This is a genomic window from Pseudoalteromonas luteoviolacea S2607 (assembly GCF_001625575.1).
Taxonomy (GTDB): Bacteria; Pseudomonadota; Gammaproteobacteria; order Enterobacterales; family Alteromonadaceae; genus Pseudoalteromonas; species Pseudoalteromonas luteoviolacea_E.
Genome location: NZ_AUXV01000019.1, coordinates 1 through 57,671, shown reverse-complemented (window position 1 = coordinate 57,671; position 57,671 = coordinate 1). Strand labels below are relative to the sequence as shown.

22 protein-coding genes and 1 riboswitch are annotated in these 57,671 nt (G+C 40.6%); of the genes, 3 read left to right on the top strand and 19 right to left on the bottom strand.

The genetic code is table 11. The features are described 5' to 3' along the window. The first annotated feature begins 74 nt into the window (after positions 1–74). The gene (locus N480_RS11340; RefSeq protein WP_063372620.1) at positions 75–761 is read left to right on the top strand and encodes a pirin family protein; all 687 of its coding nucleotides are present in this window, start codon (positions 75–77) and stop codon (positions 759–761) included. A gap of 25 nt (positions 762–786) precedes the next feature. Then, positions 787–999: a hypothetical protein gene (locus tag N480_RS11335; protein ID WP_063372619.1), complete on the top strand. Its 213-nt coding sequence runs from the start codon at positions 787–789 to the stop codon at positions 997–999. A gap of 65 nt (positions 1,000–1,064) precedes the next feature. On the opposite strand, the gene N480_RS11330 is transcribed toward N480_RS11335, so the two are convergent. The 6 genes from N480_RS11330 to N480_RS11305 form a co-directional block, all read right to left on the bottom strand. After that, complete coding sequence (locus tag N480_RS11330; RefSeq protein WP_081231838.1) at positions 1,065–1,922, bottom strand: cobalamin-binding protein; 858 nt, start codon at positions 1,920–1,922, stop codon at positions 1,065–1,067. Further along, positions 1,906–3,270: a cobyrinate a,c-diamide synthase gene (locus tag N480_RS11325; RefSeq protein ID WP_231102255.1), complete on the bottom strand. Its 1,365-nt coding sequence runs from the start codon at positions 3,268–3,270 to the stop codon at positions 1,906–1,908. The genes N480_RS11330 and N480_RS11325 overlap by 17 nt, the downstream gene beginning before the upstream one ends. Then, on the bottom strand, positions 3,251–3,877 hold the full coding sequence (locus tag N480_RS11320) for a hypothetical protein (RefSeq protein ID WP_081231837.1): 627 nt from the start codon (positions 3,875–3,877) through the stop codon (positions 3,251–3,253). Before N480_RS11320 ends, N480_RS11325 begins: the two co-directional genes overlap by 20 nt. Before the next feature lie 97 nt (positions 3,878–3,974). After that, positions 3,975–4,159: riboswitch (cobalamin riboswitch) on the bottom strand. 128 nt (positions 4,160–4,287) lie between these two features. Next, on the bottom strand, positions 4,288–5,304 hold the full coding sequence (locus N480_RS11315; protein ID WP_063372617.1) for a serine hydrolase domain-containing protein: 1,017 nt from the start codon (positions 5,302–5,304) through the stop codon (positions 4,288–4,290). Between the two features lie 121 nt (positions 5,305–5,425). Next, the gene (locus N480_RS11310; RefSeq protein ID WP_063372616.1) at positions 5,426–6,424 is read right to left on the bottom strand and encodes an AraC family transcriptional regulator; all 999 of its coding nucleotides are present in this window, start codon (positions 6,422–6,424) and stop codon (positions 5,426–5,428) included. 6 nt (positions 6,425–6,430) lie between these two features. After that, positions 6,431–7,204, bottom strand: coding sequence for an SDR family NAD(P)-dependent oxidoreductase (locus tag N480_RS11305; protein WP_063372615.1), 774 nt, complete (start codon positions 7,202–7,204; stop codon positions 6,431–6,433). 376 nt (positions 7,205–7,580) lie between these two features. On the opposite strand from N480_RS11305, the gene N480_RS25335 reads away from it, so the two are divergent. Next, positions 7,581–7,745, top strand: coding sequence for a hypothetical protein (locus N480_RS25335; protein WP_155732825.1), 165 nt, complete (start codon positions 7,581–7,583; stop codon positions 7,743–7,745). Positions 7,746–8,765: 1,020 nt separating this feature from the next. Here N480_RS25335 and N480_RS11300 read toward each other — a convergent pair. The 13 genes from N480_RS11300 to N480_RS11235 form a co-directional block, all read right to left on the bottom strand. Further along, complete coding sequence (locus N480_RS11300; RefSeq protein ID WP_063372614.1) at positions 8,766–11,987, bottom strand: non-ribosomal peptide synthetase; 3,222 nt, start codon at positions 11,985–11,987, stop codon at positions 8,766–8,768. 167 nt (positions 11,988–12,154) lie between these two features. Further along, positions 12,155–18,784 (bottom strand): non-ribosomal peptide synthetase, encoded by a 6,630-nt coding sequence (locus N480_RS11295; RefSeq protein ID WP_063372613.1) that lies wholly within the window; start codon positions 18,782–18,784, stop codon positions 12,155–12,157. Positions 18,785–18,908: 124 nt separating this feature from the next. Then, positions 18,909–20,627 (bottom strand): cyclic peptide export ABC transporter, encoded by a 1,719-nt coding sequence (locus N480_RS11290; protein ID WP_063372612.1) that lies wholly within the window; start codon positions 20,625–20,627, stop codon positions 18,909–18,911. 1 nt (position 20,628) lies between these two features. Continuing rightward, positions 20,629–22,968, bottom strand: a complete 2,340-nt coding sequence (locus N480_RS11285) for a penicillin acylase family protein (protein WP_196761485.1) — start codon at positions 22,966–22,968, stop codon at positions 20,629–20,631. A gap of 144 nt (positions 22,969–23,112) precedes the next feature. Continuing rightward, positions 23,113–26,355, bottom strand: coding sequence for a non-ribosomal peptide synthetase (locus N480_RS11280; protein WP_063372610.1), 3,243 nt, complete (start codon positions 26,353–26,355; stop codon positions 23,113–23,115). A gap of 131 nt (positions 26,356–26,486) precedes the next feature. Further along, complete coding sequence (locus N480_RS11275; RefSeq protein WP_063372609.1) at positions 26,487–31,808, bottom strand: non-ribosomal peptide synthetase; 5,322 nt, start codon at positions 31,806–31,808, stop codon at positions 26,487–26,489. Between the two features lie 530 nt (positions 31,809–32,338). Further along, positions 32,339–39,613: a non-ribosomal peptide synthetase gene (locus N480_RS11270; RefSeq protein ID WP_063372608.1), complete on the bottom strand. Its 7,275-nt coding sequence runs from the start codon at positions 39,611–39,613 to the stop codon at positions 32,339–32,341. Positions 39,614–40,254: 641 nt separating this feature from the next. Then, positions 40,255–42,666 carry an ABC transporter permease gene (locus N480_RS11265; RefSeq protein ID WP_063372607.1) on the bottom strand — a complete coding sequence of 804 codons (2,412 nt, stop codon included), beginning with the start codon at positions 42,664–42,666 and terminating at the stop codon, positions 40,255–40,257. Positions 42,667–42,678: 12 nt separating this feature from the next. Beyond that, on the bottom strand, positions 42,679–43,368 hold the full coding sequence (locus N480_RS11260; RefSeq protein WP_063372606.1) for an ABC transporter ATP-binding protein: 690 nt from the start codon (positions 43,366–43,368) through the stop codon (positions 42,679–42,681). Positions 43,369–43,502: 134 nt separating this feature from the next. Continuing rightward, entirely contained in the window at positions 43,503–44,753 is a 1,251-nt protein-coding gene (locus tag N480_RS11255) for an efflux RND transporter periplasmic adaptor subunit (protein WP_063372605.1), read from the bottom strand. A gap of 143 nt (positions 44,754–44,896) precedes the next feature. Beyond that, positions 44,897–52,333, bottom strand: coding sequence for a hybrid non-ribosomal peptide synthetase/type I polyketide synthase (locus tag N480_RS11250; RefSeq protein ID WP_063372604.1), 7,437 nt, complete (start codon positions 52,331–52,333; stop codon positions 44,897–44,899). Positions 52,334–52,352: 19 nt separating this feature from the next. Then, positions 52,353–55,883 carry a non-ribosomal peptide synthetase gene (locus tag N480_RS11245; protein WP_063372603.1) on the bottom strand — a complete coding sequence of 1,177 codons (3,531 nt, stop codon included), beginning with the start codon at positions 55,881–55,883 and terminating at the stop codon, positions 52,353–52,355. A 1,589-nt stretch (positions 55,884–57,472) separates the two neighbouring features. Then, positions 57,473–57,671, bottom strand: a 199-nt coding sequence (locus tag N480_RS11235) for a phosphopantetheine-binding protein (protein WP_155732824.1), incomplete at its 5' end; no start/stop codon positions are given.

The window sequence follows — 57,671 nt, the reverse complement described above, 5'->3', positions numbered from 1 at the left end:
TATATATAAAACAACAAGCTTTTCTTAGACTGATTCCATCAAGTAAAACATTGAGCAAATTTGAGGAATTAAACATGAACATACTTTCGAGAGACACACTGAAAATGGGCGGCTTTGCAGGTATTACAGAACATAGGCTCGTCACCGACAGCCGTGTCTTTGCAGGACGCAAAAAACCAGAGACCTTTGAAGGCATCGGCAACATGGTGTATCTGGCTGACGCGCGCTACTTACCCAAAGGTGAATCTGGTATGCACCCACATAGCGAAATCGATGTAATTTCTATTGTACTTGAAGGCAGAGTGAGTCATGAGGGCTCTTTAGAGCATGGTAAAGATCTTATCGCAGGCGATGTACAAGTTCAGCGCGCTGGTGGAGAAGGTTTTAGTCACAATGAAATTAACCCAGACGATCAACCAAACCGTATGTTGCAAGTTTGGGCATTGCCAGAAGTTGCAGGTGAACCAGCAGGGTATAAGTCATACACACCAAAACCCAAGGGGGCAACACGTATTTATGGTGGCAGCCGAGCGCAATCAGACACTTTTGCCAGTAAAACGACCATGGATATAGTGCATCTAGATACTGATGAGCATATTGCGCTAGAGCATGAGGCTTTAGTTTATGTCATTGCAGGCGATGCGCAGCTTCATCACGACAGTAATGCAGTGACTATTACTGAGGGCGACTTATTCAGAAATAAGCAGCAAAAAGTGGTCGCCAGCACACATTTACAGTTACTCGTTATCTCTCACGTTTAATACAGTGGTATAGGAGAAAAGTACAATGAATAGATCAGCACCTAATGCACATATCATGGCAGCCATAAACTACTTTGCTTTACTGCCACTGGTGTACTTTATACCTGATTTGGTTGCGCCTTTTACTGGCAAAAATAAATTGGTACATGTTGCGGTTGTGTTGGCGCTGATAGTGCCGGTCATTTCGTATCTTGTCATCCCCTTCGCCATCAAAATACTTACGAGGATTACGAAGTGATACAGCGAAGTAAACCACCCATGTTGCGGGTGGTTTGCGCTTACAACAGTACAGCCAGTATAGATTCACTGAGCTTGTTTTTGAGCCCAGTTTGCAATGATTTCATGAATAGCTCTCACGCCATCGGTGAGCGCCGCAGGCCCAGGCTGAAGAATATCGGTAGAGTTAATCTCATATACATCATCATTTATGATTGCCGGAATTTTATTCCAGCCAGCGCGGCTCACCAGCTTCTCTTTGTTAAAACGTCGACCACACCAAGAAGCAATAATGATATCCGGCTGCTTATCTATCACCTCATCTGTATTTGCGATGATACGGTTTTTGGCCAAAGATTCGCAGGCAAACTCTTTATAGCAGTCTATGCCGCCAGCAAGCTCGACCAGCTCACTCACCCATGTGATCCCAGTAATTAAAGGATCAAACCACTCTTCAAAGTACACTCGAGGTTTCACCTTTAGTTCAGCGGCACCGCTGTGTATGTGCATCAGGGATTCATTCAATTGGGCAACGAGTTTTTCGCCTTTTTGCGGTTCACCTATCAGTGCAGATAGGGTGCGGATCATTTGCATGATCCCCGCTATACTGCGGTGATTGAAGCAATGCACATCGACGCCTTGTTTTACCAGATCACGGACAATATCTCCTTGAATGTCGGAAAATGCCAATACCAGATCGGGTTTTAAATCGAGGATCTTCTCTATACGAGCGTCAACAAACGCCGATACCTTAGGCTTTTCTTTTTTAACACGCTCAGGCCGCATAGCGTAAGCCGACACCCCAACAATGCGCGCATCTTCCCCCATTAAATACAAAGCTTCGGTAGTTTCTTCGGTTAGGCAAATAATCCGCGTTGGCCATTTGGACTGTGTAAAGTCATTTAACGGCTCTGTGTGAGCATTTGGGTTACTGGGCTTGGTCATGATGTTCCAACTGTAAAGTTTGATTGAAAAAGTGAATAAAGAATGACGGACAACTATCAAAATACCAGTGCATGTATGAAGCCAAGACGGAGCCGCTATGATAAACATGCTCGCCTTTATGCTGATGAGGATGGTATAAACTTTGAGCGATTGGCGTGTGGGCGATATCAGCACTGGAATAGTGGAAGCTATGACCGCGCAGCGAAAAACGCGCTCTGTTTGCCGTGATGGTTACCCCTTGCTGCCCCACAGCGCTAAGACGCGTATTCATCTTGGCCGTGCCATTAAGTACGCCGCACAGACTAAAGTTGGTGTTTTCAGCTTCAAGGTCACCCAACAAATACAACATGCCGCCACACTCGGCTAGCACCGGTTTTCCCGAGTTTGCGAACCGTTTAACAGACGCAATATAGTCTTTGTTTTCACTCAGTTGCTTGGCATACACCTCTGGGTAGCCGCCAGGCAAGTACAACGCATCTCCTTCTGGCAACTCCTTATCACACAGCGGCGAGGTATAAACAATTTTTGCACCTGCCTGAGTGAGCATTTTGATATTTGCATGATACAAAAAGCCAAAAGCCGCGTCTTTCGCAATGATAATTCGCTTGTTGAGCAGTAAATTTGCAGTTTCATCCTTTTCAGGTGAAGTCCGCTCTGGCTCATAAAACGTCACTGCTGGTGGCATGACTGCAAACGCACTCTGCGCAACTTGGTTTGCAGCGAGATCTAATCGCTCGGTGATATCTATCAGCTCACTAGGTTGCATCAGCCCCAGATGTCGTTCAGGCAGACTCTGCGCCGTATCTCTGGTGAAAAAGTGGGTTTTTAATGCGCACTCTTGGATACTTTCGAGTACTAAGTTGGCGTGATAATCTCCCGCTATTTTGTTTGCTATTACCCCATAAAAAGACAACTCAGAGCTATAGTTCACCATGCCATGAACCAATGCGCCAAAAGTTTGTGCCATGGCGCTACCATCTATCACAGCAAGAATAGGTAAACCGAATTCTTTGCTTAAATCAGCACTATTGGGGCTACCATCAAACAACCCCATTACCCCTTCTATTAAGATCAGATCGACAGTACTTGCAGCTTCAAAAAGCATTTGTTGGCACTGCTTTTTACCCACCATCCATAGATCTAACTGATGCACAGGCCGCTCAGAGGCAACCTCTAAAATCATCGGATCAATGAAATCTGGTCCAACTTTAAAAACCTGCACTACTTTACCTTGGCGAACAAAGTAACGAGCAATCGCAGCTGTCACCGTAGTTTTACCCGAGCCTGAATTAGGTGCCGTCACCATCAATGCAGGGCAGCTGCTAGCATTACTCATCACTTTGCTCACGGCGCTGCCATGTTGGCAATAGGTAATAACAACCCGTTGCAGTCATCATAGCGAAAATTACGTATACAAACGGGCTTTGTACATAAGGCACGTAGTACTGGACAACCCTTTCAGCATATTGCGCTACAGACAACTCAGCGAACTTACCCGACAGCCAATAATAACTGCCATTGGAAGTTAAAAATGCAATCGATGATGCAAGCCATAACATCAACAAGGACTGTGCATATTGACGTGTCCAATCCGTTACTGTCATCGCTTGGGTTAAATTAAAGCTCTTCAAGCCTGCCCACCACATGACGTAATAACCCACTACCAAAAATGGGTAAGATGGCGTAATGCAATCCCCAAAGGCGCCCCTTGCGTAACTACTTGCTAAATCAATCAGGACACTCAAAACAAAAAATGCCGCAAACATACGGTGAGAGCTGCGCAGTAACCCGCAAATAAAGAACACTGCTAAGCTAGCGCTGGGAAGGGTGAGTACCGAGGCAAAGTGGTATGGGCGTGTTGCAATCATCAAAAGTGCGAGCAATGCAAACACCCCTACAGTAAGTAGGCGAGAACCCGCCAACCGAGAAGTTAGTATTGATATAAATTTCGACATGATTTAATCCGTGAAATAGTTTCAACGGATGGGGGACCCCAAGCGCCATAACGCCACGACATGTAGGCATGAACATCTCGGAACTCACCGCCCACCGCAGTATTCGAGTTATTCAGGCCGGTCTCCGGACTCCTGATCAAAGCTCTGGCATAGCCTTCCCGTTTTCACAGTGGATATACCGCTCACAGTTACCGTTGCGGGGGCAGCACCAGAATCACACTGGTTTCCCGTTTAAATTGCGCCGCTTTACAACGCGCAATCACCCAAATAAGGTTTAAACCAACAATTTAAATTAAAATAGGGACGTAGCACAAGCCTGACCTGTTGTTTACGTTTCTGGATAAGTGCATCAGGGCTTAAAAAGTATCGTTATAACAAACTCAGATTGACGGTTTAAAATTGCATATTCTCTAAAACCCTTTGAACGTTCGCATAAGTTCAAAGCCCAACTTTGTCACCTTTTGGCCTTTAAGTTTATGTAACCCAGAAATATTGGATAAAATGATATACCCCGATTGCGACTCCATATCCAGCAACATAACGGAGCTGTAACCTCCTGTGCCGCCATCATGAAAGTAAAGCAGGTCGCCTTTTGATTTACTGCCAAGTACAAACCAACCTAGCGCGACTTTCTCAAACCCTTTTTCAACTTGAATTTGCTGTTGCAATTCAACCCAAGGTTCGGTTTGAGCAAATTGGACTTTGGCAAACTGCACTAAGTCTTTAACACATGAAAGCACAGCGCCTGCGCCTTGCAAAACTCCCAGATCCCAGTTATTTGTTGATTCGCCATTTTTACCAATGCCGATCACCAGTTCGCCGGCAACATCTCGCCAATTTATGAACGAATAACGCATATTAAGAGGTTTAAAGAGACGACTTTGCAGTAACTCTGAATAATCACAGCCCTCCAACTCAGATAAAACATGGCCTAGCAAACCAGCACCAAGATTGGAGTAGTGCACTTTATTTTGCGAACCAAGCCTAATTGTATATGCTAAATGATGCATTAAATCGTCACGCAGATAGGCTTCATACGGGTTGTGCTTGCGCTTAAACAACGCTTGCCACAATAAACCCGGCGGTAAACGAGGTAAACCTGAGGTGTGGGTTGCCAGCGCTGCATAGGAAATAAATTGATTGTCACGGATCTGAATATCTAACTGACTATTAATGGCGTCATCCAGTATGATTTTTCCCTCACAGACCATTTGTGCCAATGCCGCACTTGTCATCAATTTGGTTAAAGACCCAATTTCAAATACGGAACAATGATTTTCCACGGGTTCAGCACCTTGCACACCACACCTTGTGCCAAAGTACTGATGTTCACCCTCAAAAAATTTGGCTACCGCCAACTCTGTGTTAGGCGCAAAACTGGTGACAACCTTATTAATAGCGCTGATTTCTTGGTCCGTGAATGGCATAGCTTCCCCTATCGCTTGGATTCAAAACCATTGCAGCACACTCTTATACAAACAACAAAATGTATAACGTAACCAAATGTTTAGAATGAAATCATTCAAACCAATATGGCATAGTTTGTCTTCAACTTGCTAATTGCTCTCGATAGCTGCCGGGTGATACGCCATGCCACCCAGTGAAAGCTCTAATAAACGAGTTAGATTCTTGATACCCTAACAAAAAGGCAATTTCGCCTAAAGTCACATGAGATTTAGACAAGTAGTGCTCAGCCAGTTGAGAGCGTACTTGTTGTAGTACTTCATGATAACTGGTTTGCTCATCCGATAGTTTGCGTTGCAAGGTCCGCTTGCTCATTGAGAGCTTGGAGGCAACCACATCAATCGCACTTTCACCCGCAGGCAGCGACTCAACCAACACAGCACGCACCCGCTCGACAGTGGTCGCTGTACCAGAGAGATCAGCCAACTTCTTTTTGAGCCCTTCTTCAAAGTAGCTCCACATACTGGAATTAGCGGTTAGAAATGGTCGCTGAACATCTTCATTTTTGAATGTGATCGACAACTCATTGCCTAAAACAGGTTTGCAACCAAAAAATGCTTCATAAGCAGCCATATTTGTAGGCAGTTCAGGCAAAGTAACCTTAACCGGCACTACATGGTGACGTGTTGCCATTCGGGCAAGCTTGGTAAAAAACACCATCTCAGACAACGCCAACACGTTTGGCACAAACCCATCAAAACCATAACAGTACAGTGACATTTTGGTGGTTTTGTCGTCACTGTCTAAATCCATTTTCATGGGGCCTCTCAGAGGCTTATAGAGCTGAATGCGCTTCAGTGCGGTAAGCAAATGCGGACTACACATCGCCGCAAAGAGCGGGGCATCAAATACCTCGACAGACAAATGCTCTGCAACCAGCAGCGGTACATCGCGCCCTTCCGCCACTTGCTCAATGGCAGCCCACCACGCAAAGTATTCCTGTGGGGTCAAATAGGCTATTTCACGATTTAAGATGTCCGCTGGTAATTTGGAATATGCCACAACCGCTTGCACATCAATATCCATATCTTTGAGTAAGATTTTACAATTGGCATAAATACTAAATTTGCTGGATATTTTCATATCTTGTTACTTTTCCATTGATTGGCGAGACAATTTAAGCACCATTTTTCTTGGCAGTAGTGGCGTTATCCAGTTCAATAAAAACTGCAACTTGCGCTCGTTAAAGGCCACGAGTTTACCTTGTTGCATGGCTTTGTAGCCACATTCGGCCACAGAGCGCGCTGACCGAGCATTTTTCCACACATCTACGCCATCTAAATTACCCGCTGCCACAAACCCTGTATCCACGGCACCCGGACAAAGTGCAGTTGCCGTAACACCCGTCCCCGAAAGCTCCTCAGCAATCGCTTGAGTATAAGACGTTACAAAGGCTTTAGTTGCATAGTATACCGCTTGAAGCGGGCCCGGTAAAAACGAAGCCGTTGACGAAACATTCAAAATCCGCCCCGACTTACGTGCCACCATGTCTTTGACAAATAAATGCGTTAAATCTGTCAAAGTAGTGATATTCACTTGAACCATTTGCTGATCTGCTGCGCGATCGCGCTCATAGAATATGCCATGGCCGCCAAAACCTGCATTATTGATGAGCACATCGACTTGCAAATTTAACGCCTCTGTTGTGTCAAAAATGCGCTGCGCTGAAAGCGGGTCCGATAGATCTTCGCTGATAACTGTCGCCGACACGTTATATTTAACCTCAATCTCACTCGCCAACGCCTTAAGCTTGTCTTCAGAGCGCGCCACCAACACCACATCGCCACCCTGCTGCGCGTGCAGATGCGCCAGTTCTAAACCAATGCCGCCCGATGCGCCCGTTATAAGTGCCGTATTTGCCATGTGTGTTACCTTCTTAATAAACCCCGTTGACCAATGTCACACAGTATATGCAATCAAAGCACGCCACACACTGACAATTCACGACACAAAATATGCAAAAGGTGACATGGGGATTTGCATAAGCTGAGAAGTCATACTCCTTAAAAGTTTTGCAAGAGTTTTCGCGCAAGATTAAATAAACCCACGTATGCTCGCATTATAATTAGTTTTATGAACAGTGGTTCACCGCATTGCCAAATAGCCTATATTGCATTTTACCTTTAGCTGCTTGATGAAAGCTAACACTCAAAGCCAAACTTCGACCCAACACGATATTTGAGTATAACCCTAAGCCCCATACTCACATAAAATCAAAACACTAAACCCAAGATCAATTATGAAAAAATTACTCTTTATAATCACGCTATTACTACCAGTATTCGCAGCTGCAAATCCAATTGCGGGAGAGTTCACTATTGAGGCGATACGGGTCAGTGATGCTACAGGCATCACATACATCTACACTTCACAAACAATCCCCCAAAAAATGCATCTTGCGTAAACACAGACTCATTTGCAATTGGCAGAGATGCAAAGTCATATAATCACATTTTCTCCTCATTGCTTGCCGCAGCATCAGTAAACAAAAAGGTCAATTTTTGGGTAACTTGGGTACTTTTGAATGCCTTAACGACCGGCAAAAAATCGCATTGACTGAAGTTAGCTTTATCTAACCGGGAATATATACTGCGTATAGTCTTATATGCCATCGGGCACACATTTAATTGCGCGCATCAATCAATATGGCATTGACAACTAAGATTCTCAAACAGTATAGCCATCTTATCAACAGGATTAATACTTCCTGTTTCGGCTATCTAAGACACGGATTATAACAAAAGCCCTGAGCCTGCTGTTCAAGTGCTTTGTCTTGCACTTTTTCGACACCAACTTTATTGTTTTCGTCAGTTACATTATCTATAACACTATTTAACTTTATAATTATAAAAATACCGCTGGATAAATTCGGCTGGTTCAGCTACAAAAAGCTTTGTAGTCAATTCTAGTAAATCTCTTTTCGACAGCATAGATGAAGTCAGAATGAGGTCCATAGTTAATTATCCTTAATAAGGTACGAACTCTATATCACGTAAAATTTCTTGATTAGAGGTAGGTGTTATAAAATGAGTAAGCACATAGTTGGTTACTACGTTTCAGCATTACTTAAAGAAGTAAAAGCAGGCCTTAAAGCTTAAAAACTTAAATAGGCTTAGCTGCCGTATTATGAGCTAGCTAAGCCTCGGCTCCACACTACTGATTAGTGAATTGCGTAATATTCAGAAGCAACTTGGTTAGCAGCACGATAGTCTTAGTTTTCAACTTGGCCAACAACAACTTTTATAAGTTCAACTAGGTTGACTTTTTACTTGAAGAGTGTTTTCCCTCATTTTAATATTCTTATTTATTCTTTAGTTCAAAAATCATTTGATATAAAAATATAATTACATATCAAAAAACTAATTTAATAACATTTTATAAAAAGCCATAAAATCGTTGTGTATATGAGAACTATATTACGCTGCTAGAACTCTAACACATCGACTTCGGTTTCGTCCTCAAGTGCTTCGTTAAGCTTTAGCTCAGCAAATGCAAGATCAATCAAATCGGCTTGCTCACGAATTGTCACAGCGACAAATAAATCCGCTAATTGAAGTTCTACCTCAAATGACTCTTTGATTCGTTGCAATGCCTGATTTACCATTAACGAGTGCCCTCCCAAGTTAAAGAAGTTAGTGGTTGCGCCAATTTTAGTTGCCTCCAGCCCCAATAAACTAGCCCAGATTTTCACAAGCTCTTTCTCTGTTACAGTTGTCAGTTCTGTATATTCACTGTGCAAAATATCATTTTCTGGCCTCGGTAAAGATTTCTTATCAATTTTCCCATTTGGTGTAAGCGGCCAATCTTCAATAATCATCATTAAACTTGGCACCATATAATCAGGCAACCTTTCAGCCAAAGATATTTTGGCATTTTCAATCAACATTTCACGCTTAGATGCTTCGTTCATTTTTAGGTATGCGACGAGTTGTTGACTGCCCGCAACAGTAAGCGCTGTCACAATCGCAGAGTTTATGTCGGGCAACGTCGTTAAAGCATTTTCTATCTCACCCAGTTCAACCCTAAACCCACGAATCTTTACTTGGTCATCCGCACGTCCAACAAATTCAAGGTTACCATCTATTGAATAACGCACTAGGTCACCCGTTTTGTACAGCTTTAATGAGCTGTTTGATCGGCACGCATTGTAATATGGGTTATCAATAAACCGTTCGACGGTCATTTCAGGACGATGTAAATAACCACGAGCGAGCCCTTCACCACCAATATAAAGCTCGCCTAAGCTGCCTTTGGGTAGTAACCTCTTTGAGTCATCCAGTATATAAAGCTGTGTATTGTGAATTGCTTTACCTAAATGACAGTTTGATGAGTTAAGTAATGCCACTGCGGACCACACAGTCGTTTCTGTTGGGCCATACATATTAAAGGTTTGACTATTTGGGCACCGTTCATGGAAGGTCTCGAGTAAATCAATAGACAATGCTTCACCACCACACAGCAATTTCATTTGTGTTTGGCAGCTCCAACCATAATCGAACAATGCCTTCCACAAGCTTGGTGTGGCCTGTATTACAGAGATTTCATTTGTTGCTATCAACTGCACAAGCTTTGTAGGATCTCTACGCTCTTGATCACTTGCAACGACCATTGTTGCACCCACGCTCAAGGTCATATATAACTCAAGTACATGTATATCAAAATTGATAGAGGTTTGCGCTAGCACTTTGTCACGGTGTGATACCGATAGGGTTTTACACATACTATTAATAAAATTAGCAACCGTTTTATGTTCTACCATTACGCCCTTAGGCTTACCAGTAGAGCCTGATGTGTAAATGACATATGCCAAGTTGTCTGAGCTTAACGCGATTGTGCTCTTGGCAATATCAACCTCGCTGTATTTCGATAAGAAATGAGTAATATCTGAAGCAAAATTATTAAGCTTTACAACCAGTGTTGTATTCGTGGAAGCTAGCGCATTTGCGCCAGTTTCGTCAGCAAGTACAACAGAAAGTTGCGCATCTTCCACCATGTAAGCTAAACGCTCTTCTGGGTAGGAAGGGTCCAGAGGTACATAAGCAGCTCCCGCTTTTAATATACCTAAAACACTGATTACCATTTCAAAAGAGCGATGCATACATACGCCTACCAATGTATCTGGTTTTACACTCTGTTCATTTAGTAAGTAGTTTGCTAACTGGTTAGATTTCGTGTTGAGCTCTGCATAGCTCATACTTTGACCATCAAATACGATCGCAGCCACTGATGGGGTTTCACGCACCTTTTGTTCAAAGAATTCATGTACGCACTGAGTGTTAGGATAATCACTTGCTGTTTCATTCACATCATGCATTAAAAACTGCCAATCATCTCTACTGATAAATGGCACACTCTCTACAGTGCAGTCTGGGTTTTCACACATATACGATAATATTAAATCCAATGAGGACAACATACTTTGGATCTGCTTACTATCATAGTGCTCAGGTGCAAAATAACAATCTACCCAAATGCCATGACGTGATTCAACGATATTGAATAATAAATGACTTTGGACATATGCAGCAAGGCAGCTCTTAGTGCTCAGAGTTCCTTCGATATCTTGCAGCACTTGTATATCACCGGCCCATTTTTCATAAGATAAAATCGCATCATAAGTATCGCTTGGATGACTAATTAAGATATCTGATTCTTGATTGATGACAGCATTCACATCGTCAAATACGTTCAATAGAGACGCTCTAGATGCATCAAGAGTCGACTTAATAGTTGCGTTGCTATTTACTGCGTGACGAGTTTGTACTAGATGTTCAAAGGGGCCAATGAGCTCATTACTGTATGTGGTAGTACGGGTTGATACTGGAATTCCCACTCGACACTCACTAGACCCCATTTTCATAAGCACAATATCAAAAGCACATTTGAATGCCATAAAAGAAGTTACATTATTTGTAGAGGCAAATGCTTTCAAATTATTCACTATATTCACATCAATACTGTACTGAATACGGCTCCTATCACACTGCTTTTTAATATTTTTCTCTTGTTTTAAAGCAGTCTGCGAGTTCGGACTCTGAACACATATATCTAGTGCATCTAAAGACAACCTATTAAGCTGGAGCAATAAAAAGCGGTTGAGTTCAGAGTATTGCGTATGCAACGGCTCTAATGAGTTGGATAACTCGGTAGTATAGCCTTTATAAATTACACAAAACTCTTTGAGTAAAATATTCCGCGATATGGGATCTGATACCACTTTATGCAAAAGAAATATGATGACGGATTTGGGGCCTGTATCATTTTCCTCATTGCGAAGAAGTACGGCTCGAATAGGAAGCTCTGTTGATATATCTATAGCTTGGCTTTGCTCAGCTTTAATTATTGTATTAATTTGTTCTTGATTTGAAACATTAGAGTGAGAAAGCACTTGCTCCTTCAATGTTAAAAAACGGTCAGACAAAACATCCGTGCAAATTACACCCTTTTTCACTTGAAATATTGTTCTCAATGTCTCATGTCGAGAAACAACTTCATTAATGGCTTTCTCTGCTATTACCCCGTCAACTTTAAAGTCAAACTCCAAAACCAAAGAGCTATTCAAATATGTCTGCTCAGTTTTTAGGCCATCCTTGACTTGTTCTAAAACAATGCGCTTACTTACGATATTGCTTGAATCATTATTCATTATAAATTCTTTGTTATTTAAATTAATTTGAAATTGGCCTTTTTACGTTTTAAATCTGCATCCACTTAGTAGCAAAGGCCAATTTCTGAGTGACCACTACCATCAATAAGTAGGAGGTCCTTGTAATACACCAAGACCCCCTGTTTTATTTTGGCTAAAATTGCTTACTAGAACTCAAACTCATTGACTTCATCAGATTGCGAAAACGACGATGATAATGTCTTTTCGATATTGAGCATGTCACAGAATTGCGCTAGCTCTTTAACCGTGTTCAATGTGAACAATTGCTGCAATGCAATTTCAATATCAAATGTTTTTCGGATCTCTGAAAGAAGCTGGATAGACAACAACGAATGCCCGCCCAGCTCAAAAAAGTTCGCAGTGGTGCTTATTTGCTCTGCTTTTATACCAAGTAACTGCGACCAAATTTCTACCATTTTGAGTTCAGCATCGGTCCCTGGCGCAACATATTCCTCATGCTGCATCATCATTTCTACACTTGGTAAAGCACGCTTATCAATTTTGCCATTAAACGTGGTCGGCCACTGTTCGACTTGTAAGTAGATATCCGGCACCATGTAACTTGGTAAGACCTCAGACAAACTGGCTTTTAACGCTTGAATTGCGCGACCGTGATCAAACTCTGAGTTTTGCTTATAAGACTCGTCGTATAGTTTTATGTAAGCAACTAATTGGCTCTCATTTACCTCATTCGTTTTTATCTCAACCAAAGAAGAGTCTATAACCGAGTGTTGATTTAAATGGTGCTCAATTTCTGCTAACTCAATTCTAAAGCCACGGAGTTTAACTTGATCATCTAATCTTCCTTGATATTCCAAATGACCATCTGCAAGCCAGCGCACCTTATCGCCTGTTTTATATAGACGCTGATAATATTTACCAACCTTTCGCGTTATGAAACTGTGTTCTGTGAGATCATCGCGATTCAAATAACCCAACCCTACCTGTGGTCCACCTATATAGAGCTCTCCACTGATCCCCATAGGTACATGGGTACCCCACTGATCAAGTACATGCAATTCGACATTTGGGCATGGTTTGCCAATTGGTACTTTTAAGTCATCTCGTAGCTCATTGAAACACCATGCAGTTACATCTACAGCAGCTTCTGTAGGTCCGTACTGGTTTACTAACTCGGTGTCAGGAAATGCCGCTATAGTTTGCTTCTGAAGATCATAGCTTAGTGCTTCTCCCCCAGAGAATAACAACCTTAGGTTATCAAGACGCTGCTCACCCATTTGGTCAATAAATAAACGCAACATTGACGGTACAAAGTGAACAACATTTATACACTTATCCATCAGAAGCTGAAGTAATTGTGCAGGGTCTTTGTGACTGTCTTGTGCTGCAAGGACACTTGTTGCACCAACAGTCAATGGCCAGAATATTTCCACAACAGAAACATCAAAGTTCGCTGGGGTTTTATGTAATATGCGCTCTCCTACCTGGAGCTTAAACTGACTCTGTATTCCGCGTAATTTATTGCATATGCCCTTATGACTGTTTAGAGCACATTTGGGGTGGCCTGTAGAGCCTGATGTATAAATACCGTAAGCAGGTTGCTGCGTATCAACATTTACTATAGGCGTATTATCTGCGTAGTCGTTTGCACCGTTAATCAAAACAACATTGAGATCCATATCAGCTAAATTTTTACTTAATTGTGGCTGTGATGTTATCAATGTCAGCTGACTATCAGAGACCATATACTGCAACCTTTGTATTGGTAAATTTGGATCCAACGGTATATAAGCAGCGCCAGCTTTCAAAATTGCCAGTAGTGAAACCACCATTTCAATTGATCGCTCTGCATAAACGCCAACTTTTTGTCCTGGCAATACACCACAATTAGACTTTAAGTAATGTGAGTAGCGATTTGACCACTGATGTAGCTCTCGATAGCTAATCGTTTCTTCTTCGTATATTAGTGCAATATTGTCCGGTGTTTTTTGCAGTTGAGCATCAAGTAGATCAACCAAAGTAGCACTTTCATCAAACGAGATTGAGTTTTTGCTCCAACGCTCTAAAGTTATCAGTTCTTCTTCACTTGGTTGCAACAGGCGACCTAATGCAATATCAGGATTTTCTAACGCTGACTCTAACAAACAACAGAAATGAGCATGCATACGCTCTATGGTTTCACGTTTAAATAAATCCGTTGCGTACTCCCAATTACAAGTCAGCTTATTACCGCTATCAAGTACATACAAAGAAAGGTCATATTTGGAAATGTCATCGGCGACAATTTCTTTACTCATCTCTAAGCCATTCAGACCTGTATTCATCTCCTGTTCTAACGATGTACTTTCCTGCTCAAGCTGGAATGCTACTTGATATAATGCATTATGGCTCAAGCTACGTGAAGGGTTTATCTCTTTAACTAACTGTTCAAAAGGCAGATCTTGATTACTGAATGCTTCTAAAGCTGTTTGGCGAACGTGCTTTACAGCACCACTAAGCCCTTCTTCTAGAGAAATATGAGAGCGTAATACAAGTGTATTAACGAACATCCCGATAAGATCTTTTAACTGATGGTGGTTTCGATTATTTACTGCCGTTCCAATGCAAATGTCACTTTCACCACTGTAAATAGACATTAATGCTTTGAACCCAGTCAAGAGGCTCATAAATAGTGTGCAATCGTATTTCCTGCTGAATGTTTCTAAAGGGGCAACTAATGATTCAGGAATTTCCAGCGTTAGCGTCTCGCCACGGAATGACATCTCAGGAGGTCTAGGATAATCCGTTGGCAAAGAAAGCAGCTCAGGAGCCCCTTTTAATTGCTCTAACCAATATTCCTTTTGTTTTGAGATTTCTTCTGTACTCGCATTCGATTGTTGCCACGCTGCATAGTCACCGTATTGAATACTCATATTCGGTAATGATAGCTCTTTGCCACAAGCTGCATTGTACAAGCACGTAAGATCTCGCATAAAAACTGAGAATGATTGACCATCACCGACCAAGTGATGCAATGTATGCATAAGTCTGTATTTGTCGTGACCTAAGATCACTAACTGTGCTCTCATCAATGCATCCGAACCAACATCAAATGGGTACAAAGCATGCTCTTTACTTAACTTCTCTAACGCCTCCGCTTGCTCGTCCCCCTTTAGATGCTCCAGTGACACAACCGTTAATGGCGAGTAGCTCTCTAACAAGGCTAATTTTGGCATTCCCTCTACAACTGGGAATATTTGACGAAACACACTATGACGTTCTACCAAAGCCGTAAATGCGCTTTCTAGAGCGGTAATATCAAGCTTTCCTGTCACACTAAAGCTGTCATGCATATTGTATTTTGATCCCCCTTCAAACTGGGAGACAAACCACAAACTTTGCTGTGCAAATGATGGAACCCATTGCTCTTTTGGTACCGCTTCAATTACAGAAATTGAGGCACTACCAGTGTTTTCTAACCAAGATGACAACTCTTTAACTGTGGGCTTTTCAAAAATCGTCCTTAGTGGAACATCAACATTCAATCTTTGCTGCAGCTTCATTCTCAATTCAGTCGCCAATAAAGAATGACCCCCCAATTCAAAAAAGTCTGATGTGGTGCACACCCTCTCTCTATTTAATAATTCTTGGAAGATTTCCAGAACTTGTTCTTCCGAATCATTGATCGGCAAAACGATTTTTTCTTGCTCTTGTGCAAAATCGGGCGCTGGCAACGCGCGTTTGTTCAATTTACCACTTGGCGTCAATGGCAAAGACGGCAAGCGTATAATCGCTGCTGGGATCATGTATTCAGACAGGTGTTTTTTAAGCTCGCTTTTAATTTCTGCATCGCTTATTTGCTCTTCTGTGGTGGTAATGTAAGCAACCAGTATGGCGCTATGTGCAACGCCAGGTTCGGTTTCTCTTATCATTGCAGCGGCTGATTTTACGCCCTTAACCTTCAGGAGTCCTGACTCAATTTCACCAAGCTCAATTCTAAAGCCCCTCAATTTAACTTGTTCATCAAGACGTCCAAGGTATTCTAGTGTTCCGTCTTTTAACCACCTAACCTTGTCACCGGTTCTATATACTCGCTCACTGTTGCCATTTATTTCTACCGAAATAAATTTTTCATTTGTTAGCTTGTCATTGTTCAAGTAGCCTATGCCAACTTGAGGCCCACCAATAAATAGTTCGCCACTTACCCCAGCAGGGACTGGCTGAAGCCATTCATTTAATATGTGTAACTGCACATTGGGTAGGGGATACCCTATCGGTACCTTTTTGTCTGGACGAGGGGTGTTAAAGCGCCAGTAAGTCACATCAATAGCGGCTTCAGTAGGGCCATACTGGTTAACAAGCTCGACACCAGGAAAGGCGTTTATTGCTTGTAACTGTAAGTCATAACTCAGTTCTTCACCGCCTGAAAAAAGCAACCTCAAGCTACTCAAATTGCCGTTTTCAACTTCTTTCAAAAATAATCTAAGCATTGAGGGAACAAAGTGGACAACGTTAATATTATTTGCACGAATAAGCTGATATAGACGTTGAGGATCTTTATGGGCTTCAGGCTCAGCAAGCACCGTAGTACCGCCTGTCGTGAGTGGCCAGAAAATCTCAACAACTGATACATCAAAGTGGCTCGGTGTTTTTTGTAACATGCTTTCGCCCGATGCAAGCGAATACTGTTGCTGAATGCTACGTAACTTATTGCAAAGACCCCTATTAGAATTAACCGCACCTTTGGGTTGCCCAGTTGAGCCTGAAGTGTAAATTGCGTATATGGGTAAGTCTGATGAGGTTGTATTTGCAAGAGCAGTGTCAGGATAAGCTTCATCCGCAACAATCTCACGTACCTTAACCTCCGTGAGAGTGATTTCTTCTAGCAAAGATGACTGCGCCAGCACCAACGATAACTTGGCATCAGTTAACATATAATCCAATCTCTGTTTCGGTAAGCTTGGATCAAGAGGTAGATAGGCACCACCAGCCTTAATAATTGCCAATAGACCGATTATCATTTCAATTGAACGTTCTGCGTATAAACCCACTAATTGACCGGGCTGGATATCATCATTTTGTCGCAAGCTATGCGCCAGTCTGTTAGCTTTTTCGTGCAGTTGACGGTATGTGAGCGAGGATTCCCCAAAAATAACCGCTATATCATCCGGTGTTTCCTCAAACTGGTTCTCTAGCATATCAAAAAGGGTTTCACTTTGTGGATATGCGACATGTTCTCTATTAAGTTGTGCAATCTTCTCTTTTTGCTCGGCCTGCAAAGAGAATAATTGGTGCACAGGCACATCAGGGTTTTTCAGAATCCCTAACAAGCATTGCTCAAAGTCTCTATCAAATGCTTGAATTGTTTCCAATTCAAATAGATCACTATTATAAGTCCACTCAAACTTATAGCCGTTTTTCAATTCCCATATGTAGAACTCTAAATCAAACTTACTGGGGATCTCTTTCGGCGACTGCTCTTCATCAATAGCAGGTAAAGTCTTTAATATAGAAGAGCTTAATGCATCCGCAGGGCCAGTTTTTGTACTTTCAAGAGAGAAAGTGATCTGAGCCAACGCATTATGCGCCATAACTCTAGGCGGATTCAGCTTTTCAACTAACATATCAAATTGGATCAGCTGATTCTCATAAGTCTTTTGTAGCGTGTCTTTAGAGTTAGCTAATAATTCTGTGAATGTTTGACCCAAATCACACTGGGTTCTCAGTACCAGCGTATTTGTAAAGAAACCTATCAAAGACGCCAGTTCTGGTCGAGCACGGTTTGCATTTGGCGTTGCCATGACTATGTCACTTTCGCCACTCCAATGGCTTAGCAATGCGGCGAAAGCGCTTTGAAATAGCATAAATAAACTAACGTTTCTTTGCTCTGCAAACTGCTTCAACTGTTTGTAAAAATCGGAGTCAAAAGCGCGACCATATTTCTTTCCATTTAATGTTTGAACTTCAGGTCTTACTTTGTCCAAAGGTAGTTTGTGAACTGCGGGCATATCGGCAAGGTGCTCTTCCCAAAATGCCATTTGCGAGTCTAGCTCATTATTCTTAAGCTTTGCGTCCATCCATAAAGCATAATCGGCGAATTGAATTGGCAGCTCTGGCAGTGGGTTTGCCTGACCGGTACTATAAGCCAGATACAGAGCTCCGAGTTCTTTGTAGAATACTTCAAAAGACCAACCGTCTGCTGAAATATGGTGGATATCAAATAAGAATATGTGACTATGCTCATTCAATTTAAGTAATTCAGCACGAAACATTAAGTCTTTTGATAAGTCAAAAGGCTTATTTATATCCTCCACATGATATCTAAGCACTTCATCTCTTTGCTCTTGCTCTCCCAAATGAGTTAAATCAGCGCATGGGAGTTTAAAATCAAAGTTATCATAAATATGTTGATAGGGCTTACCAGAGTCATCCACCCTAATAACTGTTCTAAGCACTTCATGACGCTGTATAATTGTTTCTAACGCTCGGTGCAATGTATCAACTTCTAACACGCCCTCAAGCTTTAAAATACCCGGCATATTGTAGTGGATACTCGTGCCTTCAAGCATGTCAATAAGCCATAGCTTACGCTGTGCATTTGACAGGGTTAACTCTTGATTGGATGTGCGTCTGGGGATCTTATCTAACTTGGCAAAACCCGTTTGTTGGTGCTTTAACAGGGATATGATGTCTCCTTTATGCTTTAATATTTTGTTCTTCAGTTCTTCTGTTACCGCACCTTCGGGGGCTTTTAGTTTTAGCTTTCCTTGCTCTTGAGTCAACTGAATCCCCAAGCTACTAAGCTCAGATAAAAGAGATACTATTAGATTGTTCATTCTTACTACCAAATAAATTTTTAATTACTTTAATTCCATAAAGGTGCCGTTCTCAGCAGAGGAAGTCAGAGACCGTTGTGACTACATTCTGCACACCTGATAAAAACAGTCTCATGCAACTAAGTTATATTGCATAACTCATTTCTTTCCTTTTACATTGGTGTTCTTCAATACTTACTAATCGCCCACTTTGCATTGTAAGCAACTGATCTGCTTGAGAGAAATACAATTCATCGTGACCAACAACAAAGACAATTTTGCCATTTGCTTTCAACTCAGGAAGTAACTCAGTATAAAAAACCTTTTTAAAGTCTGGATCTTGATCAGCAGCCCACTCATCAAAAACATACAGGCTACGGTCTTCTAAATAACTGACTAGCAAAGCCAACCGCTTCCTTTGCCCATCAGACAAGCTAATAGTTGAGAACATGTCGCCCTGAAGAGAAACTTTATCGTGTAAAGCTAATTTCTTAAGGTATCGTTCAACTTTATTTAAGTCTTCTTGCGCAAAACCATATAGCTTGGTGAATAAGAAGAAGTCGGTGTAAATCGCGCAAATACTCTCTCGTGCTTGCCATCTATTCTCTTCATTAATTAAAGTATCGTTGAATGCAATTTCACCTTGTGTCGCTATGTAGTGATTCGAAATGAGCTTAGCTAACGTTGACTTTCCTGAGCCATTTCCGCCAATAGCAAATGTGATTTGTCCACGCTTCAGTGAAAAGCTAACCGGCCCTAAGCTAAAACCTTCTTGCCCAGGATACTGATAACAAAGTTCCTTTATATCAATTTGGTCGCATGGAAGTGGCTCAAAATTATGATTGAGAGACTCTTGCGGCATTTCATTGATCAACGCCTGTAATTTCTTCAGTGCGATTACCCCTTGGCTGTAAGGCATGATTTCATTCATGATATTTGCCAATGGACCTATTAGGTACAATGTCGCTACAACGACACTGACTAACGCAGTATTAGAGAGCGAGTAGTAGTTCCCTGCGGCATAAACGATCACACCGATCGCTAAAAAGCCGATTAAGTTTCCGTACTGAAGCGCTAAATAGAAAATGCGGCCACCCGATATTTTCGTGTCTACATAGTGGTTTTCCGCACTAATTAATTTCTTGTCTCTATATTCTTGAAATCGCCTATGGTTAAGTTTTAACTCTTTAGCACCGTAAATGAACCCTCTCATACCTTCTTGAATTTCATCATAACTGTCACGAGATGTTGCATAGAATTTTTGACCAAGAATCATTGGGATACGATAAGAAACAATGCCAAATAATATGACTGCTATGACAACCCACAGCATGTTTATATCTAATATGGCAATGTAGCCTAGAACACCCAATACAACGCTGATATTAATAGCGAAATTAGGCACAGACGCTGCACTATCAGCAATCTTTGGAATATCCATAGTAATCGCAGAAACAAAACGAGAAGGACCTATTTTTTCTAAATCTTGTATAGGTAACTTGTATAACCTATCACTCATAAACACTCTGAGTGCACTCGCCGCCTTCACAACGATACTGTCTAATAAAATTTGCGATATTGCCCTCAATAGCAAGGCGCCAACACAGACGATTAAAAAGGCAATTGCAAACTTTGGTTGTACTATTTCATAGCCAAAGAGAAAGTGCTTATCCTCTTCTAGAAAGTTGGCCATGAGTGCGCTTTCTGTATTTACTGAGGCTAATATCAATGGTATCAAAGCTGCGTAAGACAACCCTCCAAGTATGCCACAGATAATGGAGAGCAAGACTCGGCTCTCACCTTGTGTAACCAAAAAGTGAAAAAGGCTTTTATTGACCTCTTGAATGTTACTTTTACTCGTCACGTTACTTCTCCCTGACAGTTCCATTTTCGCCCTGTCCACTTTGATTGATTAGAATATATTCACCGTGCTCAAACACCTCGGCCATATCCACATAGTGGGGGCTCAATAGCTGTCCAGATTGACCTGTGTCTACGATGAAACGTGCTGAAGACAGATCTCCCAAATCAATTAGCTGTCGGTATGCTGCACCCAAGCTTTTTACATAACCATCATCTTTTGAATAGCTCCCTCCTGCCACATTCACGGTATATAATCCGCCCTCGGCAGCATGCTCTTTATTGAAAACCTTTCCTAGTACTGGGTGTGATCCAAAAGTGGTGTGTGGGAGTTTAACTTTATGAACTTCTCCCCATTGCCAATCTTCAGCGCTACCGCCACTCGATAACTCAAGCTCTTCGATCGTATCTTGCAGAGACAAATGCGCTATCTTTTGACAACTTTCCACTTCTTCAGTCCTTGAGTTATCACACCATGCTTTGTATTTCCCATTCACCACCTCAGCTATAAACTCAGGTTTGTAGCTTTGACTTTGCACCTCTAGCGTAGACAGCCTATTTGGATAATTTAATTCCACTTTCAGCTCATCTTCTATAATACGATTGCTGAAATGCCGAGACCAAACTCTAAAAATTGCGGCGCCTGCACTCTGTGCAGACATCTCTTTATCCCATTGGGTCAATACCTCTATAACAGCCTGTTCTGTATCAGTTTTAGCATCAGATTTAAGCAAGAAAGGAACGATTTTTTCAGCGTGTAAATCATAGACATCTGATTGAAGCGCAGCCATATCATCAAGTGAAAACTTCGCCCCCCTCTCTATCTGCTTATGAAGTAAATGAGAGATGCGATCAGCTCGGTAATCCGGTTGCCAGTTGTTGGAAATAATATATGGGTATTCCTGTTCATGTATCTTATTGTTAGCCGTCACAATGACACCTGAACTTGGGTTAATTTGCTTAGGCATCTCTTCATAAGCAACATACCCTTGCCAAATGTGATCACTAGTCCACCCAGGAACAGGTAACTGGCCATTCGCCGATGGTCTGTTAGGGATACTACCTGCTGTATACAAACCGATATTACCCTGCACATCACCGTAAACAAAAGCCAGTGCTGGTGCATGATGTTGTTCCAATGCGGTACTAAACTCTTGCTTAGATGTTGCGTAGTTGACATCAATGAAGCTTTGTATGCTTTGGTCCGTTGGATCCAATGCAGACCATTTCAATGAAAAGCTACTTTGAGACCCAAAAACATCACTAATCAAAGGCCTATTTTTTGTCGTACGGACTTCCCATTCTATAGGCTTGTAAGGTGCACGTAAAAACGATGGAAACTCTTGGGCAACCAGTATTTTTTCTACACTGACCTCTGCTGGGACCCACTCTCCGTTATGCTCAAATAAGTTTTCATCTACCAAGTGCTGACGCTCTAAGTAAATGTCCTGCACATCAGCCGCTAAATTGGTTCCCGACCAAGCAATGTCGTTGTTGTGTCCAAAAATAATCGCAGGTACACCCGGAATAGTCGCGCCCGAAACACTTAAAGTGGCCCCCTGTAATTTAGCCAAATAAAACGTTGAAGGAAGGGTCATTCTTAGATGCGGGTCACCACTTAACATTGGTCGCTTTGACTGTGTATGCTGCCCAGATACAACCCAAGCGTTACTGCCGATCCCTTCCCACTTTGATTGGAACTGCTGCTCGATATTTTTGTAAAAGCTGCTCATCGCAGCGAGTTCTTGCACAGACACTGGAGTTTCAGTCGCTTGGCTGGCATCAATTGCTAACAGCTCCTGTGCTTTATTCAACCCTAAATGTTTAACTAAGATAGAATTTGACAATTCATTTTGATAATTCGCCCCCAGATTCATCGCCATTAATTTAATCAGCAATAAAGAGTCGGATGGAGACCAACGCTCAGCCTCAACACCATAATAGTAGAACTCTAAAGGTAATATGCTCATCGCCGATATACCTTTGTTAACACCATCTGAATAAGCCTGCAAAATTGAAAGCGTTCGCTCAGATAAACTATCGAGGGCCGTGGTCGACGTTTTATTTAACCCAAGCGTTCTCATCAACTTGTCGCTTGGTAACGCTGATACCCCAATAATTTCAGCAAGGCGACCTTTACCAAGTCTGCGTTGGTAGTCCATTTGCCACAACCGATCTTGCGCGTGCACAAAACCCAATGCGTAGAATGCATCCATGTCTACTTTAGCGTCAACATGCGGAACGCCCCATTCATCCCTAGAGATAGAAACTGAATCGTGTTTTCCTTGTATATGCTTTATCGAGTTTGATGACGGTAAGTTCGCCTTTAGCCAAAAATAGCTCACAAGAAAAGCTATCACTATCGGCAGTATCAACCATATAAATAATCGTGATAAAAGTGGATATTTGGTTTTTAGTGAAGTAAACAAATCAATAACCTTTATAATCAATCGCCTTAAATAAAGCGGCTCAAATCCATAAGAAATTCATTATTTGTATGATGAATTGTGCTCTGTACGACGGTACTTATTTGATAACCCCGCTATCGTGGCACATGAGAATATGTCCTTCATGGTCACCTTAATATCTAGAGCATCATTAATTTCATTAACAACTTGTATGGCTTGCAAAGAGGAACCGCCAAGTTCAATGAACTGGTCTTTAACACCGATATAAGGCACCCCTAGCACCTTGCACCAAATATGGCTCAACTGGACTTCCAGAACAGTACGCGCAGAAACATACTGATTGTGTACTTGTAAGTTGGCGAGAGCCTGCTCACTATAGTTAGCAGCATCAGTATTTATCGAACCGCCAATATCGTAATACCGAGGGGTCATATAAGCGGGAAGTAATTTCTGTAAGTGTTGAAACAATTCAGCTTTTGTCACTACCATGTTTGTTGCGACCTTAGCCACAAGCGCTTCATTCAATTGCTTATTGCGTATAATTTCAACTCTAGCGTCAGCAATACTGGGATTGGTTCTCAGTGCATAGGCAACTTCATTCAAGCTCAGTTGTCTACCACGGAAGCTGATTCTTTCTTCATCGTAATGCAGTATTTCCACTCTGCCACAGGGTAGTCTTCGGCCAATTTCGCCACTTTTAAATAATCGCTCACCTGTTTGAGGATGGGTAACAAACCGTTCGTTCTCCCCTTCAGCTTGTTGCCAATACGAAGTCGCAAGCTCAACGCCACTTCTATATATATGGCCGCTAACAAGAACTGGACACTCGACCAGTGCAGTATTCAGCACATATACCTTCTGATTTCGAATCACACTTTGGGTGTCAAAAGCATCCTGATCTGTGTAACGGCTAATGACAGACCAAGTACCACACTCAGCAACACCTTCAAAACAATAGATCGCTAACTTTTCATCCCAATTACGGATGTTTTCAAGTAATGTTCGGTTTACATTTTGCCCAACCAAGCAAACTCGGCTTAATAAGATCTTGTCGTTACTGTGGAACTCTTTTAAATAGTGCCATAATATTTCTGCTTGATATGAAGATGAGTGCCAAATGGTTATTCCGTGCTTGATCAGCTTATTGAACCACACTTCGCTTGATGTCTGATGCGCCTCTTCAACACTAACAATACATCCACCAGCTACCAAAATACTGAAGCGCTCATATATTGAATGCTCTGTGTCATATTCTGAAATAGCTAACAATTTATCTTCTTTAGTAATTGAAAGCCGTTCATTCATATCAAGAACGGCATTTACGATACTACTTTGTGAAATTTGCACACCTGTTGGCATTGATTGTTGATCTATGGCGTCAAAAATCACACAGGCTAGATTATTTTGCTCTGTAGGTGTCATTTCTGTATGTATCAGTTCAGCAGTTGTAATTCTGCCGCTAAGTCCATTTACGTCTATTTCGGGAATGTTGTTGAACTGTCCAGGCTCATCACTCAAAATGATGCTCGCTCCAGATAATTCAAGCAGCACCTTTTGACGCTGCACAGGTTGAGAGGCATCAATTGGCACAAAAACGAGCCCTGACAACAATGCTCCAACCGCTGCACAAACTTGTTGCGACGTCGACTTTATAACTAGAGCCACTATCGATTTTTCAGCCAGATTTGTACCTTTGAGCTGCTCTGCAATAAGCAAAGCCTGTCTGTATAACTCTGCGTACGTGATACTCGAAGATTCCCCTTGCACAGCGACGGCATTTGGTTGATTTTTTACTTGCTCTAAAATCAGTGAACCTAAAGTATGTTCTTTATAGGTATCACTTTGTACCCCCTGCCATTGCGATAATTGCGCATAATCACGCTCAGTTAGTAAAGGGGTTGCAGCAATCTGCACATGAGGCTCACAACATAGCCTAACCAAAAGCTGTTTATAGTGGCTTATCAGCTGCTCTATATCTGATTCTTCAAAAAGCTCTGAACTATATTCAGCTCGTAAGTTAAAACCAGTATTTTCTCTTTGGACATATAAGGTTAGATCGAACTTAGAAGTAGAGCTTGAAAGAGGTATTTCTGTCATTGAAATACCATCAAGATGTAACTGTATAGACGAAGGAAAATCTTGATATACAAGCATTACTTGAAAAAGCGGAGCGTAGCTTTTACTTCTTACAGGCTTTAAATGCTCCACAACCTTTTCAAATGGAACCTTTTGGTGCTCATATGAAGCCCTGACAACCTTGTTAACGCTTCGTAGCAACTCGATAAATGAGTCTGATTGCTTAACTTCATTCCTGATAACTAAAGTGTTGACAAACAAACCTATGTTGCTTTCAATTTGCTTTTTATGGCGATTGGCAACAGGTGTTCCAACTGCAATATCGGATGTATTCGTGTATTTACTGATTAGTACATTGAACGCTGACATCAAAGTTACAAAAGTAGATACTTGATTTTCACAACTAAACTGCTCCACTGTGTGGAGCACATCGAGCGGCAAAGCATCGCATAGTATTGCACCTTTAGCCGTTAAGACATCAGGGCGCTCTTTTCTCAATGGTAATGCCAAACACTCTGGTAGACCCGCCAATGACTCTTCCCAATATCGTAAATCCTCCTTGAAGCCTGCTTCATGTTCAGTATCTCGCTGCCAATTCGCAAAATCTTGGTACTGTACATCTAACGGCGGCAAATGGGTTTGTGAACTATAGTAGTGAGCAAACTCTTTCTTAAGAACTTCTAACGACCACCCATCAGAAATAATATGATGCATGTTTAAAAACAATACATGCTCTTGTGCATTTAACTTAAAGAGTTTAGCCCTGAACAAGGCATCCTTTTCAAGATCAAAAGGGATTCTAGCTTGAGCATGTAAAGCGTCATTTAACTGCGCTTGCTCAATCTCTGTGATAGGTAATGTGAAATCAATACTTGGACGAACAACTTGTCTCGGTTCACCCCCTTCAACTACAATTTGACTGCGCAAAACATCATGTCTTTTTATAATAGACTCAAAAGCACGAAGCACAGAATCTATATTCAGCTGCCCTTTGAGCATCACCGAAATAGGAATGTTGTAGCTCGCTTTATTGCTCTCCCCTAACTGATCTAAAAACCATAGTCTTTGTTGAGAATGTGAAAGTGGGACACCTTGTTCTAATTGTTTTTGAGGCACTTTCGAAATTTTAGGCTCTGAATCAGCCTGCTTTTTCGAAATGCTTTTTTTTTTAAGTTTTGCTAAGAATTTACTCTGCTGTTCAGCTGATAAACCAGAGAACTTCCCAACTAAGCTTTTAGTATCTGTCATTTATATATTCGCGTTTCAATCTGATACTTCAACAGCACATTCACTTTGGTTAGACTTCGACTGAAAAAGTGAAGCCTAACCTTTGTGTACTGAATTAGTAGTGTTGTTTTCCCTTGAAGAAAGAACAAGCGTTAAAGCTCATTCTCCTCAGACATATCTTGCATAGCAATCATTAGAATTTTCTCTGCCAGTGCACGAATTGTTAGCGCTTCAAAAAACTCTTTCAAAGTAATACTGACACCGGTTGATTCTTCTATCTCTGCCACAATTTTCACGCTAAGAAGGGAATTTCCACCTAATTGATAGAAATTGTCTTCCACGCCAACTTGTTCAACCTGCAAGATATCTTCCCAAATCGCAACTAGAATGACTTCTAACTCATTGTCTGGTTCGACATAACTGGCGGCCAGCATATTTTGTATTGCCTCCTTCGGGTCCGGAAGAAGGCGGTGATTGAGTTTACCAAGTTCAGTGCGTGGTAATTTATCTACGAAAACATAGACTCCAGGCTGCATGTAGTCGCTCAATGCACCTTGTACATGCTGACGTAGCTCAAGCTCCCCCTCACGGGAGCTCACTCCGTCGGCTAACACAACATAAGCAACAATATATTGTTTCTCTTTATTTTCTTTGAATATGCGTACAGCAACATCCTTCACGTTTTTATGGCTGTATAAGCCATGCTCAACTTCAGATAAATCAATCCTAAATCCATTTAGATTCACCTGAGAGTCCTTACGGCCAAGAATAATGATGTCACCATTACTCAATTTTCTTGCTAGATCTCCTGTCCTATAAAGCCTTTCTTTCGTCGATGAGAAAGGGTTTGCAATATATTTTTGTGCTGTCAGTTCATCTGCATTCAAGTACCCTCTTGAAATCTGATGCCCTGCGACAAATAACTCCCCCTTCCCTCCGCAAGGTACGGGTGACATAGTTTCATCTAAAATGTACAAATCCGTATTATTAAGCGGATGTCCTATCGGCGTGGTGAATGCTCCACCTTGATAGTCTTTTGGTATCGTGAAACAGCTAACATCTGATGTTGTTTCAGTCGAGCCATAAAAATAACTTAGTGTCATTTCATTGTGCATAGCCTGCAACTTCGAGACTAGTGCTTGATCTAAAACGTCTGCCCCTATAAACCAGTTTCTTGGCGCATCAAGTCGAGAGAATGCGTCTAAGTCATAATCGAGCAGTGTTTTTATATGAGCAGGAGACGTCGCTGTAAAGGTAACCTTATGTGCCTGCAACGCTTTTAGGAATGAAGCAGGCTCATTCAGTGCATTTTGTTGTAATAGAACCAACTGTGCACCAGCGCTCAAAGCGTAAAAGATTTCTCTTTCTGCACGAACAAAGTTCATTGGTGTGCAATGAAGAATCACATCATCTGATGTTATTCCGAACGTTTCAATCATCCACTGAGTTCGGTTAATCATTCCTTTGTGGATACCAATCACGCCTTTAGGTTCACCCGTTGAGCCCGATGTATAGATGACATATGCCGCATCTAAATCAGACACTGGTAAATCTGGGTTGCGTAGCTCAGTTGAGTTGCGACATAATTCTTCATCAACCACAAGTTCAACCACACCTTCATCCAAGTCTAGACTCAAACTTGAATCATTTTTTAGAACAAAACGCGGTTTAGAATCTTCCAGAATGTATTTACATCGCGCTGGTGACATATCTGGTTCTAGTAAGACACAGCATGCGCCAACCTTTAGGCCCGCTAAAAATGCTGCGACCATTTCTGCACTGCGGTGCATATATATCGCAATGTTACTTCCTGACGTCACGCCATTAGCCAGTAGCTTATGCGCGATGATGTTCGCTCTTTGGTTCAGCTCTGCATACGTCACGCTCTGCTGTGCGCACACAACCGCAATTGCGTCAGGCTGACTAACCGCTTGTTGTTCAAATAACTGATGCACGCCTCGAACAGAAAGTGGCACCACTTTCCCGCTGGCAGCTTCTGGCTGAATTGTTCCATTACCTCTTCTAGGTAACGTGATATGGGAAATATCTTGCCCTGAGTCACGAATAACAGCACAGAGAATTTCATGACAACATTGAGCTAAATAAGCAACCGTTTCCGTCTCAAAAAGCTGAGAGCTATAGTTAAAACGAAGCCACATTTTTTGCTCTGACTCGACAACTGTGAGCGCTAGTTCCGCTTGAGTAATTTGACTGGGCATATCATAGGATGATAACTGCAACCCATGAAGGTCAATACTTGCACCACTTGTGCCTAAGAAAAACTCTCCTATAGACTCAAGTTCATGTGCCTTTTGCAAAGCAAATCGTACATTTGGGAATGCATTTGCAACTGAAAGCACTTCTTTTAACTGTTGTATTTGTAGAATCTGCTGTGATGGATAGCACTTGTGTTCTAACACTGATAAGAATGTATTTTTAACATTATCTAGCAATGTATCAAAAGACATATTTGGCTGAATTCGGGTACAAACAGGTTTTACATCAACAAAACAGCCTGCAACTTGAGCATAGTCCACCATTGGGCGTTGTGATATTGGTGTGCCAACAACAATATTTTCATTACCCATAAATTTGTGAAGCAACACCTTATAAACACTAAGTATAAGCGTATAAGGTGTCACCCCTTTGCGTTTAGCAAGCATATTAATTTGCTTACAGAGCTCTGGTGATAACTGCAAGTCATGGTTAGCCCCAGAAAAATCAAACTCTTTCGGATTCTTTTTATCCGTAGGTAGTTCGGTTATTTCAGTCAAGCCCTCAAATTGGCTTTGCCAGAATTTACGCGACTCTTCTTGATCTTGCCTTGAAAGATCATTCAATTGAGATTCGCTGTAATCTTGATAACTAAACTTTGTTTGTGTTTCAGGAGGTCTGTGTCCATTTGCTAATAATTCATAGTTTTTAGCTATCTGCTGCAAACTTATTTGTAATGACCACGCGTCCATAGCGATGTGATGAACCACGAAGTGGAACAATACTCTTCCTTCAGCTAGTTGATATATTGTAGCTCTACATATCGGACCATTTTTCAAATCAAATGGCTGATTTGCGGAGTGCTCAATCAACTTATTAAGCTCGTCTTGTGCAAGGCTTGACCCGTCAACATCACTTAATACGTCGTTGAAATCGGAAATCGGCTTAACAGCGCATTCAGGTTCTCCTGAATGTTCTATATATACCGTGCGCAATATTGCTTGTTGTTCAAGGTACGCATCAAATGCGCCTCTGAAGGCTTCAAGACTAAATGCGCTTTCTGAAATGCTTTTTATTTCTACAGCAACTGATAAGTTTAGAGCAGCAGTATTGTTGGATTTATTATTCAGCTGCCAAAACATCATTTGTTGACTGGACAGGCGATTCTGATTGGATGAAGTAAAGTCTGATGCACTTACTTGGGATTGTGAAATTACCGTCTTCTTTTGAGAAACATAACTGGTCAGTTCATCAATTAACTGTTTCAAACTCGACGTATTCAGCAGTTTTTCCATTGGATAAACAACCTCAAGCTCCGACTCAATGTCATACTGCAACTGAGCAGCTTTCATTGAATCAAGGCCATAATCAAGCAACGGCCTGCCTAGATCAACTTTTTGTCCTATAAATTGTGATGTTATCCATTTTGCTGCAAAGTGCTCTACAGAAGTTTTGGGAATAAGTTCCTCACATTCTTGCTTGGCATCCAATGTATTTGTAGATACTGCCGCTGCGTTAAGTGCTTGATATCCGTTTTGTAGATAAGTACTTTTACACAATGAGCGCCTAACTTTGCCGCTTGAAGTAATGGGAACATGGCCAGGTTTTACTATCACAACCTCAATATTTAATTCGAAAATATTAAAAATTGCCTGCTTTATATCTTTCTCAAGCTGTTGAAAATCGGCTTTTCTAATTGATGTGCGCTCAATTTCCTGTACTAACACAATCGATGCTTGATCAGCCCCTTTATCATCGTTTAAGAAGGCAATCCCTCTACTTGGTTTAAGAGCTGCGCTGACTTCCTGTGCTTTAGCTTCAATATCTTGAGGGTAATAGTTTTTCCCTCTGAGAATAATTAAATCTTTCAACCTGCCAGATACGTACAAATTTCCGTCACATATAAAGCCCAGATCTCCTGTTCGTAAAAACCTATTTGGTTTCCCATCTAAAAAAGAATAAAAGGCTGTTTTACTGAGCTCATCTCGACGCCAGTAACCATGAGCGATACTCTCTCCACTCACCCAAATCTCACCTACCGAGCCATCGTGAATCGATTGCTGGGTATCTGGGTTCACAATTTGTATATCAACTCCCAACTCAGTCGTTCCGCAACTCACCAATGAAAAGGTGCTTTCACTCGCCTGTAGCTTTATAACAACGTTATTATTTTCTAGTTCTTTACGGTCAACGTGCTTAACGACTGGCTGTTCCCCTTTTTCAACACCACTGACGAATAATGTAGATTCAGCTAGTCCATAACATGGATAAAATACTTCTTTCTTGAAGCCGCAACTTTTAAATGCCTGGTAAAAGTTTTCTAGCGTGTCAGGATGGATAGGCTCAGCACCATTAAATGCCAAGTCCCAGCCACTTAAATCTAACTCTTTTTTATCTTCCTCAGTGATTCGTTGAGCACACAATTCAAAGGCAAAGTTAGGACCACCACTGGTTGTTGCCTTGTATTTAGTAATTGCTTGTAGCCATCGAACAGGTTTTTGTAGAAAAGATACTGGCGACATTAAAATTGATGTTGAACCGATATATGCTGGGTGAAGTATGTTTCCAATTAACCCCATATCATGGTATTGAGGGAGCCAACCCACTACGACAGAATCTTGAGTATGGCAAAAGCGGGTACCGATCAGTGCTTGGTTATGCAGGAGGTTGCCATGACTCACCATCACCCCCTTAGGGTCACCAGTAGAGCCTGATGTGTACTGTAAAAATGCCAGTTTATCGGCGTGAATTGAGGGCTCAATCCATTCTTTCGCCGCTTCAGTATCAACTAATTCAGTTGTTATTACATGAGTTTTTTCAGCATCACTTTCATCAAGCAACCACTTATTAACTGACTCTAAACAAGAAGAATCAAGCAAAATCGCCTGAACTTCTGCATCATTCATAATACCTCTAAGGCGCTTCCAACTCTCAGCCCTTGCAGAGGGTAAATATACCGGTATACTTGTCACGCCAGCATATAAACAACCGAAAAATGCTTTTATAAATTCTATTCCGGGACTATATACCAACATAGCTCTATCAACCGAGCCTGACGCTTGCAATGTAGCTGCAATTGAACGTGCTTGGAGGTCTAACTCTTTATAAGTAATACTTTGCTGTAAAACTTCACCATCTTTTAGGAAAATATAGACGTCTTTTTCAGGTTGGACCTCAGCATAATACTTTATTATATCAATAAAGCTTCTTACCTTATCTTGCAAATTGAAATCTGCACCAAATAGTGAACTTAACGTCATTATCTCTCCCTATAACCTCACTAAATAACAACACCAAGTTGTTTGTTATATAAAAACCAAGCATTTTGATTTATTAAGACAAACCAAAACCAGAACAAAGATTACCCAGATCAATCACCTTGACTTAACAAAGTCGAAACAAGATCCAGAAACGCCTGACTTAAGTTCAAAATTATACAAGAAATAGCAACACTTTCAACCTAATAGGTACATTAATACACATTATAAAAATTAGAATTAATTACTTAGGGAAGAATATATATATTTTAAACAAAACCAATAAAAAAACAGACCAAAAACAAAGCAGAAAGCCCAAGAATAAGACATAACCACATGAAAACATCAAAAAGAGGAGAAAATAACTACCCAACTTAAATAATTCCTTTTACAAAGCAAGCAACTTTAAATTATTAATTAATTTATATTAATGAACAGCCCTTAAAAACAACTATATAAATAAAAATCAAATTAATACTTAGCCCCAAATAGGGGCTTTATCAGTCTTTAAAGAAGTTAAATAACAACCAATTCTAATTACCAGTTAATAACCGCACGATTTTACTAGCACCTTTTTCTTGTAATATACCTTTATGATCACCTTCAACTGAAAAAATACGCTCATATTTGAAGTTGGAAATGCTATCTAGATATTGCTTGTAGGTAGACAACTCTATGGGAGAGTTCTTGGCAAATACTAAATCAACTTTGCAATCTATCTTGTTGGCAGGAATGTATTCATCGTGTAATTGGCTTTGGTGGCGGTACAGCGCAATCATATGCGAGGGAATTCCGCTATGTTCTATACTGCTTTCAACCTCATCATTATATTTATTGAGGTCAATAAATGAACCTTTCAAAAAGTAAGTATCTAACAATGCAATATTCACTTTGCAATTGTGACGTTGTAAATAAGATGCGATCTCTACTGCTAATGCCCCGCCAAAAGAATGCCCAATTAGCTTAATATTAGTGAGGTTTTTCGAAATCAATAAGTTACCATAGGCTATCGCTGCTTCCTCTAACGAATTAAAATAGGCCTCTTGTTCACGTAACCCTTTGTGTTTAAGCACTCCAATTTCATAACCTTCCACATCTAATTTTTCGATTATATGTTCGAAATCTCTTTCGGTACTTGCAACCCCAGGGATAAATATCAAAGCGGGTGCATTGGACTCAAATGACGTGACCTTATGAAGCAATTCACTGTTTTGTTCGTTGCCTAAAGACGATATACACTTGGCTTGCTCAGTTATGGTGTTGTGGCTAAACAGCATGGTCAGCTCCATTGATGAGCACAATTTAGACTGAATAGCTGACAAAACTTTTACAGCTAGAAGAGAGTGTCCTCCAAGATCGAAGAAGCTTGAATTAGTACCGATAGATTCAGGATCGAGATCCAGAATACGAGCCCAAATAACTCGGATTTGATGCTCTAGATCCGTGCTTGGTGGGGTATAATCACTCTGCACTGCACTTAAATCAGGCTTAGGTAACAATCTTCTATTCACTTTGCCGTTCACCGTCAACGGCCATGCTTGTACGACCATCAAGACTGATGGAATCATATAAATAGGAAGCTGCTGTACTAATCTTCCTTTTATTTCTTCTCTAAACTCATCTTCTCGATCTTGTTCGACACTTTTTGTAGCCTTAACATAAGCTACTAATTGCTGAGTGCCTGACATGTCAGACACCGTGACAACGGCAGAGTCAATCATATCTATCGCCGCTATTCGACTTTCTAACTCACCAAGTTCGATACGAAACCCTCTAATTTTAACTTGATCGTCCACCCTACCAACAAATGATAAGTTACCATCTGGTAGGTATCTCACCAAATCTCCCGTCTTGTATAAACGAGGGGAACACCATGGGGTACTCTCATCGTAAAATGGATTGTCAATAAAATGCTGCTGAGTAAGCTCTGGGCGATTTAAATACCCACGGGCTAATCCATCCCCGCCAATATATAATTCACCAATGCCGTTGAATGGTGTAAATTGTAAATCCTTGCCTAAGACATAGTACTGCGTATTATTCAATGGATTACCAAGCGTTTCACTATTAAGTGCTAAGCTGCTGGTCACGCAGGCTTCTGTGGGCCCGTATACATTGAATACATCGGCTTTCACATGCGTTAATAAACTTGGCAGCATTGCCTCACCACCTGATACTACACGCTTAATTGAAGAGGCGTTGAGTAAGTCGCATATGCTCATTAAATGCGAAGGAGTGCTATCAATATGCGTTACTTTGTAGGTCGCGATTAAGCTCGTTAGCGCTTTAACATCAACTTTGCTTTGCGTTTTGGGGATCACCAACGTGTTGGCACTTAATAACATCGTAAACATTTGTTCAACTGAAGCGTCAAACGCATAAGTTGATAAAAGGAGACCGACCTCTTCGCTATTAGGCTTGATTTGGTAGTTTTCGTTTTGTGATGTTATTAAGTTTATTACTGATCTGTGCTCAATCAATACGCCCTTCGGAGTCCCAGTTGAGCCTGAGGTATAAATAACATAGGCTAAATCATCAGAGGTAACCACATTTTTAGAAGCCGCATACCATTGAGGTTTAAGCGCTTTTCCTAGGCTGCAACCTTGTGCTATCGAGACGGCACGCCCCGAGAAAGTAATCAGATTTTTCTCCGACTCGTCCTGACAAAGCACTAGTGAAGTGCCAGAGTCTTGTAAAATAAACTCGACCCGCTCATCAGGGTAACTTGGCTCAATCGGGATGTACGCAGCGCCCGCCTTTAAAATTGCAAGTATGCCGACTACCAGTTCTAGTGACGGGTGTGTACTCAAGCCAATAAAACTACCCGTTTGTATGCCACATTCAAGTGTTAGGTACGCGGCTAGGCAATCAGCCTGTTCATTTAATTCCGCATAGTTTAGGCTTGCACCATTATAGATAAGCGCGGTACTTTGCGGATAACGTGCCGCGACCTCTGCAAATTTATGGTGAATACATTGGTGCGTATCATAAGGTACGTGCGTGCTATTGATTTTCGACAACAATGCCTGAGATTCACCTTCGGATAGTAAACTCAGTGAAGCCAAAGAATCATCAGGGTTTGAATGACTAAGTTGTTCGAGTAGCTGACATAAGTGTTTACATAGCAGCTCAACGTGCCCTTGACTGAATAGCTCAACGTCATACGTCCAGTGTACAGTCATACCCAATTCACCCACTTCAAAGTCGATCTCTAAATCAAATTTGGACTGAATATTGTTTGTGCTTCTAGGCCACATTTCAATACCATGCAGCGCATTGCCAATGCGATTGCCAGCAGCGCCACTAAAGTCATTGTTTAGGGCCATAACAATTTGAAATAGAGGTGAGTAAGCATTGCTTCTTGGTACGCGTAACCGTTCGACAAGCTGGTCAACTGTCGCATCTTGATTAGATTGGGCATCAATGTTCACTGTTCTCACATGTTCAAAGTAACTAGATAAAGACGCATGTTCCGTATCTACATTAAGCACTAACATGTTGACGAAGAATCCTATTAACTGCTCAGCTTCAAGTGCTGTGCGATTAGCAATAGGAGTACCAATAACGATATGTTGTTCATTACTGTGTCGAGCCAGCAACAATGATAAGGCACTGTGCAAGAGCATGAATGTTGTAAGCTTATTGTCGTTCGCAATAGATATAAGCTTTCTTGTTACCTCGCTGGACAATGTTGCGCTGACCACCGCACCTGTTCGCCCCTTAACTTCTGGTCTTTTATAATCCAGTGGCAAGCTATGGAGTGTTGGAGCCGACTCAAGTTGCCTTTGCCAGTATTCAAATTGCTTTGCTAAATGCCCTTGGGCAAGTTGAGAGCGCAATCGTAGCGCGTAATCAGCATATTGAATCTTTAGCGGCTCTAATGAGTGCATATTATTCACTCGCAACTGGTTATACAGCGCAGTAAATTCATTTCTTAAAATCTCCATTGACCAACCATCGGAAGCGATATGATGCATACTAACAATGAGTGTCCCCATCGTATGATCCCTTTCGATAAAACACACCCGAAGCATAAGATCCTGCGATAAATCAAATGGTAAACTGCACTGCTCAGCTACTAATTGCTCAAGAGCTTGTTGTCGAGTTTCAGCATCCTTATCAAGAAGCGTGTAATTGCAAATTGAGAATTCAACTTGACTAAACGGTTTAATGTACTGAACAGCTTCCCCCTCGCGTTCTTGATAAACACTACGTAGGATCTTGTGCCGTTGAACTATCGTTAAGAACGCTTTGTTCGCGATATCTAAATCAAATTTCCCTTCAAGGTCAAACACTAAAGAAATGTTATATTCTGGTGACTCCCCTTGCAGTTTATTGATAAACCATAAGCGTTGTTGCGCGAAAGATAAAGGCACAGCTTCTCCCTCTTGCACTAACGAATGAGCTAACACGTTATTATCCACTTGTTGGCTATGGGTTAAACAAGTTGCAAATGCGCCTAAAGTTGGATTTTCAAATATGTCTTTTACTGATACTTCAGCATCAGATTTCGCTCTTAATACCGTCAATAGCCGCACACATAGCAATGAGTGGCCACCAAGCTCAAAGAAATTTGCATTAGTACCTATATGCTCACTGGGTATGTTTAAAAGCTCGGACCAAACCAGTGCCAACATTTTCTCGTTCTCAGTGGCTGGCTCAATATACTCTTCTTGAATTAACTGAGGTGTAGGTAGGGCTGTAGTATCTATTTTCCCATTTGCAGTTGTTGGCCAGCTCTCAACAATTAAAAACGCAGAAGGCTTCATGTGCTCAGGAAGCTGCTGTGCTATATCCAACTTAATTTTTTCTAGGGATTTGTTTGCATCATCATCGTTACACGATAACTTTACATAGCCCACTAGAATGTCATTACCATTGACCTTCTTAAGAATAACATGGGCTGAATCAACGGTAGACATTGCAGATAAACACGCGCTTATTTCCCCAAGCTCTATTCGCACGCCCCTAATTTTAACTTGATCATCTATTCTGCCTCGAAACACAACATTCCCGTCAGGCAAATAATTCACCAAATCGCCGGTTCTGTACAGAGTTTTACAGCTGTTCGAGTTACTAGGATCGTAGTAAGGGTTTGCAATAAAACGATCTTTTGTAAGCTCAGGCTGATTTAAATAGCCTTGCGCCAACCCAGCTCCACCAATATACAGCTCGCCTATTGCCCCAAATGGTAGCAATTGTTGTTGCGCATCAAAAATAAAGTACTGAACATTTGTATTTTGCCGCCCAATATGAAGCTGTTCACTGTTTGTAATATTTCCGACAGAACTACAAATTGAAATCTCTGTAGGGCCGTAGCAATTGTAAAACTCAATGCCTTGCGCTCGCCACTTGTTAACTAACTCCAAAGAGCAGCTTTCTCCTCCCGTAGCTACAACTTTCAGCGAATGGTAATTACTTGGTTCAATACACTCTAAAATTGACGGTGTCAAAAATAAGTGTGTCACATCGGAGTACGATTCCAGTTCTTGCTGAAAGTCTAAGGAGGCTGCGAGTCTCAGTTTTGCGCCAGATGCCAAGGCACACCAAAATATCCATAAGGCAGCATCAAACGCTAAAGATGTAGCGTGATAAATAACAGCATTCGACCCATCTTTGAATGGTGCGCAGCGTGTACTGTGCAATATACTGTGAATTAGGCCTGAATGTTTTATCATTACGCCCTTTGGCTTGCCTGTGGAGCCTGACGTATAAATCACATACGCGAGATCATCAACCGATAATGCTACATCGCTTGCTTCTAAATTATGTTTATCATTGCTAAGCCACACCGCATCGTGATCTGAAGTTAAAAAGCGCTCTACGGGCTGACATTTCGTTACCAACTCGTTGAGCTTGTTTAGCTGCGGCTCTGAACCCAGTAACAGCTCTAAGCCAGAGTCTGCAATCATGTACTCTAATCGTGCTCGTGGATATTTAGGGTCAAGTGGCACATATGTACCACCGGCTTTAAAAATTGCTAAAATTGATAAAGCCATTTCAATCGTTCGCTCCGAGCATACGCCCACGAGTACATTAGGGCCAATCCCATACTGTTGTTTTAAATAGCGGGCCAGTTGGTTTGCTCGTTCATTCAAATGTCGGTACGTAATACTTCTATCAGATAGTGCTACTGCAGTATTTTCAGGGTTTGACTCCACATACTGCTCAAATAGCTGATGTACAAAATCGACGTCTTCCTTGGGTTTATACGTATCATTTAGTGTGTATAAGAGGTGATTTTTTTCACTATCAGATAACATATCGAGCTGAGATAGAAGGCTCATCTCACTTGCTTCACTAACGGCGTCGAGTAAATGACATAGATGCCCATTCAACTTCGCAATGTGTTGCTCATTAAACAAACTACAGTCGTAAATCCATTCAATATCGATATGATGATCTTTAATATTAAAGTCAACAACTAAGTCAAATTTAGCAGGTATGAAACCCGAGTTAGTGGGCGTCAGGTCTAGTTCGTGAAGTGAAATAGATTGCAATGCATTTTTATTTGTGCCGGCAAAGTCTTCACTTTTAGTCACCATAATTTGAAAAAGAGGCGTGTGTGAAGCACTTCTGGTAACGTGCATACGCTCAACTAACTTATCAAAAGGAATATCTTGATTTGATTGCGCATCTAAGTGCGTCTGCCTCACATGGCTCAAATAGTCTAATATTGTTCCTTGCTTTACATCGATCTTTAGAATCAAGGTATTGACAAAAAAGCCGATCAGAGCTTCCAAATCTTCATGATGACGATTAGCAGTAGGTGTGCCCATCACTATACTGGTACTGTTACTATGACGCGCTAACAATAAGGACAGCATCGCATGCAGTAACATAAACGGAGTTAATCTGTGTTGCTTTGCAACCTCGATAAGCTTTTGTGTTGTTCGGCTTGAAATTTGGCCAGTAACCAATGCGCCTTTATTTTGCTTAACATCTGGGCGAGGATAATCCAGTGGAATACTGTGTATTGTAGGGGCATTTGCTAAATGCTCCGTCCAATACTTTATTCTTGATTCTAATAAATCATCTGATAGATAGTTATCCAACCAGTAAGAATAATCTATATATTGAATTTTAAGTTCGGGCAATGAAGACGCTTTTTCATGGCAGTAAGCATTATAAAGCTCGCAAAGCTCTCTCGTTAAGATCTGTATAGACCAACCGTCTGAGGCGATATGATGCGTATTTAAAATAAGCTTACCGCTACTATTTCTTAGCTTTATACAACTTAGCCTTAGCATTACATCTTCACTTAGGTTAAACTGCTTCTCACATTCCGAAGTTATGATCTTTTCAAGCTCTATTTTGCGTTCTTCCTCGCTAACTTGTGTCAAATCAAACAGGCTAGGTTTGCATTTATCAGCATAGAAAGGCTTAACTGTTTGATTAACTTCCCCGTCAATCAAATGATATACCGTCCTCAGTATTTCATGACGTAAAACTATTTTATTAATTGCTTCGGTAAGGGCCTCTAGATTTAATACACCTTTAAAGTCGAACACTAAAGGCATATTATATTCTGTTGTTCCCGACTGTAGGTTATCTATAAACCACAAACGTTGTTGTGCAAAAGAGGCTCGGTACTCATGTAAATTCACTTTTTCAATAGGTGATATTTTCTCTCTAGAATCTACGCTTTCTTTTATGCGCAAGAACTCCATAAGTTGCAATTTATTCTTTTTTATTAGCTCAATTGACTCTCTAGTCATTTCTTTTTTTAGTGACCGAGCTTTGAGTTTTTCTCCATCAAGATAAAGCTGAACCCCTTGCGCCAAAAGTAAATTATAGACATGCTGCATACTACGACTTACATTCCTTATATCTGTATTTTGTACTTTTACGAACCACTCTTTTTACTTTATAAATTATCAATAATAATTAAACCCAAAAACTTGAAATATATATAGTTTCTTAAAGTTAGTAGTAAGCTCATCAATAGTCTATTGATTTTAACAGGATAGTATTAAATTACCAAGCGATATTAAGTCTAGTGCAGCGTGAAGTTTCAATTGAAATTTAGCCTTTTATAAGGAAATACCTTTCTAACCCCCTTTAAGATTAACCAGACATTTTCAATATTTCTCTATAACACCTCCACTTTTACAATGCATCTATGATGCGACATGAATATCTAAACAACTTCGCTCAGCCCTTTAAGAAATGCCATATAAAAGTTATTAATTTCACCACCCTCTATAAAATTAATGGATTAAGAACCAGAGTGGAAAAGCAAAATTCCTCATAAAGAATTTAATATGAAAAACACATCAAAGCTATAATTAGGCTGCTATATGAAGCATTGAATTAATAATAGTTTAGTGAAAACTATTTTGTTTGAGATATATTATATGGAGTTAAAAGGCTCAAAGCATGAAGATCAGGATAATAGATAAAGCATAGGAATGAAGTGTATTCCTATGCTTGTATTTTGTATAAACGGTTAGTTGGTATGGAATACTAGAGCCGGTTTTGTGTTTGCAATCCTGACAGTGTGGTAACTAGTTATCAGTGATGTCAATAATATTGATACCACCCCAACCCCAATAAATAATGTTGGATCGAGGCCTGCTTTGTAGCTAAACTCGCTTAGCCAACGACTTGAAAACATGTAAGCTACAGGCCATGCAATCAAGTTTGCAATCACCAATAGCTTAAAGAAACCAAGATTAAACAGTAAAGTAATATCCCATGCAGAAGCGCCAACGACTTTCCTGACGCTGATCTCTTTTTTCTGATGTTTCGTTGAGTAAGACACAAGGCCAAACACACCAAAACATGAAATTATAGTCGTCACAATAGCAAGTGTAACCATCATTACTCGGTAGCTTTCCCATTGCTCGAAGTCCAGATCCAAATCATCTTCAATAAACGACCTCACAATAGGGTATTGAGGATAAATGCTATTCCAAGTTTGATCTAAATGTGCAAGACCATCGGCGAAGCCTGTTTCAGACAGTTTTACCGAAGCATGTACAAACCCATTTGTTCTCACCATGAATACATATGGCTTAATAGGTCCATGACCAGCAAGCATATGGAAGTCTTCAACAACCCCAACAATCTTGAAGGAGAATGGTAAACGCGAAGGCTGAATGCGTTCAATACTCTGATTTAATGCGTCATTGGCATTCTCGAAGCCTAGCTTTCGCATAGCTAACTCATTGATAATAATGTTAAACTGGTTCGCACCACCTTCTGAACTTGGGTTAACCAAGTCTGAAGGATACTGTCGAGAGAATAAACGGCCAGCTAAAAGCTTTACGTTGTAACTATCAAAGAAGCCATAATCCATATCTAAACGATTTAAAGAAATCGAATTTGTTTCACTTTGTCCCTTTAAAGTGTACGTTCCTACAACGTTATAATCCACTCCAGGAACTTCAGTTGAACCACCTACACTTAACACATCAGGGTGCTTCTCAAGCTCAGCTTGCAGTGTTTTGTAATGCGGTGCAATATCAGTCCAATTGATATTCTTAATAACGACAACATTTTCTTTATCAAACTTTAAGTCCATATTTTTCAAGAAGCTAACTTGGTTGTAAATGATTAGCGTCATAATCACCAAACCAATAGAAACTGCAAACTGCAATACAACGATTGCTTTTCGCACCAACATTGAGCCTTGACCAAACGTCATATTTCCTTTCAAAACATGTGCTGGTTGGAACTTGGACAACATAAATGCTGGGTAAGCACCTGATAATAGGCCCGTAATCAAACATAGCAATGCCAACCACGCAATTTGACCTGCATTATTCAACAGATCTAACGTCATCGATTTTTGCGTAATTGAATTCACTATTGGAAGCAAGTAATAAGAAATCAAGATAGAGAATAACAACGCAAAAAATGAAAGTATGAAGGATTCAATAATAAATTGGGAAAACAAATCGCCGCGACTAGCACCAACCGCTTTTCGAATACCAAGTTCTTTCGCGCGCTCTGCGCCTCTCGCTGTCGCCAAGTTGACCACATTGGCACAGGCCATCAATAAAATAGCCAGTGCTACTGCCGAGATAATATAGATTATTTGCAAGCCTTTGCCATCTTGGGCGTGAAGATTAATACTTGCTACAGGTTTTAACTCAAATTCTACTCTCGTGGAAAGTGACTCAGGTGCATTCATACTAATGAGTTGAGTAATCTCTCTTTCTAGTAGTTGAGGGTCAACGCCCTCTTTTAGTTTCACGTAACTACTTTGGTTTGAATAGTTCCAGTTTATAATACCGTTACCATACATGTTTTTAGCACTTTCCATCGGTGCAAATAGACTGAACTCTAAATGAGAGTTATCAGGTATATCCGCAATGACGCCTGCAACTTGCATTTGATGCTTTCCGTCCAACCAAACCATCTGGTTCAATGCATGGCTATTTGGAAACAATTTATCAGCCATGGTTTCTGTTATAATCACCGAGTTTGGCTGACTAAATGCATTTGTTTCATCACCTTCTAAAAACTCAAGCCCAAAAACATCTACAACGCCAGGATCTGCAAACAGCAACTTCTCATAAAAACGGTTGTTATCAGCTGACACCAGAAAGCTAAAATGCCCAAATCTCGTTGCACTATCAATCTCAGACAAATTAGTTTCCACTAAAGGAACCACCGTGCCGAAAGTATAAGCTGTATGAACCTGATCACCATTTTGAAAACTTCGGTTCATCTCAATTCTGTACATTTGTTCTGAGTCTTGCCAGAAACTATCATACTCAAACTCGTCATTGACATAGAGTCCAACTAATAAGACACACGCCAATGCAATACCTAAACTAACAATGTTAATCAGTGAGTATAACGGGCTATGTACAAGCCGCTTAAGTGAAAATACTATGGTATCTAAAATCATATTTCACCCAACTCAAGACGCGATGCTTTGCTCAAGAGAGCCTGAAACTAACTTACCATCCAGCAACGTCAAAATGTGGTCTGCATATTTAGCATGGTCCTCTGAGTGCGTTACCATGATAATAGATGTTCCGCTCTTATTAATGTCGGAAATCAGTTCCATGATCTCTCTACCTAAATTACTGTCGAGGTTACCGGTTGGCTCATCTGCTACGATTAATTTTGGTTTATTGACTAAAGCCCGCGCAATTGCAACACGCTGCTGCTGACCGCCAGAAAGCTGTCCTGGGTAGTGTTTAATACGATGGTCCATACCTACCTTCTTAAGCATCTCTAACGCCAATTCACGCCTCTCTGATTTCGGTATTTTGTGGTAAAGCAGCGCGACTTCTACATTTTCAAGTACTGACAATTCATCAATCAGATTGAACTCCTGAAATACAACGCCGACATTTTCTTTCCTGATCTTGGCAAGCTGACTTTCCTTATGATTAGCAATGTCCTCACCCATGAATTCATACTGTCCTTCTGATGGTGCATCCAACATGCCAAGGATATTTAACAGTGTCGATTTACCACAACCAGATGGGCCCATTATTGCCATAAACTCTCCTTGTGGAAGAGAAAAGTTGATATCAATCAAAGCCGTTGTTAACACTTCTTCTGTACGATAGTGTTTAGAGATATTTGTTAGTTTTATCATTTGAATACTACATATATATTTGTTTTTAGGTACAAGCACAGATAAGAACCTCACCATTTGCAAACCTGTTGGCTTAGCAAATTGTTCAATTCTTATCTCAAAGCTTGCAGCTCAGTTCGTTTGAATTACTAGTGTTACTCTAGTATTACTTTCTCGGAATTTAGGAAATTTGAATAAGAAGAAGAAATGATTTTTTCATTAACCGCTAATCCAGAAATAACTTCGACATATTTATCGTTTTTACGGCCGAGCTTTACATTCCTTTTAACTGCAGTATTGGTTTCAGGGTCAAGAACAAACACCCATTTACCACCAGTGTCTTGATAATACGCCCCGTTACTCACCATCAAAGATGAAACAGGTTCAGAAAGTTCGAGTTTCACAATGAAGTTCTGGCCACTGGTAATGTCTTCAGGCTGAGGGTCCACAAATGCAAGGTCGACTTTAAAAGTACCATTTACAATTTCTGGATAGACTCTATCAACAGACAATTTATAAGATTTACCTTGATAATCAATGCTGCCTTTTACACCTTCCTTTACCTTGGAGACATAGAATGAACCGACTTCAGCAACAATTTTAAAGCTATCTATTTGATCAATTTTACCTAGGTGTTCGCCACGAGGTTTAGATTCACCCAGCTTGAGATTTAGGGATGTAACTTGTCCGGAAATAGGCGCCTTCACTACTAAATCGTCCAAACTCGAGCGTATGATATTTAGGTGCTCTTTTAGTCTGCGTTCACTTTCTTGTAGCTGACCAATTTTCTCACCCCTGACACTATCTTCACTTTTTTGTTCTTCTCTGATAATGCCTAACTGGGTAATTTTATAATCCAGCTCTTCTTTTATAGCCGCAACATCATCCGTGCTAACATGGCCTTGATCGATTAATCGCTCATAGTTTTTCAGCTTGCGATTTAGTCGTGTAATATCATACTCAATTTCGTTTCTTTCAGTTTCTAGATTAAGACGTTTACTGTCTATTGAAAGTCGAGTATTCGTATTTATATCCAACTGCTCACTTACTCGTGCTTCTTGCGAATACACTTCTAGCTGGAATGCGGTATTTTTGAATTCAATTATTTTCTGCCCAGCTTCGACAAAATCTCCTTTTTCTACATAAATTTTATCAATTATACCGCCGCGTATAGCATCTAAATAAACCGTATTTAAAGATTCAGCAGCCCCACTTACTGGAGCTACATTTTCAAAGCTACCTTTTATAACTGTGGACGTAGACACCCTATTAGATTTAACGGATGAATAGTCTCCTAAGTTATATTCATTATATACCGCCACGCAAGCACCGAATAAAATAATCGCGCCAACAATCCTAGTAGAAAACTTTTTATAATTAGTTTTCTTTTGAACAACCGTGTCCATACAATAACTACCTCATACTGCAAAATGGAAAAATAAGTACTGCGCCTTTTGAACCTTAGTTTAGAAAATATTGCCGTCACATAGTTAATGTAACGGCTAAAAACAAAATCTAAAGACGCAACCGTCTGATTTTATCTATTAAATTAGAGCTCTAATTCAACTATATTTTCGTTGTGTGAAACACTCTCTTTGACTTCATTTTTTTCAATAATGTTAATACTATCGATCAAGGCTGAAAGCGATTCTACACTACTATATTCAAATATCAACTTAGTCTCTATCTCAAAACCGTACCTTTCCATTAACTTATTAACTACATTTATTGCAAGTAAAGATTGCCCACCTAAAGCAAAGAAATTTGCATTAACGCTAATGCGTTCAACACCCAAAATTTCACTCCAAATATCATGGACAACATGCTCTGTTTCAGTTCTTGGAGCAATATACTCGTCTTGCATTTCTTTAACTTGTAACTGCAGTGCTTTACGATCTATTTTACCGCTTGTGTTGACAGGAATTTCATCAATTACAGCGTATGATTGAGGTATCATATATGCAGGAAGTTGATTAGTTAAAATCTGCTTAATATCAATAAGCAACGACTCTCTATTTACATCATCATTAATTACTAAATATGCGACCAGATATTGACTCGCCCCCGAATTTTCAACCAAGACAACTGCATTTTTAATACCCGAATGAGAATTTAAACAAACTTCGATTTCTGACAACTCTATTCGCAGCCCTCGAAGTTTGACTTGATTATCTTTACGTTCAAGAAACTCTAAAGAACCATCAGGTAACCAACGACAAATATCTCCTGTTTGATACCAAATATCATCTTCACTTTTTACTATTGGATTTGGTATAAAGCTTTTCGCCGTTAATTCAGGGTTATTCAAATACCCTCTTGCGACACCTTCACCACCAACATATAACTCTCCAGGTACACCTATTGGCTGAGGTTCATGCTTCTCGTTTAATATACTGAGCGCAATATCATTGAATGGCACACCAATATTACTGATACCAACTTCTATATCTTGCTTAGAAATTTCTCGTGCTGTCGCGTAAACAGTTACTTCAGCTGGCGCCCAAACATTGAAAAACTTAGGCCTGTTTTCAATATCATCGGCGTACCAATCGCTAAGCATCTTAAATTGTAGCGCTTCACCTGCTAAGTTTACGTTCGTTAACGACAGCTTGTGATCTTTAAGTTCAAAGAGTGACTGCAAGGTATAAAACGCAGAAGGAGTCATAGATAAATGCGTCACTTTCTCCTCAACCAGAAGGTTGTAAAGTGAATGCATGTCTTGAATGAACGCTTTAGGAATAATTACTAGCTGGCCCCCATGTAGTAAACTTCCCCACATTTCCCAACCAGAAACGTCGAAAACATAAGCATGGAAAGCACACCCAATATCTTGCGCTGTTCGCTTCATTGCTTCAGGACACTGTTCAAACAAGCGCGTCATATTGCGATGTTCAATCATAATGCCTTTTGGTGTGCCAGTACTACCTGACGTATAAATGATATTGGACAGCTGCTCTGGAGAAACGGTTATTTCAGGGTTATTATTTGAACAACTTTCGAAAAGTGCATCATTATCTATACAAAGTGTAGCTACACTCTCAAGCTTGATCGCTGCTGCATCCTCTGAGCGGGTCAAAATTACACTCACTTGCGCTTCATCAAGAATGAATTGCATACGTTGTTGCGGAATTTCTGGATCAATCGCTAAGTATGCACCACCTGCTTTCAAAATGGCTAAAATCGCAACATACATTTCGAAAGAGCGGTCCAAACAGATCGCAACCACTTGTTCTGAAGAAACCCCATGATGATCAGTTAAGTAGTGTGCTAAGCGATTAGCCCGATCATTTAATTGACCATATGTAAGAACTTGGCCATTTAATTTTAATGCAATTGCCTCAGGAGATTGCTCAACTGTTCTTTCAAACTGTTGATGCAGACAAAGCTGCGTTTCTGATACAGCTTCACTCTGTGCGTGAATTTCCTCTGCCTGACTCTTAACCGATTCTGAGAATATTTCTTTTAGCTGATTTAGATTCTCTAAGTTTTCGAGGACAAGCGATTCCTCAACTCCAAAGTCAATTAGACATGCGATTTCACTTACACCGGCAGCTGCAATTCTCTCTACTGTAGGAGTACATTTCTCTACAGTGCCAAGTAATGCATTTGAATGATAATAGCGCCTAAATGCGCGTTCAGTGATGGCATTTAACTCATCAGATTGCTCTATATCGCCCGATAAGACTGTATCTGCCGACTCACCTACAAGCCTAGCAATCGCTTGCGGTGAACCCGCTGAAATCACTAAGTATCTTTTGAATGGCTCTTTGACATGCTCATAGATAACTTCTTCGTTATCTGAGATAAATGTGTGTGCCAAAAGCGTCACGGTTCCTGACCCTTTATGGCCCGAACGGCGCCAAGCCTCACGGTAAGCTGCGATTTTCTCAGCAAGATCGTCCAAAGACTGTCCTAATAAGTGCGTTAAAACATTTTGACCTGCTTCACCAGCTCGCACAAACGCATCAACATGACCTGCTGTTGTGGTCCAAATAGGGATCTCTGCTTGGACCGGTAGGGGCCTGATACTAATCTCTTCTACTTTACCTTCATCAACAGGCATTTCTAACACATCACCTTTCCATAGTGCCTTGACTGTTGCTATCCCTTTTTGTAGGTCCTCTCGGCGTTTATCGTAACGCCCAGGTGCCAATGTAAAGTCTTTTGGTGACCACCCAGCTGCAAAGCCAAGTCCAATTCGACCTCCTGAAATATTGTCGATAACAGACCAATCTTCCGCTACTCGGATCGGATTGTGCAGAGGTAAAACACAGCTTCCCGCGCGAATTTTTACTCTCTCTGTCATTCCCGCAATGGCGGCTGCGGTAATGGCTGGATTAGGATACAAGCCACCAAATGCATCGAAGTGTCTCTCTGGTGTCCAAATTGCCTCGAAACCATTTTGGTCAGCAAACTTGGCCCCTTGCTTCAATAGGTCATATTTACCCTCACGACTATCCCCAGCATCACTCGCAAAGTAGAATAAGCTAAAGCTCATTGTTTCATCGCTTTGCTGAACACTCTGCTCACTTGCAATCACTTGCTGATAAACACTGTTCGAAAGACTGTTTGTATCTTGTGCATGCCAATCTAAATATTGCGTTACCTTTTCTTGCTGCGACAACATAGGTAATGTTCTAACAGTTTGAGAAGGCTCTTTGATAATACTTGATAACAAGCATTCAAAGTTATCTGCCATACGCTTTATCGTATCTTCTTTATATAGATCAGTTGCATATTCCCAAACACACTCAATGCCATTTTCTTTCACACGGAAGTATAGTGTTAGGTCATATTTACTAAACGGTGCCGTCAGTGACACACTCTCGAAGGTTTGCAGTTCTTCATCTACATAGTCGCTTCTGCGACCACCCGCCTCTTGGCTTTGATCCATGTAGACCAATTGTATTTGTGCTATTGGCTCATAACTTAAACTACGCTCTGGATTCAATTCATCTACAAGCGTCTCAAATGGTAAATGGGCATTAGAGTAGCATTTAAGTAAGTTCTGTTTGGTTTTGGTTAAAAACTCTGCAAACGATGGATCGCCAGATAGATCGCTGCGTAATACCAGCGTATTGACAAAGAAGCCAATAAGTGGCTCAACTTCTTTTTGCAACCTATTTGCAACTTGGAAGCCGATTATGACGTCATCTTCATTACTGTAACGACCAATAAATGTAGAGAAAGCTGCCTGCATAGTCATATACAAGGTCGTGCTCTGCTCCTGACTTAGTCGATTTAGGCCACCAAGAACTCGGTTATCCAAGTTTTTAATATATTGAGAGCCTCTGTAGCTCTGGTATTTTGGTCGCTTAAAGTCTGTCGGCAGATTATTAACCTCTGGTGCACCTGCAAGGTACTCTTTCCAGAACTTAATTTGATCGGCAAGACCATTTTGCCCTAACCACCGGGCTTGCCAGTCTGCATAATCAAGATACTGTATTGGTAAAGGCGGCAAAGTATGTTCTTCACCTTTTAAGTAGGATAGATAAATCTTACTCATTTCTTGAATGAGGATATTGACCGTCCAGTTATCTGAGCAAATATGATGCTGACTCACTGTCAGTAGATCTCGATGATCACCAAATTTAATCAAGAACGCCCTAACCATCATGCCTTCTTCAAGAGGAATTGGTTGTAGTAAGAACTCGTTGTAAAGCGCTTGAGCGACATCCATTTTCTCATGTTCTGGCAAATGACTAATATCTTGAGTCACTATATCAACATCTAAGTTATCAGTTACTTGCTGGATAGGTTTGCCATCCACATTGACGTAACGCGTTCTTAAGATTGTGTGTCTGTTAACGATTTCAGCTAAAGTTTTCCTAAGTGAGTCAATGCATACGTCTCTAATGAAAATACTAAATGCATTGTTATATGCTGAATGCTTACCTTCTAACTGAGAGATCATCCATAAACGCTGTTGAGATGTGGATAAAGAAGATAACTCCGTCTTACCCGTCGCATAAATTGTCGGTAACACAATTTCATCAGAGCTTACGTTTAGTTTCTTCTCGATATCTTCTGCCTGCTCTTCCACCGATACTAGAGAGAAAATGGTATCTAGCGACATTTCTACTTTAAATGTTTCTCTTATCTCCGTAATAACTCGGATTGACATTAGCGAGTCAACTCCCAAGTTCAACAGGTTGTCGTCTACTTTTAGAGTATCATTTGATAAATACTTCGACCATATCGCCAATAGTTTGCTCTGAACTTCTGTTAAACCTAATTCGTCGCTTATTGCGATGTCACTTTGTGTAATATCTGACACAACATTACTTGGCTGCTCATCAGCCGTATCACTGACACTTGGCGTGGCGCTTGAACTAATTCGTGATAGTTCTTCTGAGTAATAACACGTCTCTGCAAACGGGTATGTAGGCAATGCAATTCTGCAACGTGTTTCACCTTCATAATACTTCTTCCAGTCAATTTCATAACCGTTGCGTTGCAATTGACAAAGGCCATTCAGTAGCATGCCCAATTCTGTATGTGCTTGATGCCTTTTTGCGCCATCGGTAGTCGCAATACATGTAGGTGGAACACTATGTCCGTCATGGTTTTGTGCAATAAGCTGACACAATGAATTGCCAGGGCCCACCTCTAGGAAAATATACTCTTTGCTACTTAACAATGTTTGAGCACAGTCTTTAAACCTTACAGCATGACGAAGGTGCTGTACCCAGTAACTTGGCGACTGTACCTGCTCACCGTCAATCCAATCACCAGTTAAATTAGACAGGTACGGAGTTAGAGGAGCCTTTAGTTCAATACCAGATACAAACTCTTCAAATTCTTCGAGCATTGGGTTTAAATGAGATGAGTGCATTGCATGTGAAGTGTGCAGCAAAGTACAGCTAATTTCATTCGCTTGTAGCGTGCTTTGCAATTGCTCGATAAGCTCAACGTCACCAGAAACAACTATTCTTTGAGAGCCATTTATTGCTGCAATAGAAAGCTCGTCGCTTAAATAGCTTTGTAAAGTTTCTTCATTGGTCGCAACAGCAAGCATTGAACCTTCCTGCATGCCCGCCACTAATTGGCCGCGTTTCGTAACAATGGCCAATGCATCTTCATAGCTCAAGACACCCGAAACACAGGCTGCCACGTATTCACCCAAGCTATGCCCTAGGTAAGTATCTGCTATACACCCCCAATGTGACAATAGCTCGACTAGCGCGTATTCGAATATAAAAAGAATAGGTTGAACATACTCAGTCGCTACAAGCTCGCTGGCTGAATAGTCGTCCTCTGGATAGAGTATATGATTTAACGCAACGCCAGTGATATTTTCGTAATGCGTAAAACCTCTAAGCATCGCATCTTTAAATACTTGTTCACTATCAAATAACTCACGACCCATGTTTACATATTGGGCGCCTTGTCCTGGAAATAAGAAGCAGAGCTTGTTTATTGTAAGAGGATCTGTGCGAGTATGCTTACTTTTGCCTTCCAGTTGAGTCATTAGATCTTCGATACTCTCAACGACAAAGTTAGCCTTAACTTTTAAATTTCTCCTACCCAAATGCAGTGTATAAGCGATATCTGCTAGGTTTGCATTGGCATTGGTTCGTAAAAACTGGAGCAGGTTGTTTTCAATCCCTGATAGCGCCGATTCGGTATTAGCAGATAATGAAATTAAATGTTTGCGTCTTGATGGACCTGAATATGCCTTTTCTTGATGTTCTTCGAAAATGACGTGGGCATTGCTGCCTCCTAAACCAAACGAACTCACACCTGCACGCAAAGGTTCTTCTTCTGAACCAGTCCAAGTTTTACGAGCACCATTTACATAAAACGGGCTATTTTCAATATTAAGTAGTGGATTGGCATGTGTATAATTCAAGCTTGCTGGTAGTGTATTATGCTGCATAGCTAAGATAGCTTTGATAGCGCCAGCAACACCAGCTGCTTCGCCCACATGACCTATATTCGATTTTACCGAGCCGAGCGCAATACTACTTTCATTGACATCAGCAAAGACTTGTTTTAATGCGGAGATTTCAATCGGGTCCCCTAATTTTGTCGCTGTGCCGTGTGTTTCTATGTACTTAATCGATTCAGGTTCAACTTCAGCTCTTTGAAGTGCATCGCCAATTACTTGTGCTTGCCCTTCCACACTTGGGGCTGTGAAGCCGACCTTGTTTTCCCCATCATTATTAATGGCGGAGCCTTTGATAATAGCAAGAATATTGTCGTTATCTTCTAGCGCGTCATCTAAACGTTTAAGAACTAATACACCACAACCTTCACCCGGAACGGTGCCCTTCGCAAGCGCATCAAATGGACGACACACACCGTCAGGCGATAAAATCATATCCTCTTGATATAAATAACCTTGATTAGCTAATGCACCAATGTATACCCCGCCAGCTAATGCAATGTCACATTCGCCGATGTTTAAGCCTTGGCATGCTAAGTGAATATTAACGAGAGAAGTAGCACATGTTGCATTGTTAGAGATTGCAGGACCAGTTAGATTCAGTTTATGTGAAACGCGAGAACATAAATACCCAGACTCATTGACACTCGCAAGTGCATAGCCATCAGCCATTGAGCCGCCTTTTAGACTTTCATTTACTTTACGCAGCCAACGCATGTTACTGCTCGCACCGCCATATAAGCCAATTTGTCCGTTGTATTTTTCGCTCGTATAACCCGCTGTTTCTAATGCTTCCCAAACAACCTCATGGAACACACTAAACTGCGGATCCATGTACTTTGCCTCTCCCGCACTGTAACCAAACAACTCCGCATCGAAAAACTTTTTTCTGTCAATAAAACCTGAGCGTTTTACATAATTATCTCTAGAGATAATGCTCTTGTCTAAACCCTGCTCAACTAATTCACTTTCTTCAAGCTCTCTAATGCCCTCTGCACCTGCATTTAACAACCGCCAGTATTGTTCTGTATTTTGTGCAGAAGGAAACCTTCCAGCCATTCCTATGACGGCAATTTCTAATCCATTATAAGCTTTCATATATGAGTACCACTTCTATTTAAACGTTATTCTTATTCAGTTTTTTTCTAGCCAACATGATTCTATTTTTCGCGCCGCTTAGATTTCTTTTCTCAACTTTCTTGGGAGTTGCTTTTTTTACAAATTGACTGAGCTGCCTAATACTTGGGTATTGGAATAAGTCAGCGATTTGAAGAGAAGCATTGAGACGATTATTGATTTCTTTACACACAGAAATTGTATTGAGTGAGTTTCCACCCACTTCAAAAAAATTATCGTCAATACTTATTTCACTGTGCTGAAGCCCAAGCTCCTTACTCCAGACCTCAAGAATGGTAAGTTCTACATCATCTTTTGCTGCAACGCGCTTTCTGTTTGATACCGGTTTTGCCATCAACGCTAAGCGATCCACTTTACCGTTTGCTGATAACGGAAAGGACTCAACAACTGAAATGGCATTAGGAACCATGTATGAAGGTAAAGTGCGTGAAAGAGATTGTCGCAAGGAGCTAATGAACTCAAGTTCATTGTCAATAGATTGATTTACTTCCACAAAGGCGCACAATGTTTGATTGTCTGAATTCTCCTTTACAATGACCACAGCGTCGGAGATGGCATCAAAGCTTCTTAATCTCGCTTCAATTTCGCCTAGCTCTATGCGCATTCCTCTGAGCTTAACCTGATTGTCTAGACGTCCCAAAAACTCAACGGTTCCATCACTTAACCATCTCGCTAAGTCTCCCGTACGATATGCCCTGCGCTTAACGCCCATCAAATCTAGTGTGACAAATCGATCTGCGGTGAGCTCGTCTTGTTTCAAGTAGCCCATGCCGACTTGGCATCCTGCTATATAGAGCTCTCCCTCAACGCCCTGAGGAACCAAATTGCCATAATGATCCATTATGTGAAGTTCCATATTGGCTGATGGATAACCTATCGGAACTCGTTTGTCCTGCCTGAGTTTATTGAAATACCAATAAGATACCTCGATCGCGGTCTCTGTTGGACCGTATTGATTCACCAAATCGACATCTTCAAAAGCTGCAATTGCTTGTTGTTGTAATTTGTAACTAAGCGCTTCACCACTGGTCATCAACAAACGCAGTGACTTTATATGCGCTGTTTCTGCATGATTCAAAAATAACTGCAGCATTGAGGGAACAAAATGAATGATCGTAATATTTTGGCTAATTATTAGATCAGCCAGATATTTAGGATCAGTTTGACCGCCAGGTTTGGCCAAAACGAGTTGGCCTCCCGATGTCAATGGCCATAGGATCTCTCCTAATGACACATCAAAACTCATTTGTGTTTTTTGTAGGATTTTATCTTCAGGCTGCATGTTAAACTGATGCTGCAATGTATGTAGTCGATTAACTAAGCCAGCGTGACTATTGAGCGTACCTTTTGGCCTACCCGTTGACCCAGAAGTATAGAATGCGTAAGCAAGATCGGATGGTTTTATACCAGTTTCAGAGCATGGGATGTCATCGTCAGCGTAATCATTGAACAGCTCACTTTCCCCTTCAGCAAGTTGTGCATCAAACTCATCAAGAAACAATACTTGACCATTAAAGTTGTCGGATACAAATTCTATATTTTTGTGAGTTAGGATTAGCTTTGTCTCTGAATCGCTGATCATATAGCTCAAGCGTTCTTTTGGTAAGCTAGGCTCCAGCGGTAAGTAAGCAGCGCCTGCTTTGAATACAGCAAGCATACCAACGACCATGCCAATGGAGCGTTCTGTGCAAACACCAACCAATGAACCTGGCTGCACTTGCAAATTCTCTTTAAGGTGGCGTGCCAGTTGATTAGCCCGAGCATTAAGCTGCGTAAATGTGAATTCAACGTCAGAATATGAAACTGCAATTCTATTGGGAGTTCGAGCGACTTGCCGCTCAAAGAGCTCATGAATACAAACAGAAGGAGAAAAATCAACAAAGGTATTATTTAGCCCATTAACAAGATGCTCTTGCTCTTGCTCTGAAAGCATCTGAAGTTGTGATGGCGATGTGTCATTTAGAGTGAGATAATGACTTAGTTGTAGTAACACATTGCATAAATGTCTGTTTAATCGCTTTATATACGACTCTTCGAACAGCTTAACATCGTATACCCAATTGATTGCAATACCGTCTTCACTGATATTTATATCAATATCTAAATCAAATTTCGTTTGCGTGCTGTTTATTTCGAATGGCTTAATATCGATGCCGCTTGTAGCTGCCAAATCAAGTAACGAATTGTCGTTAATTCCAAAGTCAGTATTTGTCGTTAACATAACTTGGAATAAAGGACTGTGTGCTGTACTTCGCGGAGCTTTAAGCGCATCAACTAATAGTTCAAATGGCACGTCTTGATTAGATTGCGCCTGTAAATGTACCTCCTTTACATGATCAAAATAATCGCTAATAGTCTCTTTGTTTGTATCTAGTCGAAGAACCAGTGTGTTTACAAAGCAACCTATCAGCGGCTCTAGTTCCATCTGAAGCCTATTTGCTAAAGGCGTACCTATCACGATATCGGCATCATTACTATGACGCGAGAGTATCAATGCTAACGCACCGTGCACCAACATAAACGGAGTCAATTGATGTTGTTTTGCTAGATCAATGAGTTTAGCTGTGGTGCCTGCCTCTATGCGACCTGCTACTTTAGCGCCTTGATATTCTTTTACCTGTGGACGGTCTGAACACAGCGGTAAACTGTGTATAGCAGGTAAGTCATGTAAAGTTTCTTTCCAAAATTCTAACTGCTGACTTATTGCAGATGTTTTTAAAATATTGTGTTGCCAATCAGCATAATCACTATATTGCACTCGCAATTGAGGTAACTGATCTGATTTGCCATCTTGATAAGCGCGATAAAGGCCGAAAAATTCCTTCATGAGAAGCTGCATAGACCACCCATCGGAGGCAATGTGGTGCATGCTCAACACGAGTATTCCTTTAGTATTATCACCTTCCGCCATCTTGAAACAACTCACCCTCAACATCAGATCTTGTTGCAAATTAAATGGCTGAACAACCTCTTCAGAAATCGCTTCTTGTACATTTTCGTCGGATATATCACCCGTAGCGGATGTTAAATCCACTACATTAATCGCAAACTTCACCTCTGACATGGGGATGACATATTGCAACGCATCTTTGCCGCGGTCTCGATATACCGTTCTGAGTACTTGATGACGGTTAATAATGGTTGTAAATACATCGGTAAGAAGCCCAACATCTAGATTCGACGTATATTCCAACGCAACAGAGATATTATATTGTGGTGTGCTGCCCTGTAGTTTATCTATAAACCAAAGCCTATTCTGTGCCGAAGACAAGACTAAATCCTCTCCCCTCGGCTTAGGCTCAATTTTTCTTGAAAGACCCGAGGTAGAAAGTAATTCGATTAATGCATCCTTATTTCCTTTGACCACTTCCCTATCTTCAGGTTTAATTGCTCCCTCAGGGGCACTAGATGTTAATCTGCCATCTTTAACACTAAAATTAATTTTCCGTGATTTAGCGTCAATCAAAAACTTCTTTAATTCTGATTTTGACAATTTCATCAATGTGGTCATTTACCACTCCTTTATTCATGTTTTTCTTATATCTTAATGACACTTTGGCGCTCAGTTAACTATAAAGCCCAATACTATTTGGTGGGAAAAAACTCATAAAACCCCTGTTGCGCAGGGCATATATTGGAGGTAGCACACTGAGACCCCCTTTATACAAAAGATAGAAACCCCTAGTATCGAGCTTAAGCTTTCTAATCTTAACTACCAACAAAAAAACCCAACTTAATAGAATATTAAATAGGATAAACTCAAAAAAATTTAGAATAATAGATGCAAAGCGAGTTATAGATAAGATTAAATCATCTGTGAAGCACTTAAATAAGAAAATATATAAGTGAGCCAATTTTTGACGTGTTGCACTAAGTGAAATACCAAAGGGGTTAGCATAGTCGCGATTTAATATGTTTTTTATTGCTCGAATAGCTATAAACGCCCTTGAAAAAGTAAGCAAGAAACTTTGATAACTTTCAATAATTAGAAGCAATACTCTGCACTTTAAAACACTAGACAAAGAATTAGAACAACCTCTTAAGGTTCGCGCTTTTTCTAGACTTTCGCATTCATCAACTACCGATTGTACAAGTAAACCTTCCAGCACACTGAAAACAAGACATATAAAACATAAAGCATTGACTTTAAATGATATAAAATTCATATATGTAGGCATACTTCCTTGCCCCATAATATAGAAAGCATGTTTTTCTTCTTTTTATTATCTACTGGTATTTTCCGGTATGTGTAACATCCAGAATACGGTTTAGATACAACCTTTTCATTAGAGAGCGTCTGTTGCCCACTCTTGAATCTCATGCCTTTCCTTAACTACTTATTCTTTGTCTAACCATAAAACTAGTTAGCAGGAGAAATTTCCTTTCCGCTAACTAAAGTTCAAAAAATAAAAAAATACATCATAACGTTATGCAATTATAAATTTATACATAACAACTTAAGACTCCTTTAATATTACATTAATAAGGATAATAAAAAAATTAAAACCCATTAATTTTAAGCAATTGGCTCAAAAAAAACCCAATTTCAACCTAAACAAGTATATCAAACATGGATTTATAAGAAGATCGACTTATAACTAAAACCTTCTGACAACGTAAACTTACAATGAACAAAAATAAATCACGAGATGAAAAGTTAAATCAACAACTATCATATCTAGTAAATAGAGCATCAAAGGGAAGGGAAAATCTAAAAAGTTATGATGGCGTTACTATTTACAAGCTTTATTTAGAACAAAAAAACCACAAAAAGCATAGTTTTTATATGGCTTTACCTAGACGAACTCAAAAACATTATAATAAATATACTAAATTGAGGTTACTCTTTATTTTTTGACTCCAAAATCAATACCATAAAACTTATCTTAACAAATAAAAAGTCACTAATAACTTTAGTTTTTGCACCTGAATTTTTGAGGTTATAAAACCATATTTAAAGCGTATAGGAGAAGAACTCACTCTCAAAACTAAAAAAGCCACAGCATACTTATTTATACTGCGGCTTTTCCTAACTTAGTGTTAAAACCAACACTAAGCCAACACAATAATTATGATGAGTTCAGGGCACACTTAACGTTATTACCACTCCTCTTCAACTAGTTGGTGTGCTTGCTCTTGTATAACCTGCATGCTTTGCTGATAGCTTATTTCTACAGCTTGATCACTAATCGTTTGAGACTCGAAAAGATCCTTAACAGACAGCGTATCAATTGCGAATCGCTCCTGTATTTTTGATACCAACCTAGTTAATAACAAAGAGTGGCCACCTAAATCAAAA

What these genes read in the sequence shown, in the direction of transcription:
- N480_RS11280 (WP_063372610.1), bottom strand. Translation starts at nt 26,355, where the DNA reads ATGACAGATACTAAAAGCTTAGTTGGGAAGTTCTCTGGTTTATCAGCT.
- N480_RS25335 (WP_155732825.1), top strand. Translation starts at nt 7,581, where the DNA reads ATGAAAAAATTACTCTTTATAATCACGCTATTACTACCAGTATTCGCA.
- N480_RS11295 (WP_063372613.1), bottom strand. Translation starts at nt 18,784, where the DNA reads ATGAACAATCTAATAGTATCTCTTTTATCTGAGCTTAGTAGCTTGGGG.
- N480_RS11250 (WP_063372604.1), bottom strand. Translation starts at nt 52,333, where the DNA reads ATGAAAGCTTATAATGGATTAGAAATTGCCGTCATAGGAATGGCTGGA.
- N480_RS11300 (WP_063372614.1), bottom strand. Translation starts at nt 11,987, where the DNA reads ATGAATAATGATTCAAGCAATATCGTAAGTAAGCGCATTGTTTTAGAA.
- N480_RS11335 (WP_063372619.1), top strand. Translation starts at nt 787, where the DNA reads ATGAATAGATCAGCACCTAATGCACATATCATGGCAGCCATAAACTAC.
- N480_RS11320 (WP_081231837.1), bottom strand. Translation starts at nt 3,877, where the DNA reads ATGTCGAAATTTATATCAATACTAACTTCTCGGTTGGCGGGTTCTCGC.
- N480_RS11270 (WP_063372608.1), bottom strand. Translation starts at nt 39,613, where the DNA reads ATGCAGCATGTCTATAATTTACTTTTGGCGCAAGGGGTTCAGCTTTAT.
- N480_RS11315 (WP_063372617.1), bottom strand. Translation starts at nt 5,304, where the DNA reads ATGCCATTCACGGACCAAGAAATCAGCGCTATTAATAAGGTTGTCACC.
- N480_RS11245 (WP_063372603.1), bottom strand. Translation starts at nt 55,883, where the DNA reads ATGACCACATTGATGAAATTGTCAAAATCAGAATTAAAGAAGTTTTTG.
- N480_RS11340 (WP_063372620.1), top strand. Translation starts at nt 75, where the DNA reads ATGAACATACTTTCGAGAGACACACTGAAAATGGGCGGCTTTGCAGGT.
- N480_RS11255 (WP_063372605.1), bottom strand. Translation starts at nt 44,753, where the DNA reads ATGGACACGGTTGTTCAAAAGAAAACTAATTATAAAAAGTTTTCTACT.
- N480_RS11265 (WP_063372607.1), bottom strand. Translation starts at nt 42,666, where the DNA reads ATGATTTTAGATACCATAGTATTTTCACTTAAGCGGCTTGTACATAGC.
- N480_RS11330 (WP_081231838.1), bottom strand. Translation starts at nt 1,922, where the DNA reads ATGACCAAGCCCAGTAACCCAAATGCTCACACAGAGCCGTTAAATGAC.
- N480_RS11275 (WP_063372609.1), bottom strand. Translation starts at nt 31,808, where the DNA reads ATGACGTTAAGTTCACTATTTGGTGCAGATTTCAATTTGCAAGATAAG.
- N480_RS11260 (WP_063372606.1), bottom strand. Translation starts at nt 43,368, where the DNA reads ATGATAAAACTAACAAATATCTCTAAACACTATCGTACAGAAGAAGTG.
- N480_RS11305 (WP_063372615.1), bottom strand. Translation starts at nt 7,204, where the DNA reads ATGGCAAATACGGCACTTATAACGGGCGCATCGGGCGGCATTGGTTTA.
- N480_RS11310 (WP_063372616.1), bottom strand. Translation starts at nt 6,424, where the DNA reads ATGAAAATATCCAGCAAATTTAGTATTTATGCCAATTGTAAAATCTTA.